We start from the raw sequence: 57408 nt of genomic DNA on the forward strand, positions 1-57408 counted from the left end.
GCATTGTCCGAAGACAAAAATTTAAAGCTGCAGATGAATGATTCTGGCAACGTATCGCTTGCTTTAAAACAATTAATAGTTGCTTGATCAAACGTCTGCAAGATGGACAATCATCCTTCCTGCAGGCGCCTTCACAAGATACCTGCGCATACTTTCAAAGATCTTGGGAAGTGGCCTCAGCGCCGTTCCCGTGTGCTTCGAAGTTTCCTTCGTAGCGAGCCGCCCATTATAGCCGGCTTTTCCGCTTCGTCAACACCTTTTTTCAAGGCCGTCTCACCGAAGTGGACGTTGTTGCCGATGCTGCTTCGGCGTTGGACCCGAGGGCCTTTCGTCGTTGCGAGCCGCCTATTATGCCGGACTTTTCGAGTCCGTCAACACCTTCGTTCGATCATCTCGTTCGGCGGTGGTGGCGTCGCTGTTCGCGTTGGTGGCTTCCGCAGAAGTCGCCGCGCTGCAGCAAGGGAGCGAATTCTAGAGATCCTGCAGAATTCGTCAACTCTTTTTTTTCAGGAAGATGACAGAACCGCGCCTGCGCCCTGCATGGCGGCCGCTGATGCGTCACTGCGGCGTTGCCCGCGCGTTGCGCGGGCAACGCCGCAGGCGCTATCAATACACCGATGCATAGAGAAGAGAAGAGCATGGACACGCAGAAACGACAGGGATGGTGGCGGGACCTCTCGATGCCGGCGATCGTCGCCGGCTTCATCACCGTGCTGGTCGGCTTCGCCAGTTCCGCGGTGATCGTGTTCCAGGCGGCGCAGGCCGTGGGTGCCGACCAGGCGCACATCGCCTCGTGGATGTGGGCCTTGGGACTGGGCATGGGCGTGACCTGCATCGGCCTGTCGCTGCGCTACCGCGTCCCAGTGGTCACCGCATGGTCGACGCCGGGCGCGGCGATGCTGGTCGTCGGTGCCGGTGGCGCGTCCCTGTCTGAAGCCACCGGTGCCTTCCTGCTGGCGGCGGTACTGGGCATGCTCGCTGGCTTCTCAGGGATGTTCGCCCGGCTGATGAAACGCGTGCCCATGGCCTTGGCCGCGGGCATGCTGGCGGGTGTACTGCTTCGCTTCGGCCTGGAGGTGTTCGTGGCGATGAACACCCAGCGCGTGCTGGCGTTGGCCATGTTCGCTACGTGGCTGCTGGGCCGCCGCCTGTTCCCTCGTTATGCGGTGATCGCCACCCTGCTGGTGGGTATTGCCATCGCTGCCAGCCAGGGTCTGCTGCATGCACAACAGGTGCACCTGCAACTGGCTGTTCCGCAATGGGTGACTCCCTCGCTGTCGTGGACGGCGATGGTCGGCATCGCCCTGCCCCTGTTCGTGGTCACCATGGCCTCGCAGAACATCCCCGGTGTCGCCGTGATGCGCGCCTCCGGCTACGACGCGCCGGTGTCGCCCGTGATCGGCTGGATCGGTGTGGTCAACACGCTGCTGGCGCCCTTCGGTGCCTACGCATTGAACCTGGCGGCCATCACTGCGGCGATCTGCATGGGCCGTGATGCCCACGAGGACCCGGCACGGCGCTACACGGCGGCGATGGCGGCCGGTGCCTTCTATATTGTCATCGGCCTGTTCGGGGCCACCGTAGCGGCCCTGTTCGCTGCCTTTCCCAAGGAACTGGTGGCCTGCGTGGCCGGTATTGCCCTGTTCGGCACCATCGGCAACAGCCTGGCCAGCGCACTGGCAGTGGAGCGCGACCGCGAGGCCGCGCTGGTCACCTTCCTGGTGACCGCCTCGGGGATGACACTGGCCGGTATCGGTTCTGCGTTCTGGGGCCTGGTCGCCGGGACGCTCTGCTTGTGGGTGCTGCGGCCGCGTTCGCCGGCTCAGTGATAGGTCTGCAGGAGGCCCTGGATGATGTAGCGCAGCGCGTAGATCAGGCCCAGGCAGACCACCACGGCCGAGGCCTTGGTGCCACCCCGGCGAAGCAGCTCGGCGCGGATGCGGTTCGGCTGGCCGGCGTGGACCTCCTGCACCCTCGCCACCAGGCGGCTGCAATGGCGCAGGTACAGGCTGTTGGCGAAGATGGCCAGCGCGATACGCGGGAGCAGCATGCCAAAGGCGATCTGCGATACACCGGCGTCAGCCAGCAGCATCAGCATCGGCAGCAGCGTGGTGACCACATAGAAGCCGACGGCAGCCAGGTACATCCGGCGATGCACCATCCACAGCGTGCCGAACAGGAAGGCCGGCCAGTTCCAGCGGCGCGGGGGCTTCGGCAGCGCACTGTCCACATGCCAGAAGCGACGGTAGGCGGCGGCATTGGGACCGACCACCAGCGTCAGGTAGTCGGCATCTTCCAGTGCGGTGTCTACATCGGCATCAGCGCCGGGCGCCAGATAGGGGTTCTCGCTATCGGGCGAGGTCTGCGGATCGAGGGTGCTCATGCTGGCCATCCATGCCAAAGGGGGAGCCCGCTATAGCGGCGCGCTGGACAGGATCTGAAGCAGAACATGACGCCCGCCCGGTGCGACGGTGACCACGTCGGGCCCGGCGTTGGCGGCCTCCAGGCAGACGTAGTCGCGCCAGCCGTCGCCGACATCGGCCATCTTCGCGGCAGCGTCGGCGCCAGGGTTCCATGCCACCAGCGAGCGGCTGCCTTCGGTGCGGATGTCGATGCGGCGCTTGAGCACCGGGTCGCGCAGCACATAGTGCCCGCCGGCCTGGGTGTAGATGCGGTCGCTGCGGCCCGGATCACGCGGATCACGCAGCGACCAGGGGCCCTGCTGGCGGCGAGGCTGGGCGTAGTTCTCGAACTTGTCGAGGTAGTCCAGGCCATCGACGCCGTCGACGTCGACCTTGCTGGCGTCACCGACACGGAAATAGTTGTGCAGCGCCTGGGTGATGGTGGCCGGGGCCTTGCCGGTGTTCTCGGTAACCAGCTGCTGGCGCAGTTCACGGCCGACACGGACGGTCATGGTCAGACGCAGGCCGAGGTTGTCCAACGCAGGCGGGGCCAGGGTCAGTTCGATGCTGCCATCGTCGAGGCGGCGCGCCTGCTGCAGTTCCCAGGGCAAGGTGCGCACGAAGCCATGGGCCGGCACGTCATCGCCCTGCCCCTGGCGGCCGAAGTACGGCCAGCACACCGGGCTGCCGCCACGGATGGGCGTGGGCAGTGCCGCACGCTTGGGCGAGAGCCACATCACATCGGGTTGGCCCTTGGGCACGAACGAGAGCAGTTGGCCGCCGAACACACTGATGGCGGCGGTGGCCTGCGGGGTTTCCACCAGCCAGGCGTCGAGTCCCTGGAACTGGCCGCTGCTGACACCCTTTATCTGTTGCACGCTGGATCGACTCCGGACGGCCGGCGATTGCGCGGCACTGTAGTTGGTGGGAAGGCTGAAGCGGGTGGGCGTGGCCGGAACCTTCGCCTGCGGTTCGCTCTGCAGCGCGCGCAGGATGCGCTGGCCGGCGCGACCATCGGCGTCGGCCCAACCGAGCCGGCGCTGTTCGACCTGGATGGCGCGACGACTGGCGGTACCGATCATGCCATCGGCGGCGCCGATGTCATGGCCGCGCGCCAGCAACAGGGTCTGCAGCTGGCGGCGCTCGTCGCGGCCAAGGCCGGGATCATCGGTGGGCCAGGCGGTGACCAAGCCGTTGCCGCCACGCAGACGGTCGGCCAGGGTGGCGATGGCCAGGGCATAGCTCTCGGCCGCGTTGTAGCTGTAGATCGCGTCGTAATTGCGGAACACCAGCAGCGCCGGGCCCTTGTTGCCGGCCGGCAGCAGCAGCGCGGCGCGGGCATCGGCGGGCAGGCCGGACGGTGCCAGCGCGCTGCCGTCCAGGCCGGTCACGCCCAGTGCGCGCCAGTCGGCCAGTGCCCGGCGCTGGGTGCGGCCAGCCTGGCTGGCGTTGAAGGCGGAGGGGACGCGGACTTCCATGCCCCAGGGTTCGCCGGTTCGCCAGCCGGCACGCTTCAGATAGTTGGCGGTGGAAGCCAAGGCATCGGGAATGCTGCCGACCAGATCGCGGCGGCCATCGCCATCACCATCAACGGCAATGCGTGCGTAGGTGCTGGGCATGAACTGGGTGTGGCCGAAGGCGCCGGCCCAGGAACCGGTCAGGCCCTGCGCCTGCAGGTCACCCTTGTCGATGAGTTTGACCAGCGCCAGCAGCTCGCCGCGGAAGAAAGGTTGCCGTCTGCCGGCACAGGACAGCGTGGCCAGCGACTGCAGCAGCGGGCGCTTGCCGAACACGCGCCCGTAGTCGCTCTCCACACCCCATACGGCGACGATGGTGACTGGATCGACGCCGTACTGCGCCGATACGCGCTGAAGCAGATCGCGGTGCTGCTGCAGCATGGCGCGACCGTCGTCCACGCGCTGGCGATCGACCAGCGCGGCCAGGTAGTCCCAGATCGGCGTGGTGAACTCCGGCTGCGCGTCGAGCAGCGGCAGCACGGTGGGATCGGGCTGCAGTCCGGCGGTGATGGCCGTGAAACGGTCAGCGGCAATGCCCTGGGTGGCGGCAGTAATCTGCAGGCCCGCCATGCAGCGGGCGAACGCGGGATCAGCGGTTGCCGCTGCGGTCGGCGGGGCCGCCGCTGGCACGGCAAGCGCGGCGGCGAGGCCGAGCGTGGTCAGAATGGGCATGGCGTACTCCGTGTTGCCGGTGCTGGAGCCATGGTAACGCGGAGGGCAGGCAAGGTTGGTCGAGACTGCCGGCCAGCGACCGGCACTACCTGTGCCTAGGGTGAGGGGCGCAGCAGGCGCAGGCCGTATGCAGGATGGTCAGCGTTCCAGTGCGCCACCACCTCCAGCCCTGCCTGCTGCAGCAGGTGGCCGAAGCTGGCGTCGGTGTACTTGTGGCTGTACTCCACGCGGATCGGTTCGCCCACGCTGAAGTGGAAGGTGCGGCCGTCGAGATGGACGTCCTGCTCGCGCTGGCTGACCAGGTCGGTTTCGATGCGCAGGCGCGCAGTGCTGTAACGGGCCTGGTGACGGAAGCCGTCTAGATCGAAGTCACTGCCGACCTCGCGGTTGAGACGCGCCAGCAGGTTCAGGGTGAAGGCGGCGGTGACACCGTCGGCATCGTTGTAGGCAGCCTCGATCAGTGCCGGGTCCTTGTGCAGATCGATGCCGACCAGGGCCAGGCCCTGCCGGCCCATCGTCTGGCGCATCGCGCGCAGCAGCGCGATCGCGTCCTCATCGGCGAAGTTGCCCAGCGTGGAGCCCGGGAAGAACAGCAACCGGCGCGCGGCAGGCCGTTCCGGCGCAGGAACCTGCACCGGCCGGGTGAAGTCGGCGCACACCGGCAGCATTTCCACCTCCGGCAGCGCCGGTGCCAGGTGGTCGATGCTGGACAACAGCGCCGCGCGCGATATCTCGATGGGCGTGTAGGCCACCGGATCCTGCAGGGCGGCCAGCAGGCGGGCGGTCTTGCGGCCGCTGCCACTGCCCAGTTCGACCACATGCACGCGTGGCCCCACCGCCTGCGCGATCTGCGGCAGTACCCGATCCAGCAGGGCCAGCTCGGTGCGTGTGGGGTAGTACTCGCGGGTGTGGGTGATCTGCTCGAACAAGCGCGAGCCGCGCGCGTCGTAGAAATACTTGGAAGGCAACTGGCGTGAGGCGTGCGACAACCCCGCCACGGCGTCGGCAAGGATCTGCTGGCGGCCGGGGGTAAGGTCGGTCAGCGCCTGCAGCGCGTCCTGGACGGTGCTCATGAAAGATTCCTTGCCAGGCGCATGCCTGAGAACTGCCAACGCGCCGGTGGCATGAAGAAGTTGCGGTAGCTGGCGCGCACATGGCCGCGCGGGGTGGCGCAGCTGCCACCGCGCAGCACCCATTGGCCGCACATGAATTTGCCGTTGTACTCGCCCAGATTGCCGGCGAACGGACGGAATCCGGGGTAGGCGCCATAGGCGCTGCTGGTCCATTCCCAGACATCGCCGAACAGCTGGCGGATGCCTCTGCCCTGCCCTGCCTGCGGATGCAGATGGTCGTCATCGGCGAAGTGGCCTTCGACCGGTTGCGTGGCGGCAGCCGCTTCCCATTCGAATTCGGTGGGCAGGCGGGCACCGGCCCAACGCGCGCAGGCATCGGCTTCGTAGTAGCTGAGATGACAGACCGGTGCGTGCGGATCGAGCTCGCGCCAGCCTCCCAGGGTGAACTCGCGCAGCAGGTCGTCGTCCCAGTACAGCGGATGCTGCCACTGCTCGGCCTCACGCAGCGCCCACCCCTCGCTCAGCCACCAACGTGGATCGCGGTAGCCACCTGCGTCGATGAAGGCGCGGTACTCGGCGTTGCTGAGCGGACGTTCGGCGAGTGCATGCGCGGGAAGCAGCACGCGATGCACGGGTGACTCATTGTCATAGGCGAATGCCGCGTGCTGCGGCCAGGCGGACGCACCGATGCTGACGATGCGTTCGCCCTGTTCGACCCAGCCCTGCGCGCTGCCGGCGCTGACGGCGACGGGCAGATCATCGCGATACGGTGGCTGCAGCGGATTGCACCAGAAGGCGTGCTTGATGTCGGTGAGCAGCAGCTCCTGGTGCTGCTGTTCGTGGTGCAGCCCCAGCTGCAGGTGCTGCAGGGCGTCGCTGCCCAGATCACCGTCGCGCAGTTGTGCCAGCACCTGTTCATCCACGTGCCGGCGGTAAGCGTGGACCTGCTGCAGCGAGGGCCGCGACAGCAGACCGCGCTGTGGCCGTGCGTGGGCGGGGCCGAGACTCTTGTAGTAACTGTTGAACAGATAGTCCCAGGCCGGATCCCAGGGTGTGTAGCCGGGCCGGCTGGCGAGGACGAAGCGTTCGAAGAACCAGGTGGTATGGGCCAGGTGCCATTTGGCCGGGCTGGCATCGGCCATGCTCTGCAGCAGGGCATCTTCGGGGCTGAGCGGTGCGGCCAGCTGCACGCTGCGCCCCCGCACGTGGATGAAGTGGCGGGCGAGGTCATGCTGCGGGGCAGCGACGGCGGCGGGTACGCTGTCCATGCAACCAGCTTCGACCGCGGCCGGTGAGCGCGATGTCATGGCCCGGTGCCATGGTGTTCACATCAGGCGCGCATTCAAGAAGGGCACTGCTGCGCCGCTAACGGCAGTGCTGCGGCCGCGTCGTGACCGCGCTGGAATTCCGTGTGGCCCATCATCCGCTCCGACAGCCTGTGCACTATCTGTTCGTGCTGCCCGCCGTGCTGGTCGCGCTGGTGCTGTGGGCGAGCCTGGAAAGCGATGATGTCGGCCGCGCCGGGCAGCGCATCCTGCCGTGGTTGCTGGCCTGCCTGGGTGCAGGACTGGCACTGATGTACAACCAGGTGCGCACGTTGTGCCTGTTGCTGCTGGTGGCGCTGGCCTTCGCGGTGCTGCACCAGGATCTGGGGCACTACCTGCGCGATGGGCGGGTAACGGCGCTGACCCCGCTGCGCTTCCACGCGATCTCGACCTGGCTGCCGTTGTTATTCGCCATCCATGCGTTGTGGCCCGAACGCGGGCGCCGCCGCCAGGACCTGCTGCTGAGGGCCACGATCAGCGGTGTTGCCTTGGCGGTGTTCATCCTGTTGGCCGCACAGCAACCACAAGGCATGCACGACCTGCTGTCGAACCGGCACTTCCCGTGGCTGCCGAGCGACTGGAACGCGCTGGCGCAGCTGCCTGCCATGCTGTTCCTGCTGGCCACCGCTGCGCTGGGATGGCAGGCCTGGCGCCAGCCGCGGCCGCTGCATACGGCGATGCTGCTGGCCCTGCTGTGCCTGTGGTGGATGCTGCCGCGGATCTTCCTGCAGCCGGTGCTGCTGCCGGCGTTGAGCGTGGCGGCGCTGCTGCTGATGCTGGCCGCGACCCTGCAGGAGTCTTTCCACATGGCATTCGGCGACGAGCTGACCGGGCTGCCCGGCCGCCGTGCGTTCAACGAGACCCTCAAGCGCGCTACCGGCACCTACAGCATCGCGATGGTCGACGTGGATCATTTCAAGAAGTTCAACGACACCCACGGCCACGACACCGGCGATGACGTGCTGAAACTGGTGGCCTCCCGGTTGTCGCGGGTGGGCGACGGCGGTCGCGCGTTCCGTTATGGCGGCGAAGAATTCGCCGTGGTTTTCCTCGACCGCCCGGCCTCGGCCTGCGTGGACGCGGTGGAGGCGCTGCGGCAGGGCATCGAGCAGAGCCGGATGCAGCTGCGCGACCGCACTACCCGCAGCCGTGACGATACGCTCGGCCAGCAGCAGCGGGGGCGCGGCGGTGGCGGTGCCGTGGTGCAGGTGACCGTCAGCATCGGCCTGGCCGACAGCCGGGTCGATCCGCGCCCTGCCGGGGTGGTCAAAGCGGCCGACCAGGCGCTGTATGCGGCCAAGGAGGAAGGCCGCAACCGCGTGTGTGCGCATGGTGGCCAGCGTGTGCTGGCCGTGCGCGGCAGCCACGCTCAGACGGCGTCGAGGTAGTACCAGCGACCTTCGATCCGCAGGAAGCGGCTGTGCTCGGTCATTTTCACCGCACTGCCGCCACCGACGCGGTAGCGGGCGGTGAAGCGGACCTCGGCGCTGTCGGTGCCGGTAACCTGGTAATCCTGCACGGTGAGGCCCAGCCATTGGGTGCGCTGGCCGGGGGCATCATCGAGCGACAGTTCTGCGGGACGGGTATCCGGATGCCAGGTGGCACGCAGGTAGTCCGGCAGATGGCGCACATAGGCGCTGTAACGTGAACGCATCAGACGCTCGGCATCGGGCGCGGCGTCGCCAGCATGGAAGCGACCGCAGCAGGCGGCGTAGTCGGCGGCCAGGCCACAGGGACAGGGATCGGGGGCGGTTCGGCTCATGCGGGTATTGTCGCGTGGGCGGCGGCAATGTGACAGGCGTATGCTGTCGCGCCCTCACTTCGATCGATCGCCGTGCTGGAAATGATTCCTCCTGAGTTGTGGTGGCTGGTGGCGATCGCCTTCATTGCCGGCCTGGTCGACGCGGCCGTGGGTGGCGGCGGACTGGTGCAGCTGCCGGGCCTGTTCACGGTGCTGCCGCAGCAGACGCCGGCGATGCTGTTCGGCACCAACAAGTTCAGCTCGATGTTCGGCACCGGCGCGGCGGCGTGGCGCTATGCACGCAACGTGCGCTTCCCGTGGAAGCCGGTGTTGTTCGCCGCGGGTACGGCCTTCGTGTTCTCTTTCCTTGGCGCTACGGCGGTCAGCCTGTTGCCCAAGGACGCAGTGCGGCCGCTGGTGCTGGTGCTGCTGGTGGCGATGCTGGCTTACACGCTGTGGAAGAAGGACTTCGGCGCGCTGCATCGGCCCCGCGAGATCGGCCGCAACGAGTTGATGATCGCGCTGGCGATCGGTGCGGCAATCGGCTTCTACGATGGCTTCTTCGGGCCCGGCACCGGCAGCTTCCTGATCTTCCTGTTCGTGCGCTTCTTCGGGCTGGACTTCCTGCGTGCGTCGGCAGCGTCGAAGGTGGTGAATCTGGCGACCAACGTGGCAGCGATCTCGTTCTTCGTGCCGACCGGCAACATCCTGTGGCTGTTCGCGCTGCCGATGGCGGCGGCCAACATCATCGGTTCGGTGGTGGGCACGCGGTTGGCGCTGAAGGGCGGCACGCCGTTCATCCGCAAGCTGTTCGTGGGTTTGGTGGTGGTGCTGATCGCGCGGATGGCGTGGGATACGTTCCGAACGTCTTGAATATGCGTCATGACCTGGTAGGTGCCAACCTTGGTTGGCACGCTGTTTCCGGTCGCGAAGAGCAGCCGAGCATGGCTCGGCTCTACAGAGGATTGCCGGCCAGCGGCCGGCACTACCAGGATGCCGGCCGAAGCGGTCAGGCTTCGGCTTCTTCCGGTTCGTCGGCCTGCTGGCGGCTGCGCTCCGGCAGCTTCAGACGCTTGCCTTCTTCGTCGTACTCGATGAGCAGGACGCCCGAATCGTGGCGGCCGCTGATCTCGACGAAGCAGGCGCCACCGATGAACGGCTCCAGCGTCATCACCGATTTCAGTGGGGTGGCAACCACCATCTGGAAACCGAAGTTGTCGAAGATGTTCATCGCCAGCGCGGTGAACTCGTTGTCGGCCTTGTCGAAGGCTTCGTCGAGCACGACCGCGGCATAGCTGGGCAGCTGGCTGTCGGCACCGCCGAGCTGGTAGCGCAGTGCTGCCGCCAGGCAGGTGGTGGCCAGCTTCTGCCGCTGACCACCGGACTTGCCGGCGCCGCTGCGGTAAATCTCGACCTGCTGGCGAGTTTCCACGTCCAGCTCCACGCCGATGAACTCCACGTGCAGGCGCACGTCGAGCACAATCTCGCGCCAACGCTTGTCTTCGCCTTCCTGTGAGCCCAGGCGGTTGACCAGCTGGCGCAGGACGGTGAACTGCGTTTCGGCGACGTCGCGCTGCTCGGTCTGCTGCTGCGACAGCACGTCGCGCAGCTGCTGGTGGAACTCCTGCACTTCCGGCAGGCGCCGGTCGTTCAGCTCGATGGTCAGCAGGGTGCCACGGTTGAAGGGCACCTGCTCCAGACTGGCGTTGACTTCGTCCAGGCGCTGGCCGATCGACTTGCGGGCCTCCGCGCTGTGCCGCTGCAGCGCCAGCAGGTTGTTCTTGCTCTGGTTCTGCAGCAGGTCGAAGAAGCGTTCTTCGTGCTGCGGCAGGCCATCGCGTTCAAGGCGTTCGAGGCGAGCGAGGAAATCCTCGGCCGAGGCCACCGACACGGTGAAGTCGCCCGATTCTTCCGGCCACTGCTGGATGAAGCGACGGAAGCAGCCCAGCAACAGGTTCTCGACGCGGTTGACGTCCTGCTGCGAAGACGACAACTGTTCGTTCAGCGCGTTGCTGACCTGGCGCATGTGCGCTTCCAGCGTTTCCAGGCTGAGCGGGCCCTGCTCCTGCAGGCGCTCGGCCAGGCCGGCTTCCTGGTCTTCGGCCAGTGCCGGCAATACCAGTGCACGGCTCTGCTGGCGGGCACGATCCAGGCGGTCGCGTTCGCGCACCAGCTGGCCGCGCTCGACGCGGGTGTCTTCGTAAGTGCGGCGGGCCTGCTCGATATCGGCGCGGGTGGCGTCGATCTGCTGGGCGATCCTGGCCAGGTCGGCATTGCCTTCGCGCAGGGCGTGCAGGCTGGCCTCGATGTCGGCCAGGCGCTGTTGAGGCGCGGCGACGTCGATTTCGTTCCAGCTGATGCCGACCAGCTGGTGGCAGGCCAGGCGACGTTCGTTGTCGCGGTCACGCTGGCTGCGCAGGCGCGCGATGTCGGTATCGCAGCTGGCGATACGGGCGGCCAGCTCCTGGGCTTCCTTCTCGAAGACGGCGAGCCTGTCGCGGTTGCTGAAGCCCAGCAGCCAGCGGCGGCGATCGTTCACCGCACTGCGGTCGTCCTTCTCGAACCGGTCGCCCGGATGCTTGACCTGGCCTTCGCGGGTGATGCCGCGGTCGACGTTGCGCAGCTGCTTGGCGTCCACGCATTCGTAGTCGAAGCGCTTGCCCAGCTCGCGGCGCAGCCAGCTTTCGAACACGTGGTCGCGCAGTTCCAGCTTGTGCAGCAGCGACTTCGCGGAGGGCTCGCGGGCGAACGCATCGTCATTGCGACGCACGCGGTAGTACGTGAAGCGCATGCCCAGGTGGGTGCGGTTCACCCACTCGGCGACGTCGTTGTAGTGCTTGTCGTCGACCAGCAGCGATTGCGCGAAGCCACCGAGCACACGCTCGATCGCGCCCTGCCAGCTCTGCTCTTCCGAGCGGACCTGGATCAGTTCGCCGACGAACGGCAAGGCCGCTTCGGAGATACCGGTTTCTTCGGCCAGGCGCGCGCGCAGCTTCTGCATCGGCGCAGGAATGCTGGAAGGCGTGCGCTGCATCGCCTCCAGTTCGCCGCGCACTTCGGAGAAGCGCCGCTCGTCGTCTCGCTTGCCGCCCAGCCGTTCGCTGATGGCGTCGTCCAGGGCGCTCGAAGCGCGCTGACGGTCTTCCAGTTCGGACTGCGCCTGTTCGACCAGCTCGGCGAAGCCATGCGCGTCGTCGGGCAACGCTGCCTGCAGTTTCTGTGCGGCGTCGTGTGCCTGCGCCTGCTTGGCCAAGCGGCGGTCGCGTTCGGCTTCGGCGCGGCCCTGCTCGCGTTCCAGCTCCTCGATGCGCTCACCGCCCTGCTGGCGGCGCTGCAGTTCCAGCTCGGCCAGGCGTTCGGTGTGGTTGTCCAGCGCCGCACGGCGCTGCGATTCTTCACCCAGCAGGCCACGATCGCGCGTGTCCATCTCGCGCAGGCGCGCTTCGATCAACAGCTGGCGGCGGCTTTCGCGGAAGCTGTCGATACCAAGCTTGAGCGCTTCGTCGTCGCCGCGACGGCGGCTCATCGCCTGCAGGTCGCGGTAATGCTCGCGCGCCGGCTGCAGGGTTTCGACCTGACGCCGCGCCGTGACCACGGCCTGGTGCGCGCCATCGAGTTCGGCGAAATCGCTGACCAGTCGTTCGGCAGCGTCGAAGGTCTTCGGCGTGTCGAGCATGAAGTCGCGCAGGAAGACGTTCAGGTCTCCGAGGTTCTTCGCGGACTGCGTCTTGTGCAGCAGCCGCAGCGCCATCTCGTTGTCGATGCCGAGCAGATGACGGAAGCGTTCGGCGTAGCCGGAGAACGTATCGAAGTGATGGACGTCGGCCAGCTTCTGCTTGAGCTTGCGCAGATCCAGGTCGAAACCGCCGAGGTCCTTGGCGATGTCGAACGGGCGCTCGGCGATCATGTAGTGCTTGCGGACGTCACCGGCGGAGGTGCTGCTGCCGGCGATCCAGAGCAGGCGCACCAGGCTGACCACGCGGCCATCACCAGCGCGGTACTCCAGCACCAGCGCGGTCCAGGTTGCGCCCTTGCGCAGGTACTGGGTGGCGATTTCACCGGTGCCACTGTCCTGCTGGTCGGCCCATGCGCCGCGCACGTAGGAGACCAGGTTGCGGTCGCGGCCGCTGCGTTCGGCTTCACGCGCAGCGGCGTTGAAGTCGACGATGGCCGGGGGCGTCAGCAGTGCGGACATGGCATCGAGCAGGGTCGACTTGCCCGAGCCGGAGCGGCCGACGAACAGGAAGCCGCGCTCGGCGATCGGCACTTCGGTCAGGCCGTTGAAGGTGCCCCAGTTGTGCACCTGCAGGCGGCGCATGCGGAACTGCTGCAGGCGCGGGTCGGGCAGGCCGTCGTTGAACAGGGCGGGAGTGTGCTTGGAAATGGCCATGCGGTGCTCGGGTCTCTCAGGCTTCAGCGGCCGGGGTTTCGCGCAGCTGGCGGTAGACCGCCGAAAGCTGGGATACGTCTTCGGCGGAGAACAGCAGCTTCAACGCCGGCGAGACTTCGTGGCGGTCTTCCTGGCCGCCGAGGCGGGTCAGGATGTGGTTGTCCTTCATCTTCTGCACCGCCGAAGCGACGCGGCGGTTGAAACCGGCGCGGTCGGTGGACAGGTTCTTCTCGTAGATGGCCAGCGCTTCAGCCATTTCGGCGTCGGCGACCACGGCGCGGTTGCCGCGTGCATCGGCTTCGCCCAGCTGCTGGCGCAGGTACAGCAGCAGCACCGAATCGATGAAGGTCAGCGGCGAGGTGCGCAGCAGTACCGGTGCATCAACGTCCTCGGTATCGGCCTGGCGGGTGAACGCCACACCACTGTCACGGTCGAGCACCAGTTCCAGGAACAGGTCCGACAGCGCCGAACGGATGCCGGCTTCGCTGCGGATCAGTGCCGGCCACAGCTTGGCATGGCGCAACTGGTCGATGCTGGGACCAATCAGCAGCTGGCACAGCGCGCGACGCGCATCCAGCGGCAGGCGGCCGGTATCGCCCATGTAGTAGACGTCGTTGCCACGCTTGGGCTGTGCCACGGTCGTCACCGGCTCGGCCTGGTAAGCGTCTTCGGCCAGGTCGGCATGCGGTGCGTCGATGGGGTCTTCATGCCAGCTCATGGCGTCTCTCCTGGGTAAACCAAACCAGCGGGATGCGGGCGCGACGGATCTGGCCGTCGCCACCACGCCATTCGGCAAGCTCCTGCTCGCCGGCGATCACGCTGCCAAAGCGCGTGCCCAGCGAGAGGTAGCCGATGACACTGCCCAGCCCCTGCGGCGCTTCGCGCTGCGACAGGGCCTGGGCGATGCTGAGTTTCGGCTGCCTGTCGAGCAGGTCGTGCAGGTCGCGGCGCAGGGTGCGGAAATCGATTTCCGACGACGCCACCAGGTCGCCCACGCTTTCCAGGCTGATGCTGGCCGCATCGTTGTATTCGACGTTGCCATCGACCTGGGCGCTGCGCGGGTCGTGCAGCTTCCACTGCGACCACGAGCGCAGGCGGCTGGTGGTCAGCTGCAGGTCGCGGCCGATGGCGCGCTGCGCCGGGAAGTCATCGCGCAACGCCAGTGCTTCGGACTGCGCCTGTTTCAACAACTGGTTGAGGCGGCGCTGTTCAAGGTAACCACGGCTCTGCACGAAACCGCGCAGGCTGCGCGCGAAGTTCTGCAGCACGTCATGCACCTGGCCACCACGCTCGAGCATGGTGCTGGTGAAGCCGCGCAGGAAATTGCGCTCGTTGCGATCCAGCCGCCGGGCGAAGCCACGGGCCAGCAGCGTCTCCAGCGCGGCATCGAGCTGGGCGCTCTGTTCGGCGTCGTTGAGCAGGCGCCAGAAGGCCTGGAAACTACGGCCCGCGTCGCTCTCGCCGATCACGTCCACGCCCTCGAAGAGCTTGGACAGCACGTCGCCGCGCTCGCCTTCGTCATCGATGATGCGTTCGCGGAAATCACGATTGAGCTGTTCGAAGTCGTCGCGCACGCGGCGGAAGTCTTCGGTCAGTTCGTCGGCCAGGCCGATGATCTGCCGCGTACGTTCCAGCGCGCGCTTGCCATCCAGCGCGGTCACACGGCCGGCGCCGACACGGGCGATCTCGGCATCGATGCGGTCACGCTCGTCGCGCAGTGCGGACAGGCGTGCATCCGGATCGGCCTCGGTCTGCGCGGCCAGCTGCGACAGCTGTTCGATCACCAGGGCCAGACGGCTCTCGGTGGCGGCCACACGGGCCTGCTCCATGCTGTCGGCGAAGCGGATCGCCTGCAGCGCCTGGGTCGAGAGCTCGTACTGCTCCTGGTCGGCGCCTTCGGGCAGCCGGCGTTCCAGCCAGCCCTGCGCCAGCCAATGGGCAACATAGGCCTGCGCGGTCCGCGGCAGCTCGCGCGACAGCTCGTCACCGTTGAGCTGGTCCAGCGCGCGCTGCAGGCGCTCGTTGAGGACCGACGCTGGCAACGTGCGATCGCCGTCCATCAGCAGGCCCTGCAGCAGGCCGATGATTTCCGGTGCGTGGTCGGCGGCGAGCAGCTTCCATTGCGGCTGTTCGCGCAGGTGGCGATAACGGGTGATGCGTTCGCGGTGCTTCATGCAGCGAGATCGGTCCGAAGGGCGCGGCGGCCAGCGCGCGCACGCAGGCGCGGCGCAGGCACGGCGAAAGCGGCGGCCACGCAGGGCCGCCACCGGGAGGCGACGGCGCTCAGCGCTTGCCGCCCACTTCGATGAAGCGCAGGAACTCGGCGCGGGTGCGGGCGTCCTCGCGGAAGCTGCCCAGCATCTTCGAGGTGACCATGCTGACGCCACGCTTGTGGATGCCGCGGGTGGTCATGCACTCATGGGCGCCTTCGACGACGACGCCGACACCGACCGGCTGCAGCACATCCTGGATGCACTGGGCGATCTGCGCGGTCATCTTTTCCTGCACCTGGAAGCGGCGGGCGTAGGCTTCGACCACGCGTGCCAGCTTGCTGATGCCCACCACCTTGCCTGCCGGCAGGTAGCCGACGTGCACGCGGCCGATGATCGGCGCCATGTGGTGCTCGCAGTGGCTTTCGTATTCGATGTCGCGCAGGACGATCAGTTCGTCGTAGCCGGCCACTTCCTCGAAGGTGCGCTCCATGTAGGCGCGCGGGTCGTCGCGGTAGCCGCTGAACCAGTCGCCATAGGCTTCAGCCACGCGGCGCGGGGTATCCAGCAGGCCTTCGCGGGTGGGGTCCTCACCGGCCCAGCGCAGCAGGGTGCGCACGGCATCCTCGGCCTGGACCTGGGTCACATCGCCCTGCGGGGCGGCCTTTTCGTTGTTCTTGCTCATTGCATACAGCGCCCGAACGGGGGGCGAGCATCGTACCCGACCGGGGGGTGGGTCGTCCTCTGGGGATGGTTCATCGGGGGTGACGCGCGGCGCCGGACTGCTATCGGTTTGGAGCGGAAAGGGCGGCAGGGCAGGACACGCCGTGAACCCATCCATGGGGGCTCGGTCGGCGCATCCATGCGCCTCACGGTCCTGCCCTGCCGCCCTTTCCGCTCCCTGACGGTTTCCTGCGGGCGCGGCCGGACCGCCCGAAAGCGGGGGTCAAAAGCTGGGGTTCATGGCTTCGGAAACTGCGCGCGCCGCCTTGGTGGGTGCGGACCGTTGGTCCGCACTGCTTCTGCCCTTGCCTTTAAAGAGCCAACCCTCCGCGCCCGCGGGGTGGTGGGAGGGCAGCGGGGGTCGGGCGGTGCAGGACCGTCCACGGCATGGATGCCGTGGCCGAGCCCCCATGGATGGGTTCACGGCGTGTCCTGCACCGTCCGGCCCCCGCTGCCCCACCCGACACAAGGCAGGCGCAACGCTTTCCTCAATACACGCCACCCATTCAGCAAAACCTATTGATAGGAATGAAATTAGTAGTATCCTATCTATTACTTATGGACCGCCCCCTCGACGAGCGCACCGTGCTGCAGATGCAGCTCAGCTCCGGCCTGCTGTACGCAGGGCGGCAGTGGCAGCGCCTGGCCGACAGCCGGTTGGGCAGCTACGGCATCTCCACCGCCTGCACCATGCCCCTGCTGATGATCGGCCGCTCCGGCGGTGGCATCCGCCAGGTCGCGCTGGCCCAGCAGCTGGGCATGGAAGGCCCGTCGCTGGTGCGCCTGCTGGACAAGCTCTGTGCCAGTGGGCTGGTCCGCCGCGAATGCGATGCCAGCGACCGCCGCGCCAACCTGCTGTGGCTGACCGAGGAAGGCCAGGCGTTGGTGCGCGAACTGGAAGATCAGTTGATCGGCCTGCGCCAGGACGTGTTCGGCGAGCTTTCCACGGATGAACTGCACGCCGTACTGAAGGCGTGGCGCCTGCTGGCCGAGGCTGCCGACCGCATCACGTAAGCCCGCTGTCCGTGAACACCGCCGCTGCCGTGCATGCGCCAGCGGCTTTCGCCCGTTGCCGTTGTTCTGTTCCGCCTCCCCTTCCCCATACCGCCCCCGCCCCTACCGATGCCCGGTGAATTCAGTCTCCACGGAGTGTTCGTCCCGACCCTGCTCGGGTTGATGGTGTTGGCCTACCTGGTCAACAGCGGCCTGCACGCGCTGCTGCAGCGTGCCGGCGCCTATCGCCACGTATGGCACCCGGCGCTGTTCAACCTGGCTTTGTACGGAATCGTGCTGGGCCTGCTGTTCCACCTCCTGCGTTGGATGCAATCGTGAACAAGATCGTGAAGAAGACCCTGCCGGTGCTGCTCACCTGCGCAGCCGTGATCGTCGCCCTGCTGGTGCTGCGCCAGCTGTGGGTCTACTACATGGATGAGCCGTGGACGCGCGATGCGCACGTCGGCGCCGATGTGGTGCAGGTGGCGCCGGATGTGTCCGGCCTGGTCGAAACGGTGCAGGTGGCCGACAACCAGGCAGTGAAGAAGGGCGATCTGCTGTTCGTGATCGACCGCGCACGCTACCGCATCGCGCTGGAGCAGAGCCGCGCCAGCCTGGCTGAGCGCCAGGCCTCGGTGACGCAGCTGCGCCGCGAGATCGGCCGCGACCGCAGCCTGCAGGATCTGGTTGCCGCCGAGGATGCCGAAGTGCGCCGGGCCAAGCTGCAGGCTGCACAGGCTGCACTGGCCACCGCACAGGCCGCGGTGGACCTGGCCGAACTCAACCTGGCCCGCACCGAAGTGCGTGCGCCGGCCAATGGCCGGGTCAACGACCGCACCATGCGCGTGGGCGACTACGTGGTGGCCGGCAAGCCGGTGCTGGCGCTGCTGGATACCGGTTCGTTCCGCATCGATGGCTACTTCGAGGAAACCCGCCTGCGCGGCGTAGCCCCGGGGCAGCGCGTGGACATCCGCCTGATGGGCGAGGACACCCCCCTGCACGGCCATGTAGAAAGCATCGCCGCCGGCATCGAGGATCGCTACCGCAGCAACGGCAGCACCCTGCTGCCGAACGTGACCCCGGCCTTCGACTGGGTGCGGCTGGCGCAGCGCATTCCGGTGCGCATCGCCATCGACGAGGTGCCTGCCGGCGTGGAACTGATCGCCGGGCGCACTGCCACAGTGACCGTGGACACCGGCCGCCACGTGCAGAACAAGAAGGCCGGTGGCTCGCCGACACAGGCGGGCCTGTGAACACCGCCCTGCCCCGCCTTGGCCTGATCGTCGCCCTGGCCAGCCTGGCCGCGTGCAAGACCGTCGGCCCGGACTATGCATTGCCGGAAGGCTCGGTGTTCAAGCGGCCGCAGGCGAATGCCGCGTTCATCGACACCCAGAATCCGCAGGTAGCCGCCAACCAGGCGCTGCCGGCGCGCTGGTGGTCGCTGTACAACGACCCGGTGCTGGACGGGCTGATCACCCAGGCGCTGCGCGACAACGTCGAACTGAAGGCCGCCGATGCGCACCTGCGCCGCGCTGCGGCGGTGTACGAGCAGGCGATGGACGCCGGTGGCTTCGAGTACGAGGCCGAAGCCGGTGTCAGCCGCGCACTGTTGTCGGCCGAATCGTTCCTGCAGGAGCACGAGCTGCCGGTGATCAACCTGGCCGACGGCAAGTTCGCGGTCAGCTACCAGTTCGATCTGTTCGGCAAGCTCAAGCGCGGTGCCGAAGCGGCGCGCGCCGATGAACAGTCGGTAGCCGCCGCACGTGACCTGGCCCAGGTGAGCGTGGTGGCCGAGGTGGCCGACAGCTACCTGGAGATCTGCCACGCCAACCATGAGCTGCATGTAGCCGAGCACTCGCTGCAGCTGCAGCAGCGCAGCCGCTCGGTCACCCAGCGGTTGATCAGCGCAGGCCGCGGCACGCCGCCGGAGCTGGCGCGCGCCAATGCCCAGGTCGCGCTGCTGGAAGCTGCATTGCCTCCGCTGCAGGCGCAGCGTTCGGCCGCCGCCTATTCGCTGGCGGCACTGCTTGGGCAGACCCCGGGCCAACTGCCGGCCGGGGTGATCGACTGCGCGCATGCACCGACCCTCGCCCAGCCGCTTCCGGTCGGTGATGGCCGCGCACTGCTGCAGCGCCGTCCCGACATCCGCCAGGCCGAACGCAAGCTGGCCTCGGCCACCGCGCGGATTGGTGTCGCTACTGCCGAGCTGTACCCGGACATCCGCCTGGGCGCCTCGGTCGGCGCCGCCGGCCTGCTGGAAGACTTCGGCCAGCCGATGACCCAGCAGTGGTCGTTCGGCCCGCTGATCTCGTGGACGCTGCCGTCCTCGGGCACGCATGCACGCATCCACGCCGCCGAGGCTGGCGCCGATGCAGCGCTGGCCGAGTTCGACCATGCCGTGCTGCAGGCGCTGCGCGAAACACAGACCGCGCTGGACCGCTATGCGCAGGATCTGCGCCGCCTGCAGTCGTTGAAGGTGGCGCAGGAGCAGGCCGCGCTGGCCGCAGAGCAGAACCGCCGGCTGTACCAGGGCGGCCGCACGCCGTACCTGTCGAGCCTGGATGCCGACCGTAGCCTGGCCAGCAGCGATGCCACCCTGGCCGCGGCCGAAGCACAGGTCTCGCGCGACCAGATCCACCTGTTCCTGGTACTGGGCGGTGGCTGGCAGGACAGTGCCGCTGCCACGGCTGCGCCGACGGCGGCGAGGTAAGCGATGAACGGGCTGACCGACCGCCAGGCCTGGCTGTTCTCGATCAAGACCTACCTGGCGGCGATCGTCGCGCTGTACATCGCCATGGCCGGCAACCTGTCGCGCCCGTACTGGGCGATGGGCACGGTGTACATCGTCAGCCAGCCGCTGCTGGGCCCGACCCGGGCCAAGGGCGTGTACCGCATCCTCGGCACGCTGGCCGCCGGCCTGGCCACCCTGCTGATGCTGCCCGCGCTGGTGGAAACACCCCTGGTGCTGAGCGCGGCGATGTCGATCTGGCTGGCCGGCTGCCTGTTCCTGGCCCTGCTCAACCGAGGCCCGCGCGGCTACGCGTTCCTGCTGGCCGGCTACACCACCGCGTTCATCGGCTTTCCGGCGGTGACCTCACCGGAGACGATCTTCGACACCGTGGTGGCGCGCAGCGAGGAGATCATCCTCGGCACGGTAGTGGCGGTGCTGTTTGCTTCGTTGCTGTTTCCGGCCTCGGTGCGGCCGATGCTGGGCGCGCGCATCGGCAACTGGATGGAGGACGCGGCGCAGTGGTGTCGGCAGATCCTAGAACGCGGCCGTGCGCATGCGCCGCGCAACCGGTTGGCCGCCGACCTGGTGCAGTTCGAGGCACTGATCGAGTTCCTGCGCCGCGATGACCCGCGCCACGCCGGTGCGGCGGTGTCGATGGAGCGCCTGCGCGAGCGCATGCTGTTGCTGCTGCCGGTGCTGTCATCGATCGCCGATCGCCTGAGCGCGCTGCGCAGCGATGGACAGACCCTGCCCGAGGGCCTGCCGACGCTGGTCGATGACATCCACGACTGGATCGATACGCCGTCCAGTGCCAGCGACTACGCGCGCCTGCGCGCACGCATCAGTGCGCTGAAGCCACAGGTGGACCGCGATCTGCAGCACCTGCAGCTGGCCAGCCTGCTGCTGCGCCTGGAAGAGCTGGTGGACCTGTGGCAGGACTGCCGCACCCTGCAGCACGCGATCGACCAGGGCACCGCGCCACTGGACCGCGCGCACTACCGCATCCGCACCGAACGCACCGCCACCGACAAGCACGTGGACTACGGCATGGCGATGTTCTCCGCACTCAGTGCCGGCGTGGCGCTGATGAGCTATTGCGTGCTGTGGATCGGCCTGGGCTGGGAGGGCGGTGGCAACGGCGCGATGATGGCCGCAGTGACCGCCGCCTTCTTTGCTGCCCAGGATGACCCCGCGCCGAGCATGGTCTCGTTCCTGGTGTGGGCAATGGTGGCGTCGCTGGTGGCCGGCGTGTACCTGTTTGGCGTGTTCCCCGCCGTGCACGACTTCGGCCTGCTGGCGCTGGTGCTGGCGGTGGTGTTCCTGCCATTGGGCCTGCTGCTGCACCACCCGAAGAGCGCGCTGTTCGCGCTGCCGCTGACGGTCAACCTGGCTGCGCTGCTGAGCCTGCAGAACACCTACAGTGCCAACGTCCAGACCTTCGCCAACTCGTCGATCGCGATGTTCATCGGCATTGGGTTTGCGGTGGTGATGACGCGGTTGTTCCGCTCGGTGGGTGCCGAATGGACCGCGCGCCGGCTGGTACGGCAGGGCTGGACCACCCTGGCCGAGGCGGCCGAAGGCCGTGGTCAACAGGATCGCCAACGCTTCGCCGCACGCATGCTGGACCTACTCGGCCTGCTGGCACCACGCCTGGCGGCGACCCCGGAAGGCAGCGACATCGCCTCGGTGGACATGCTCAACGAAGCCCGCATCGGCCTGAACATCCTGCAATTGCGCCGCTCGCGGCTGGAGCTGCCCGAGCGCAGCCGCGAGGCGGTCGAGCACATCCTCGAAGAGATCGCCGCGCATTACCGCCGGCAGATCGCCGCGCGCAGGCCGATCGCCGCTGCCGAGGCGCTGCGCGAGCGGCTGGACACGTCCCTGGGGCGGGTCGGCAGCGTCGCGGCGTGCAAGGCCCGCGATGAGGCGCTGATGGGCCTGATCGGCCTGCGGTTCGCGCTGTTCCCGGAAGCGAAGGCGCTGGCGCCGCGGTTGGCGGACGCCGCAGCGCCGTCCGTCTGATGCGATCCGCCGGGCATGGCCCGGCGCTACCATCGTCATCCGGTAGCGCCGGGCCATGCCCGGCGGCTTTTCACCCAGACAGCAGGAAGCTCCAATGAGTTACGACATGATGGTGTTCGAGGCCAGCGTCGCCCCGCGCGAGGCGGTGGCGTTCATCGCCTGGTTCGAGAAGCAGACGCAGTGGAATGAACGCCACGAGTACGACGACCCGGCGGTCAGCAGCCCCGCGTTGCAGGCGTGGTTCGCGGAGATGGCACAGGAATTTCCGCCGATGAACGGCCCGCTGAGCAACGACGATGACGATCGCGCCGAAGTGACCGAGTACAGCGTCGGCCACCATGTGATCTATGGCGCGTTCGCGTATTCGGTGGCCGAGCGCGCGCATGGGCGGGTGCAGGACCTGGCCGAGAAGCACGGCGTGGGGTTCTTCGATGTCAGTGCTGACGAAGCGGCGATCGTGTATCCGGATGGACTGGTATTGATCGCGTAGATCCACGCCATGCGTGGATGAACTCCAAAACAATAGAAGTGCGCTTTTGTAGAGTCGAGCCATGCTCGGCTCCGTGACCTATCAGCCGAGCATGGCTCGGCTCTACAGGAAGCGCACCGCACCCGATTCAGAACAACGTGCCTTGCACCGTGGGTTGTTCGATGCGCGTTGGTTCGTCGGGCACTTCTTCCGCACCCAGCCGCCAGGCCAATCCACCGAGGCGACTGGCATGCCGCTTCAACGCTGCCTCCAGCACGTCGGCGCTGCCGGCTACCTGCAGGCGCTGGCGGGCACGGGTCAGGCCGGTGTAGACCAGCTCGCGCGACAGTACGCGGCTGTCCTGCCGTGGCAGCTGCAGCCACACTTCATCGAACTCCGAGCCCTGCGCCTTGTGTACGGTCATCGCGAAGGCGCTCTCGTGTGCAGGCAACGCTGCCGGGTGGAAGGCGCGCGGCTGGTCGACGGTTTCGCCGGGGAACCAGGCCACCATCGCGCCGCTTCCATCGCGCAGGCAGATGCCGATATCGCCGTTGAACAGGCGATGGCGGTAGCTGTTCTCGGTGATCAGCAGCAGCCGGCCCTGGAAGTAGCCCGGGGTGTTGCCGGCCAGCAGCTGTTCGATGCGGCTGTTGAGGCCGCGCGCGCCCTGCGGGCCTTCGCGCAGTGCGGTCAGCACGCGCAGGCGACCGGCCTGCTGCAGCGCCTGCCCAGGATCGACCGCGTCGGCCAGCGCGCGCCAATGGTCGAGCAGATGCTCGCGCTGGCTGCGCAACGGATCGGCTTCGCCTTCATGGAAGCGGACGCCGGCCAGTTCACCACTGCGCAGCAGGCGCAGGGCGGTGCCACTGTCGCCGCCGCGCACGGCCTGCGCCAGCGGTGCCAGGTCCAGCGCATCACTCTGCCGGTAGCCACGCTGCAACTGCACGCGCCGACCAGCAAACGCGCGCGGTGTTGCCTGCGGCTGCAGCGTGGCCGGTGCCAGCAGGCCATGCAGCGCTTGCGCGTCGTCGGCGCGGGTGCCGATGCCATCGCCGCTGGCGCGCAGGATGGCGCTGAGCACATCACCGGCTTCCACCGATGGCAGCTGGTCGGGATCGCCGAGCAGGATCAGGCGGGTGCCGCTGGCGATCGCATCGACCAGTTTGGCCATCAACGGCAGGTCGATCATCGAGGCTTCGTCGACCACCACCACGTCCACCGGCAACGGGTTGTCGGCGTGATGGCGGAAGCGCGGTGAATCGGGAATCACCCCGAGCAGCCGATGCAGGGTGGTGCCGGTGCTGGGCAGCGCAGTGCACAGTGCCGGGTCCAGCCCCTGCTCCTGCAGCCGCTGTACGGCCAGGCGCAGGCTTTCGGCCATGCGCTCGGCAGCGCGGCCGGTGGGTGCAGCCAGCGCTACCTTGGGCACGGGCAGACCCTGATGCAGCGCCTGTGCGGCCAACAGCAGCAGCAGACGGGCGATGGTGGTGGTCTTGCCGGTACCGGGGCCGCCGGTGACCAGGGCCAGCGGGTGGCGCAGGGTCACGCCGGCCGCGCGTGCCTGCTGGTCTTCGCTGGTGGCGGCCTGCGGGAACAGGCGCGCGAACAGCGGCGCCACGGCAGCCATGTCCGGTGCGGGCAGCGGATGGCGGCCGATGCGCTGCAGGCCGACCGCCAGCTGCTGCTCGTACTCGCGGTAACGGCGCAGGTACAGCAGGCCGTTCTCCAGCACCAGCGGTGCCTCCACGGCGGCGACGCAGGCGTCCTGCGGCGTCGCTACCCAGGGCGAGGCCTGCAGCTGCGCCAGCCACTGCGCAGGCTCGGGCCATGCTGGCACGCCGTCGATCAGGCGCTGTGGGTGGCGTGGATCGAAGCCAGCGTGCCCGTGCGCCACGGCCAGCGAGGCCAGTGCGGCCGCCAGCGCCACGCTGTCCGGGGTGTCCTCGCGCAGGCGCTTGAGGCTGGTGGCCAGGGCGTGGTCCAGGGTGCGCAGCTGGCCACTGCGATGCAGATCGCGCAGCAGGCTCATGCGGTTTCTCCGCGCGCGCGCGCCGCCATATCGGCCTGGGCCGCTTCGCCGCCGGCAAACAAGGCATCCAGCGCATCCACCAGTTCCGGTGCGAAGCGCTGCACGTGCACGCCGTTGCCGGCAACCTCCAGGCCCCGGCAGAACAGATAGCGGATACCGCCCATGTCGCGCGCGTAGTCGTAGGCCGCGCCCAGGCGGAAACGCAGCCAGCGATGCAGTGCGACGGTGTAGATCAGCGCCTGCAGGTCGTACTCGCTGTGGCGCATGGCGATCTCCAGCAGGTCCGGGCTGTAGCCTGGCAGCCGGTTTGATTTGTAGTCCAGCACATACCAGCGGCCATCACGCACGTAGGTCAGATCGATCTTGCCGGTCATCAGGCCTTCCAGCCTTCTGCGCAGGCCAAAGCCGCGCCGCGCGCTGGAAATACCGTGGTCGTGCAGCAGTTGCAGCAGCACCGGTACCGCGGTCGGTTCGATGGCGAAGTGGAACTCGATCTCGGCGCGGCGCTCGTGCTCGGGCACGCTGCACAGCGCACCACCTTCGGGCAGCGGCACGGTGAGGGTATGGCCCACCAACGGCACCAGCACCGCCACGCCGTCATCCAGATCCTCGTCGGCATAGCCTTCGTCATGCAGCGAGCGGCGCAGCACGTCGGCCTGCCCTTCCGGTGCCGGTTGCTGCGGCTGCCAGCCGGTCCACAGTGCGAAATCGACGTTCTCCAGCGCATCGTGCAGCACATTGCCAAAGCGGCTGCCCATGAAGCGTGGATCAGGAAGTGCCGTGTCTTCCGCAGCGGCTTCCGGCAGTGCCGGTTCCAGCGGCAGCTCGGCACCGGCGGGTTCATCGGCAGCCGGTGCCGGCAGTTCGGTGGCCGCAGCTTCGATATCGTCGCCGTTGCCAGCGTCGGCATGCGCCAGCTGGGTGAAGCTGTAGACCCACCAGTCATGTGGCACACGGCGGGTCAATGCACGCACCGCGGGCAGCTCACCTTCGGTTTCGGCCAGCAGCTGCGGCAGACGGCCCGGCAACGCGCTGTCATCCAGCTCCACGTCCGCATGCGCGCGCAGCACCTGCAGATCGCCCAGCAACGGGGCCAGGCGGGTTTTCGCGTGGCCAGCCAGATCGCCGGTGGCGATCCACAGCGCATGCTCGGCGCGGGTCAGGCCGACGTACAGCAGGCGCGCGTCTTCTGCACGCTGTTCGCGCTCGCGCTGGCTGCTGGCCGCTTCCCAGGCGTCGTCCTTGTCCAGCTTCCAGTGCAGCTGGCGCTCGCCCTGCAGGTGCACGGTGCAGTGAGTGGCCGTGTTCGGCGCGCCGCCATCGATACCCACGAACGGCAGGAACACCAGCGGATATTCCAGGCCCTTGCTCTTGTGCAGGGTGATGATCTGCACCCGCCGCGCATCGGACTCCAAGCGCAGCAGCTGCTGCTCATCGTCCTGGTCGGCGTTGGCCATCTGCCCCTGCAGCCAGTCCAGCAGGCCGTGCATGCCCAGTGCCTGCGCCGAGGCTTCCTGCAGCAGTTCGCCCAACTGCAGGTAGTTGGTCAGGCGCCGCTCGCCATCGATCAGCGCCAGCAGTCGCTCGCCCTGCGCCGCGCAGACGTCGGCAACCACCGCGAACGGTCCGCCGCGCTGCCAGCGTTCGCGCCAGTGCAGCAGCTGCGCCTGGAACCCGCGCTGCAGGTCCCCTTCGCGCTCCATGCTGGCAATCGCGCTTGCGCGCTGGCCCAGCAGCACGGTTGCCAATGCGGTGCGCAGGCGCCCTTCGTCGGCCGGTTGCAGCAGGGCCAGCAGCAACGCACGCAGGTCACGGGCCTCGCTGGTGGCGAACAGGCTCTGCTTGCCGGCCGCCACTGCGGGAATGCCGACGGCGGCCAGCGCGCGCTGCACCAGCGTGGCTTCGCGGTGCGAGCGCACCAGCACGGCGATATCACCGGGCTGCAGCGGACGCCCGCGCAGCAGCGCGGTGCCGGCACGCGCCTCCAGCAGGATCTGGTGGATCGCGGCCACGCAGGCCTGGGTCGCCGCATCGCGCGAGGCATCGGCGCCGAAGGCTTTTTCGCCGTCGCTGCGCAGCAGGCGCAGGGTGAGTGCAGGTGCGGCCCGGCCATCGCGCAGGTAATCCTCGTCGGTACGCACGCCACCCGGGCGTACCGGTTCGAACTGGATGTCGCGTTCGAGGAAGGCATCTTCGCCCGCGTTGTCGTACAGCGCCTGCAGCGCGCGCAGCACGGCCGGGCGCGAGCGGAAGTTCTGGTCCAGCGCCGGCGCCTGCTCGGCCACCTGCTTGGCTTTCAGGTAGGTATGGATGTCGCCGCCGCGGAAGCCGTAGATCGCCTGCTTGGGGTCACCGATCAGGAACAACGCCGGTTGCAGACCCAGTTCGTCCACCTCCGGCGAGGCGCCGAACACGGTATGGAAGATGCCCCACTGGCGGTCATCGGTATCCTGGAATTCATCGACCAGGGCGATGCGGTACTGCGCGCGCAGCTGCTTCACGAGGGCCAGCCGCTGCGGACCTTCCAGCGCGCGGGCGACGCCGTCGATCAGATCGTCATAGGTCTGCACACGGCGCAGGCGCTTCAGGGCCGCCAGGCGCTCGGTCGCATCCTCGCGCAACGCGTGCAGGAAGTTCAGCGCACTGGCCCGGAGCCACTGTTCACGCTCGGCGAGCAATGCGACATAGCGCGCCAGCGGTGCCTGCAGCGGCGAAGCTGGCGTGCGGTCCGGGAACTTCTTGTTGGTCTTGGCAACCAGCGCATCGGGCAGCAGCGCAGGCAGGCGGTCGCTGGACAGCAGTTCGGCTGCATCGCCGCGCTCGGCCCAGCCCAACAGCTGGCGACCCAGCGGGTGCAGCCAGCCCAGCTTGTAGGAGACGCCGTTGATCCACTTGTTGTCGACCGCTTCGCACAGGTCCAGGAAGAAGCGCTCACCATGCTCGCGCACGGCCATCGACAGCTCCACCGCCGCGTCCTGCAGGGCCGGGTGCGGGTCGTCCAGCGCCAGCGGCTGAGGCCGCGGGTGCAGGGGGGGCGAAGCCAGCAGCGCGCGCAGGTCAGCCGCCAGCGCATCCGGGGTGGACCACAGCCAAGTCAACGGCTCCAGCGTGGCCGGGTCGTTGGCATGCACGCGCCAGAGATCAGCGGCCAGTTCTTCCAGCAGTTCGCGATCACTGGCCAGCAGTTCCGGCGGGTCGAAGGTGTGCCCGCTCTCCAGCGCATGTTCGCGCAGCACGCGGGTGCAGAAGCCGTGGATGGTGAAGATCGCCGCCAGGTCGATTTCATCGGCAGCCACCTGCAGGCGCCGCTTCAACGCCTTGGTGCTTTCCGTGCCGTCCTGCAGATGGCGTTGCAGCACCTGCCGGGTCAGCGCCGCGTCGGGCGTTTCATCTTCGCCGGGCGGCAGATCGACCAGGCGTGCGGCCAGGGCCAGGCGCTCACGGATGCGCTTGCGCAGCTCCTGTGTGGCAGCGTCAGTGAACGTCACCGCCAGGATCTGGCCGATACGCAGGCCCTGCTCGACCACCAGACGGGTGAACAGCGTTGCCAGGGTGAAGGTCTTGCCGGTGCCGGCGCTGGCTTCGATCAGTCGCGTGCCATGCAGCGGCAATGCCAGGTAAGGGTCGGGGAAACGCGTGTCGATGAAAGGGCCCTCGGCAACGCGGCTCATGCGTGGCCTGCCTGTGGATCGTTGCCGAAGCTGCGGCCTTCGCGCACGGCGCTGAAGACCACCTGGCTGTTGCGCAGCAGATCGGCGTAGCTGGCGTCGTCGGCGAACGGGTCGGCGCCACGCAGCAGCAGCTGCCAGGCATCACTGTTGGCTTCACCCCAGGTGCGATCGCTGCCATGCCATTGTTTCCAGCCTTCGCTGCGCTGCTTTTCCACCGGCGCGTTGAACAGCACCCAGCCGGTGTAGGGCGCGAATCGCAGCGGCTCGCGCAGGCCGCGCTGGCGCAGCTGCAGCAGCGCGCGCAATGCCGCGCGGGCTGCGGGCACGGTCAGGGCAGGCAAGGCATGCGGACCGGGGCCAGCATCACCACCGTCGTGGAACTGCACCAGCGGCAAGGCATCGCCGGCGGCGTTGGCCAACAGCCAGTCCAGCCCTTGGCGGATCACCGCGTTGCCGTTCAGCGCACCAGCGCGCAGGCGCACCAGGCCCTCGGGATGGCGATCGCCGACCCGGCCATGCAGGCGTACCCCGTCGATCTCCACTTCATAGCGGCGGCTCTCCAATGGCGTGCCCTGCAACCAGCCCAGCATGGCCGTGGCGTACGGGCGGGTCTTGAGCTGCTCAACTTCAAACTGGCGCTCGCCGAGGATGCCCGACGGCAGCAGCCCGCGTGCGCGCAGCCGCGGGTACAGCGGCTCGCTGTCGCCGGCCAGGGTGGCCTGCACCACGGCCAGCTGCACGCTGCGCTTCTCTGGCCCGCGCGAGGACAGCACCAGCGGTTCCAGGTCGTCGACGTCTTCCACATCGTCAGCAAGGCGCAGGCCCATCGACTGCGCGAGGAACTGGCCGGCCGGATCGCACAGGAAACGACGCAGGCTCTCCAGCGAGACCTCTTCTTCCACTGCGTCATCCGCCGGTGGCGGCAGTGCGGTGTCGAACCACGGCAGCAGGCCGCCGCGCTGCCCGCCCAGTCGCCCGGCGGCCGGATGCCACTGCCGGCGGTAGCTGAAGCGGCGTGGGTCGCCATCACCGAAGGCGGCCGGCGAGAACGGCTGCAGCGCGTGGCGCACGGTGAAGTCCCGCGTAGCGGCCGCCGGATCCAGGTGATAGGCCGCAGCGGCATCGATCAGTTCGCTGACCAGCACCGAAGGTTCGCGCACGCTGCCATCGCGCGGGTCTGCGCCGAGATAGCTGAGGTAGAACACGTCCTGCGCCGCAGCGAACAGCTGCAGGAACAGGAAGCGATCGTCTTCGCGGGTGGAGCGGTCGCCCGGGCGGCGGCGCGGCGTATCCAGTTCGGCGGTGAGCTGGTTGAGGCCGGCGGCCGGGTCACGACGCGGGAAATCACCATCGTTGAGGCCGAGCACGCAGATCACCCGGAACGGCAGCAGGCGCATCGGCACCATGCGGCCGAAGCTGATGCCACCGGTCAGCAGTGGCGCCCGTGTATCGGCCTCGGCCAGGGCACCGGCGAAGTGCGCACGCACCACCTCCGGCGGCACGCCGTCGGCGAACCCGGCCTTGTACGCATCCTCGGCGAACTGGTTGAGCAGCTTGCGCAGGCGTTCCAGCGCGCGCTGGCTGTTGGGAGAGCTGGGCGGCGTCGGCAGCAGCGCATCGAGCAGCGACAGCAGGCGTTGCCGCCACTGTGCCGGGGTCAACAGCTCGCCGAGCCGACGCTGGTAGACGGCCAGCACGCGCAGCAGGCGCAGCAGCCGGTCCAGCGCATCCAGCGCCCCGCCTTCCAGTTCGATCCACGGTGCCACCCCGGCCAGGTCCACCTCGCTGCCGGTGGCGTGGCCCAGCAGCAGGCGATCCAGCGCGAACTGCCAGGTGTAGGCGTCATCGCTGGGGGCCTGCAGCTGGTCGCGATGGTCGGCATCCAGGCCCCACCGTGCGCCGGCCTGCTGCAGCCAGCCATGCAGTCGATCGAAGTCGACCGCTTCCAGCCCCGCCGCCTCGGCCAGCGGCGCACTGGCCAGCAGGTCCAGCACCTCGTTCAGGCCGAAGCGCGAAATCGGCAGGCCGAGCAAGTGCACGAACACATCGGCCAGCGGCTCGCCGGCCAGTGGACTGCTGTCGGCCAGCGCGTAGGGAATGTGCTCGTCGTCGCCACCACGTCCGCCGAACACCGCTTCCAGATAGGGCACATACGGATCGATGTCCGGCGCCAGCACGGCGATCTCGCGCGCCTGCAACGGCGGGTCGAAGCGCGGGTCCTGCAGCAGGCTGCGCAGCTGGTCGTGCAGCACCTGCAGCTCGCGCAGGCGGGTGTGGCAGGCATGCACCTGCAGGCTCGGGTCGTCGCTGCGCAGGCCGTCGCGCAGTTCGCCCGAGGGCAATGCGCGGCGGTGGAACAGGTCGCGCTGCAGGCGGTGCAGCAGGCTGTCGGACAGCCCGCCCTGGTCCATGGTCGGCCGCGTATCTTCTTCGGGGTCGGAATAGGCGGCGATCTCACCGGCCGGATGCACCACTTCGTAGCTGCCCAGCACCGCCATGAAGTCGCGGCCGGCCGCACCCCACGCTTCCAGCAGGCGGTTCTCGCCGGCGGCCTCGCCGAACGGGTCCGGCGCGCCGCTGCGCAGGCGCTCTGCCAGGGTCTGCAGGTCACCCCAGTAGGACTGCACCGGGGTGGGCAGATAGAAATGCAGTTCGCCCACCCGCGACTGGGTGGCCATCACCCGCAGTACGTCGGGCGAGATGTTGAGCGTGGCAAACGCCGACATCCGCGGTGGCAGTCCCTTCGGCAGCGGCTGGGCGGCGCCCTCGAAGCGGTCCAGGTAGGCCTGGATGCGGCGCGCGCGGTAGCCATGGCCAGCGGCGATGCTGCGCCACAGGATGGCCTGCGGATCGGCCGCATCGGCGCCGGCTTCCCAGCGCAGCAGCCAGTCGCGACGCCAGGCCTGGTACTTCTCGAACACCGAAGCCAGTTCGCCGGCCAGAGCCCAGGGTTTGAGCGCGTCGGCACCGGCAAGATAGGACTGCAGCGCACGCATGGGGGGCTGCGCCAGCAGGTCCGGGTCGCGCAGGGCCTGGTACAGGCGCCAATGCAGGGCGGCCGCGTCCAGGTCGTCGGCTTCGCCATCGACATTGGCGTTCAATGCACGGGCAACGAACTCACCGGGGGTGAGGAATTCCAGATTGGCGGCCACGCCATACTCGGCAGCCAGGGTTGCCTGCAGCCAGCGCCGCATCGCCACCTGCGGGATCAGCACCACCTCCGGCGCCAGCAGCGGCTGTCCCGGCACCGGCACACGCACATTGCGCGCCAGCAGGGCAGCCAGCACGTCCAGCGAATTGGAATGGTAGAGGCGGAAATCGCTGCCCGGGTCACTCATCGTGCACAGTGTGCAGCACACCCGGTCGTATTCAAGGCCGGGGGCGGTGATCGCGACGGATTGTTCCGGCCGTCTCAGGAATTGTCCCGGTCTGGCGGCGGTCTGGCCGTGCAACAATACTGGACCGTCCAGTCTGCTTATGTTCAGCAGTCTGACCCGATGCTTCAATGTCGAAAAAACGTTAAGGGTGCCCATGTCGGCTTCCACTCCCAGTCTGGTGCAGTTGTCCAACGTCCGCATCGACCGGAGCGGGCGCACGATCCTGCGCGACGTTTCGCTGCAGGTGCCCAAGGGCAGCATCACTGCCGTGCTCGGTCCGTCCGGCAGCGGCAAGTCGACCCTGCTGGCGGCGCTGACCGGCGAACTGCGCCCGGTTACAGGCGACATCACCCTGTTCGGCAAGCCGATCCCGCTGCGCACCGCCGAACTGTTGGAGATGCGCAAGAGCGTCGGCGTACTGCTGCAGGGCAATGGCCTGCTGACCGACCTGACCGTGGCCGAAAACGTCGCCCTGCCGCTGCGCACCCACACCCGCCTGCCGGCACCAGTGCTGCGCCGGCTGGTGCAGATGAAGCTGCATTCGGTCGGCCTGTTGGCTGCCGCCGATGCCTGGCCGCGTGAGCTGTCCGGTGGCATGGCCCGCCGTGTGGCACTGGCCCGTGCATTGGCCCTGGACCCGCCGTTGATGATCTACGACGAGCCGCTGACCGGGCTGGACCCGATCGCCTCGGGGGTGATCATGAGCCTGATCCAGCGCCTCAACCACAGCCTGGGCCTGACCAGCATCATCGTCAGCCACCACGTGCACGAGACCCTGCCGATCTGCGACCAGGTGATCGCGATCGCCAACGGCGGCATCGTGTTCCAGGGCACGCCGGAGGCGCTGCAATCCAGCCAGGACCCGCTGCTGCGTCAGTTCCTGCACGGCCAGCCCGACGGTCCCATTCCATTCGATGCCGCACCGCGTGCGAGGGTTGCCTGATGCCGTTCGTGCAAGCCACCCGCTCGCTGGGTCGCGCCGGTCTGTTCTCGCTGACCGTGCTGCGGGGTTCGCTGCCGACCCGTGATTTCCTGGCCGAGCTGACCCGTGAGATCTACAAGATCGGTGCGCGCTCGCTGCCGATCATCGCCGTGGGCGGCGCCTTCGTCGGCCTGGTGCTGACCCTGCAGGGCTACCGCACGCTGACCACCTTCGGTGCGGCCGACGCGCTGTCGACCCTGCTCGGCCTGTCGCTGTACCGCGAACTGGCACCGGTGCTGACCGCGCTGCTGTTCATCGGCCGCGCCGGCAGCTCGATCGCCGCGGAACTGGGCCTGATGCGCGCCACCGACCAGATCAAGGCGCTGGAACTGATGGCGATCGACCCGGTAGCCAAGGCCGTGGCGCCGCGCTTCTGGGCGGCGGTACTGACCGTGCCGCTGCTGACCGGCATCTTCTGTTCGCTGGCGATCAGCGCCAGCTATTTCGAAGCTGTGCACGTGCTGGGCCTGGACAACGGCGTGTTCTGGTCGGCGCTGCGTGGCAGCGTGGACTTCTGGGACGACTTCGGCGTGGCGATGCTGAAGTCGGCGATCTTCGGCGGCACCGCCGCACTGGTTGCCGCCTATGTCGGTTTCCACGCTGAACCGACCATCGAAGGCACCTCCGTCGCCACCACCCGTGCTGTGGTCAACGCCTCGCTGCTGGTGCTGATGTTCAACTTCGTGCTGTCGGCAATGTTGTTCACCTAACCCCTCCATCGGCGGCGCGCATCGGCGCGCGGCCACCACGACTGATCAGGTAATCCACATGGCCATCCGCGGTCCCAGACTCGAATTCTCCGTCGGCGCTTTTCTGCTGCTGGCCCTGGCCTCGCTGATGGTGCTGGCCGTCGCCTCGACCAACCAGCGCTGGAGCTGGGGTGGCGAAGGCTATGAACTCAAGGCCCGCTTCTCCCAGGTCGGCCAGCTGCGCAAGCAGGCGCCGGTGAAGATCGGTGGTGTCACCGTCGGCCAGGTCGCGGCGATCGACCTGGACCCGGTGAAGTTCGAATCGATCGTGACCCTGCGCATGGACAGCAAGGTCAAGGATCTGCCGGCGGACACCTCGGCCGGCATCTTCACCAGTGGTTTGCTCGGTGAGAGCTATATCGGTCTGCAGCCCGGCGGCGATCCGGACGTGCTGAAGCCCGGCGAAGAGATCGTCTTCACCCAGCCGGCCGTGGACCTGATCCAGCTGGTCGGCAAATACATGTTCAGTGGCGGCGCCGGTGGCGGCGCTGCTCCGAAGCCCAACGATGGCGCGCAGGCGCCTGCAACGGAACCGCAACCATGAAGATGAAACTGATCCCGGCCCTGCTCGCCTCGTCGCTGCTGCTGGCCACCCCGTTCCTGGCCCAGGCGCAGGCCGCCGCCCCCGCTGCCGCCGCCCCCCAGGGCCAGGCCGGCAAGGTGGTGATCGACGCCAGCACCCGCATCCTCAACACCCTGCAGCAGCGCCGTGCCGAATTCAGCGGCAACCCGGCCAGCCTGCGCAGCTACATCGACAGCGAGCTTAACCGCACCTTCGACCGCGACTATGCCGCGCGCCTGGTGCTGGGCACGCATGCCCGGGGCGCCGCTGACGCGGACATCAAGCTGTTCGCCAATGCGATGGCCGACAACCTGATGCAGCGCTATGGCTCGACCCTGCTCAACATCCAGGGCAAGCCGAGCTTCCGCCTGAAGGGCGAAAGCCCGCTGCCGGGCAACCGCGGCGTGCGCGTGAGCACCGAGCTGGTGCGTGCCGGCAGCGAGCCGACGCCGGTCGAGTACTGGATGCGCAATGAAGGCGGCCAGTGGAAGATCTTCGACGTGAACATCGAAGGCATCTCCTACGTGCAGACCTTCCGCAACCAGTTCGATGCCCCGCTGCGCCAGAAGGGCATCAAGCAGGTGGCCAACGATCTGCGCAGCGGCAGCATGCAGGCCGGGCCGGCCGGCAATGGCAAATAAGGCGCTGGCGCTGCTGGAAGGTGACACCCTGCGCCTGCGCGGGGTGCTCGACCGTGCAGCGGTGATCGCGCTGTGGCCGCAACTGCAGGCCCTGCCGGCGCAGCTGTCGCGGCTGGAACTGGCGGAGGTCGAGCGCGTGGACAGCGCCGGCCTGGCGTTGCTGGCCGAGCTGGCCGCGCGCGCGCGCCAGGGCGGCCATCCGCTGACGATCTCCGGCGCCCCCGCCGGCTACAACGAACTGAGCGCGGCCTACCGGCTGTCGCCCGACCTGGACTTCAACGCTACTTCTGCTGCGAGCTGACATGAACGTCGTGCGCGTTTTCCCTCTGATCCTCCTGGCCGCCGCGCTCAGCGCCTGTGCCGGCAAGCCGGCACGCAGCGACGCGCCGGTGGCCGACACCGTGGTGCCGGCGACGAGTACCGCCCCCGTCGATAGCGCAGCTGGTGCCGATGCACCTGCGGCGAGCGCCGTTGCCGACGCCCCCGTACCTGCTGCAGCCTCGCCAGCACCGGCTACCGCTTCGCAGGGTGCAACCGGCAATGACACCGCTGCCGCCGCTCCGGGCGGCGATGACGACTTCGACGCGTTGTACGGCGCCAACGGCAGCACCACCAACACCACCGCGTACGACCCGTGGGAACCGTTCAACCGCAAGGTGCACGGGTTCAACAATGCGGTCGACCGCGGTATCGCCCGTCCGCTGGCGACCGCCTATACCCACGTGGTGCCGCGCTTTGCCCGTACCGGCGTAAGCAACTTCTTCAGCAACCTGCGCGCGCCGCTGACCATCACCAACCAGCTGTTGCAGGGCCGTCCGGCCGATGCCTGGGACAGCCTGGGCCGGTTCCTGATGAACAGCACGCTGGGCGTCGGTGGCCTGTTCGACCCGGCCAGCAAGGCGATGGTGCCGCGTCGCAACGAGGACTTCGGGCAGACCCTGGGTGCCTGGGGCTGGCGTCGTTCGCGTTACGTGGAACTGCCGTTCTTCGGCCCGCGCACCGTGCGTGATGTGTTCGGCCTGGCCGGTGACATCCCGCTGTCGCCGATCCGCCGCATCGAGAGCGACAAGTACCGCATCGGCCTGCAGGGCCTGCAGCTGGTCGACACCCGCGCGCAGCTGCTGGCGATCGACGACCTGCGCGATACCGCGGTGGACGAATACGCCTTGGTCCGCGATGCCTGGATGCAGCGCCGCAACTACCAGATCGAGAACGACCTGCGCGGCAAGCGCGAGCGTGGCAGCGACGATGCGAACTCGCCGATCCCGGTCGATGCGATGCCGATGCCGCAGTGGACCAACTGACCGCTGCCGGCAACGCATGAGAAAAACCCCGCCTCGGCGGGGTTTTTTTTGGGCGCTGTGGGTCGGGTCGGAGCCCTTTCCCGTGGAAAGGGATCCGACCCCGGCCGATCAGGCCGCCAGCGCCGCCTCGACGGCTTCGCGCAGGCGCGCATCATCGGCGGCAACGTCCGGGGCGAAGCGGGCGATGACCTTGCCATCGCGACCCACCAGGAACTTCTCGAAGTTCCACAGCACCGCCGGTGCCGGGTGGATCGGAATCTCCTTGCTGGCCAGACGCTCGCGCAGCGGGCCTTCGCCGATCGCCTGCGGCTGCGCGGCAGTGAGCTGCTGGTACAGCGGGTGGGTGTCTTCACCGGCCACGCTGATCTTGGCGAACATCGGGAAGCTCACGTCGTAGGTCAGCTGGCAGAACTGCTGGATCTCCGCTTCGTTGCCCGGCTCCTGGCCGAGGAAGTTGTTGGCCGGGAAGCCCAGCACTTCCAGGCCCTGCGCGTGCTTTTCCGCATACAGCGCCTGCAGGCCTTCGTACTGCGGGGTCAGGCCGCACTTGGACGCCACGTTGACCAGCAGCAGTACCTTGCCCTGGTAGTCGGCGAGAGAGGACGGCTGGCCGTCGATGGTGGTGAGGGAAACATCCTGGATCGAGGTGCTCACGCGGGGGCTCCGGCTGCAGCGGGGAAAGGCTCACCAGCATACCGCCGCACGCGCTGTTGTAGAGCCGAGCCCATGCTCGGCTGATGCCACGGTAGCCGAGCTTGGGCTCGGCTCTACCAGACATCCTCAATCCACGCAGATCGTGCCCTGCGCCTTGCCATCGTCCACGCGCTGGCGGCAACCGAAGTTCTGGCTGACATCACGCTGGCACGTGCCGGTCGCCACCACGCCGGCAGCGACCTCGCCCGTGGCCAGGCACTGGCCGCTGCAGTCGCTCTTGCTGCTGCAGGTCTTGCCGGCGTCAGCATACGGAATCACGCATTGCACCCGTTGCAGGCGACCCAACGGCTGCAGCGTGCCACCCGCAGCCCGGCAGTCCACATCGCGTGCTTCTTGCAGGGCTGCAGTGGCTTCAGGGCTGTCGGTCGCCGTAGCTGCCGCGCCGGCATCTTCACTGGCCGGTGGGGTGCTGCTGCAGGCGGCAAGCAGCGCGCTCAGCGCAAGGCAGGCAAGAAATCGGAGGCGCATGGCGGTACCTGATTCGGTATGGACGGCGCCAGCATACGCATCCGCCCATGCAGGCGGCGTGTCAGCCGGCGTCAGGCGTCCTCACCCTCGCCTTCTGCCGCCTCTTCGTCGCTGGGTGCTTCGCTCAGATCGCCCAGCAGGCCCTGCGCCTGTTCGGTCGCCAGTGATTCCACGCCACGCAGTCGGCGTTCGATGGTACGGGTCTTGCGGCTGGCCTCGCCGATGCTGCGGCCCACGGTGGTGATCTGCTTCTCGGCCTTCTCGAGGATGCCGGCGAACTTGCCGAACTCGCTCTTCACTGCGCCCAGCAGCCCCCACACTTCGCTCGATCGCTGCTCGATCGCCAGGGTACGGAAGCCCATCTGCAGGCTGTTGAGCAGCGCGGTGACGGTGGTCGGCCCGGCCACCACCACGCGATGCTCGCGCTGCAGCAGGTCGACCAGGCCCGGGCGCCGGATCACCTCGGCGTACAGTCCTTCGGTAGGCACGAACATCACCGCGAAATCGGTGGTGTGCGGCGGCACGATGTACTTTTCGCTGATCGACTTGGCCTGCACGCGGATCGCGCGTTCCAGCTGGATGCCCTGCAGGCGCACGCCCTCGGCATCGCCCTGTTCCTGCGCATCGAGCAGGCGCTCATAGTCTTCGCGCGGGAACTTGGAATCGATCGGCAGCCAGACTGGCGTGTCGTCGTCGCGACGGCCCGGCAGGCGCACGGCGATGTCGACCATCTCGTTGCCGTCAGGACGCACCTTGACCCCACGCGCGTACTGTTCCTGGGTGAGGGTCTGCTCGAGGATGTTCTCCAGCTGCACTTCTCCCCAGCTGCCGCGGTTCTTGACGTTGGTCAGTACCCGCTTCAGGTCGCCCACGCCGGTTGCCAGCTGCTGCATTTCACCCAGCCCGCGCTGCACCTGTTCCAGGCGTTCGGACACCAGCTTGAACGAATTGCCCAGCCGCGTTTCCAGCGTGGACTGCAGCTTCTCGTCCACGGTGTGGCGCATCTGCTCGAGCTTCTGCGCGTTGTCGGCCTGCAGCGCGCGCAGCTGTTCTTCCAGGGTGGTGCGCATTTCCGAGATGCGCTGTTCGTTGCGCTGGGTCAGCTCCTGCAGGCGCAGGCCCAGGCTCTCGGTCAGGCGCTGCTGCGACTGCGCGCCCTCTTCGCGGCCCTTGCGGGCGTCCTCCACCAGGGCCTGCCGCAGCGCACCGAACTGGGTATCGGTACGGGCGGTCAGTTCCTGCAGCTGCTGGCCGAAGGCATGGATGCGCGCCTCCTGCTGCTGGCCGAACACATCCAGCTGCACGCGCAGTTCCTGCAGGCGTTCGCCCAGCGAGGCGGCACTGCGTTGCTGACTGTCGGCCGCCTCGGCGCGGGCCTTGCGCGCATCTTCGCCCAGCGCTTCGCGCAGCAGGTCCAGACGCTGATCGGTGCGGGTGGACAGATCGGTCAACGCGCGCGCGAACCCATCGAGCTGCTCGCGCAGCTCGCTGCGGCCGACGCGCGCTTCATCACGCACGGCCTGTTCCAGGCGATCGTGGGGAGGGCGGCGCAGCAGCGCCACCAGTTGCAGGATCAGCACGACCAGCAGCAGGCCGGCGACGAGGAGGAATTCGGTTTGCATGTGGCAAGTGTAGGCTGGCCCAGTCTCAAGTGCTGAAACGCGCCCATGCTTGTTCTTTACGGAAAGCCCACCTCGATCAACGTGCGCAAGGTGCTGTGGCTGTGCGCCGAACTCGATCTCCCGCTCACGCATGACCCGACACCCGCGCCGGACCTGCTGGCCACGCTGAATCCGAACCGGCAGGTGCCGGTGCTGCGCGATAGCGACTTCGTGCTGTGGGAGTCCAACAGCATCTGCCGCTACCTGGCCGCACGCCAGGGCCGCGCTGACCTGCTGCCCGCTGCGGCGCAGGACCGCGCCAAGGTGGAGCAGTGGATGGACTGGCAGGCCACCGACCTCAACGGCGCCTGGCGCCACGTGTTCATGGCCCGCGTCCGCCAGCACCCCGACTTCGCGGACGACGCGCGCGCGGAGGCCAGCCTGACGCACTGGAACCAGCTGATGGGCACGCTGGACGCGCAACTGGCGGCCAGCAACGCCTACGTGGCGGGCAGCACCTTCACCCTCGCCGACATCGTCCTCGGCCTGTCGGCGCAGCGCTGGCGCAGTACCCCCGGCAGCAAGCCGGTGCTGCCCCACGTGGAAGCCTGGTTCGAGCGCCTACGCTCCAGCCCTGGCTTTGCCGAGCATGTGGACAACGGCGTGGCGTAAGGGGGTTTCCGGCAGGGCTGCGCCCTGCACCCGCAGAGGCAACGTCAACGTCAAAGGCTGGCATTCCGAGGGATGGCGGGGTGGCATGGGGTTGCGGGACACGCCGTAAACCCATCCATGGGGGCTCGTAGGCGCCATCCATGGCGCCTGCGGTCCCGCAACCCCATGCCACCCCGCCTTTCACGGATTTCCGCGATCTGCAGTAGATCCACGCCATGCGTGGATGAAGCTCAGAAGGATCGATACGGGCTTCTTGCAAGGGAGCACCCGCTTTTACTTTGCTTGGCCGGAACCCTTACCAGCCTTGCAGCACGATCTTGCCCTTCGCCCGATGGCTCTCCAGCAGCGCGTGCGCACGCCGCAGGTTGGCCGCGTCGATGTGCCCGAAGTGCTCACCCAGCGTGGTCTGCAGCACACCGGCATCGACCAGTTCGGCCACCCGGTTCAGTAGTTCGTGCTGACGCTGCATGTCCGCGGTCTTGTACAGCGGCCGGGTGAACATTGATTCCCAGTGCAGCGACAGCGCCTTGCGCTTCAGCGCCATCACATCGATCTGGCCCGGATCATCGATCAGCCCCAGCTGCCCCTGCGGCGCCAGCAGCTCGACGATCTGCGCATAGTGCTGGTCGGTGTGGGTCAGGCTGGCCACGTGGTCCACCTCGGTGATGCCCAGCCGCGCCAGGGCCTCGGCCAGCGGTCGGGTGTGGTCGATCACATGGTGCGCGCCCATCGCCTGCACCCAGTCCTGGGTCTCCGGGCGCGAGGCGGTGCCGATCACCGTCAGCTTGGTCAGCCGGCGCGCCAACTGCACCAGGATCGAACCCACGCCGCCCGCTGCACCGATCACCAGCAGGGTCTGGCCGTCGCCACCGCCTTCGGTGATACGCAGGCGGTCGAACAGCAGTTCCCATGCGGTGATCGCGGTCAGTGGCAACGCCGCCGCCGCGGCATCGTCCAGGCTGGCCGGCTTGCGGCCGACGCTGCGCTCGTCCACCAGCTGGTATTCGGCATTGCTGCCCGGGCGATCGATCACGCCCGCGTAGTACACCGCGTCGCCGGGCTGGAACAGGGTCACCTCGCTACCGATTGCATCGACCACACCCACCGCATCCCAGCCCAGCACGCGTGGGCCGTCGGTGGCAGCGCCGCGTCGCACCTTGGTGTCGACCGGGTTCACCGCCACCGCGCGCACCGCCACCCGCAGGTCGCGTGGGCCCGGCTGCGGTAGCGGCAGGTCGAGGTCGATCAGGGCCTGCGGGTCGTCGATCGGCAGTCCGGCTTGGGTGTAGGCAATAGCGCGCATGGGGGAGATCCAGTGAGGAGAGGCCACAGCGTGCGCCGTGCGCAGGGAGGCAGAAAGGCGCAGAATCGGTCAACACTTTCACTGCAGCAATGAAAATGGTCCGTTTCGACGATCTGCAGCTGTTCGTCCGCACCGCCGCGCTGGGCAGCTTCTCGCAGGCCGCGCGCGAGGCCGACCTGCTGCCGGGCCAGGTGGCCGCCGCGGTGGCACGGCTGGAACGCGAACTGGACCTGCGCCTGTTCGTGCGTACCACCCGCAGCCTGCGGCTGACCGCCGAAGGCGCGCTGTACCTGCCGTACGCGCAGGATGTTCTGACCACCCTGCGCGAAGGCCAGGCACGGGTGCAGGGCGAGGATGCGGAGCTGCACGGCACCCTGCAGTTGTCGGCGCCCTCGGACTTCGGCCGCAACCTGCTGCTGCCGTGGCTGACTGCGTTCCGTGCCGCACATCCACGGCTGCGCCTGCACCTGCGCCTGTCCGACGAAGTGGCCGACGTGTTCCGCGACCCGGTCGACGTGGCCATCCGCATCGGCCACTTCGACGACGCCAGCTACGTCGCCCTGCCGTTGCTGGAAGGCAACCGGCGCGTGCTGGCCGCATCCCCCGAGTACCTGCGGCGGCGTGGTGTGCCCTCGCGGCTGGAGGATCTGCGCGAACACGATTGCCTTGTCTACCAGCTCGGCGGGCGCGCCTACGATCGCTGGTCGTTCGAGCTTGAGGGGCGCCGCGTGGTGATCCCGGTGCGCGGGCCACTGGTCTGCGACGACGCCGACGTGGTGCGGCGCTGGGCGGTCGCCGGCGAAGGCATCACCTACAAATCCTGGCTGGACGTGCGCGACGATGTGCTGGGTGGACGCCTGCAGGTGTTGCTGGGTGGCATCGGCAGCCACATCCCCCTGCAGCTGGTGTGCCCGCACCGCAAGCAGTTCTCACCGGCCGTGCGGCAACTGCACGCGCAGCTGCGCCAGTACCTGCAACCGCTGCTGTCCGCGATGCCCGGCCATGGCGACGTGCCCCTGTCGCCTGCAACGTCACTGGCCGACAATGGCGCTCCCCCGTTGTAAGAGAATCGCGCCATGCCGTGGATGGGCATCCAGGACCTGTGGACCTTCCTGCTCGCTGTGCTGGTGTTTCTGGCCCTGCCCGGGCCGGGCACCTTCACCCTGCTGACCGCCACCGGTCGTGGCGGTGTACGCGGCGGCTACACGGCGCTGGCCGGCCTGCTGGTCGGCGACCAGATCCTGATGTGGCTGGCATTGGCCGGCGTGGCCGCGCTGCTGAAGGCCAATCCGACGGTGTTCCATGCCGTGCAGTATCTCGGCGCGGCGTATCTGGTGTGGGTAGGCATCAGCCTGCTGCGCACGCCCAAGGGCGACGGTGCCGAGGTTGGCCCGGTGCGCATGCAGCCGGGCCGCTACTTCCACCAGGCGATCCTGGTCAGCCTGCTCAATCCGAAGGCGATCCTGTTCTACATGGCGTTCCTGCCGCTGTTCATCGACCCGAAGGCACACCAGGGCATGGCCACCTTCGCGGCACTGGCCGGCATCATCTTCGTGGTCAGCATCGCCTACTGCTCACTGCTGATCTGGGTCGGCAACCTGGCCCGTCGTCGGTTGATCCAGCACCCGCGGGTCAGCGATGCGCTGCGCCGCGTGGCTGGCCTGTTCCTGGTGGGATTTGGCATCCGGTTGGGGCTGAACGGGTGATCCGGCGGCGGCTGGCGCTGGTGTTCATCGGGCTCATGGCCGGCACCGCAGCGGCCAGCGCACAGGACCATCGCTGCCTCACCGGGGGCCGCAACGACGGCATCCACCTGCTGTGGCGCTGGCTGGACGATGGCAGCGCCGACGTGCAGTACGCCGGGCAACGCGGCCGCCTGCAGGTGCAACGGGCGTCGCAGGAAACGACGGTGCTGGACGAGGACCGCCCGTATCAGTTCGACAGCGTCTGGGAAGAACGCATCGGTGGCCGCCTCAATGGGCGCTACTACCTGACCACGCAGGGCGCGCGCGTCTACGGTTTCAGCTACGAGCGCGCCCGCGACGGGCGACGCACCGCGTTCAACGAGGACGTCGAGGCGTGGCAGGAAGATGGCTGCCATTGGGCGGGCGTCGAGCCGCTGACCGTCGCGTCGAGTGGGCTCGACTGAGCCGACGCGACGGCCGCCAACCAGGGTTGGCGTCTACCAGGGCTGCGAATCATGCATTCCCTCGCGCAGGTGATCGATGAACACCCGCAGCTTGGGCGCCATCTGCTCGCGCGCGGGGTAGTACAGGTGGAAGCCGGGGAACGGCGGCTGCCAGTCCTGCAGCACACTCTGCAGTCGCCCGGCGGCGATGTCGTCGGCCATCAGCGAGGCGAAACCCTGGGCCATGCCCAGCCCCGCCAGCACGGCGTGATGGGCGACACCGGCATCGTTGAACGCCAGCCGCCCGCTCACTTCCACGTCCAGGTCGTGGCCTTCGCGGCTGAACTCCCAGCGCATCAGCCGGCCATTGGCCAAGCGGTGCACGATGCAGGCGTGGCCCTGCAGGTCATGCGGGGTCTGCGGCACGCCATGGCGTTCGAAATAGGCCGGTGTGGCCACCACCACCTGCCGCTCGCGTGGCCCGACCGGCACCGCGATCATGCCCTGTGCGAGTGATTCGCCCAGGCGGATGCCGGCGTCGAAGCCCTCAGCCACCAGATCGGTCAGCGCCGGGTCGACGCACAGTTCCACCTGCACCTGCGGGTAACGCGCAAGGAAGTCGGGCAGCCGCGGCAGCACCATGCGATCGGCGACGATGCGCGGCAGGGTCACACGCAGCCGCCCGGCAGGCACCGAGCGCGCGCTGTCCAGTTCGGCAAATGCCTGATCGATCTGGTCCAGGCCGCCACGCACGCGCTGCAGGAAACGCGCGCCGTGTTCGGTCAGGCTCACCCGCCGCGTGGTCCGCTGCAGCAGGCGCACGCCCATCCGCGCTTCCAGCGCACGCACGCTCTGCGACAGCGCCGAGGTCGACACGCCCAAGGCATCGGCAGCGCGGGTGAAGCTGGCATGTTCGGCCACGTGGACAAAGGCGACCACAGCGGTGAGGGGGACGGAGGCATCCATTGTGAAGCCATCCTTCAAGGTAAGTCCGTTGGTACGCAGTTTATCCACATGATGGCGTGGAGGATGCTGTGCCCCTCGCCACTGCCCATCCAGGCGTGGCGCCTTCCCCAAGGAGATCCGCATGAAGACCCGTACTCTCGGCCCCGCCGGCCCCACCGTGTCCGCCCTCGGCCTCGGCTGCATGGGCATGAGCGCCTACTACGGCGGCCGCGGCAGTGACGATGACGGCATTGCCGTCATCCGGCACGCGCTGGACCGTGGCGTGACCCTGCTCGACACCGCCGATGTGTATGGCCCGCACACCAACGAGGTGCTGGTCGGCCACGCGATTGCCGGGCGCCGCAACCAGGTGTTCCTGGCCAGCAAGTTCGGTATCGGCCTGAACCCGGCTGACCCAAAGGGGCGCCAGGTCAACGGCTGCCCGGACTATGTGCAGGCCGCCTGCGAGGCCAGCCTGCGCCGCCTGGGCGTGGACCACATCGACCTGTACTACCAGCACCGCGTCGACCCGACCGTGCCGATCGAGGACACCGTAGGTGCGATGTCACGCCTGGTGGAACAGGGCAAGGTGCGCTGGCTGGGCCTGTCCGAGGCCTCGGCGGCCACGCTCCGCCGCGCCCATGCGGTGCACCCGATCACTGCGGTGCAGAGCGAGTACTCGCTGTGGTCGCGCGAGCCGGAGCAGAACGGAGTGCTGGCCGCCACGGCGGAGCTGGGCATCGGCTTCGTGCCATATTCGCCGCTGGGCCGTGGCTTCCTGACCGGCGCCATCCGCAGCCCGGATGACTTCGACGCCGATGATTACCGGCGTACCTCGCCCCGCTTCGAAGGCGAAAACTTCCAGCGCAACCTGGCGCTGGTGGACACCGTGCAGGCGCTGGCCGCCGAACGCGGCATCGCCGCCTCGCAGCTGGCGCTGGCCTGGGTGCTGTCGCGCGGCGAGCACATCGTACCGATCCCGGGCACGACGCGGCGGGCACGGCTGGACGAGAACCTCGGTGCGCTGCAGGTGGAACTGGATGCGGCCACGCTGGACGCACTGGATGCCGCCTTCCCGCTGCATGCCGCTGCGGGTGAGCGCTACTCGGTCAGTGGCATGGCCAACATCGAGTCGTAGGAAAGGCCGGGACGAACGCACACCGGTGGCTGCCGCCGGATTGTGCCGATTCCGGCAGCCTGGCCGGGGCGCAGCGCGCGCCCCGCCCTGCATGACCCCCGTCAGTGGCAATGCTGCGCCGCGTTCGGTCACACTCGGGGACTTGTCGTTCTCAGTCACCCCTTCCGAGGCCTGCATGTCCCTGCTCCGGCGCAAGTCCCTAGATTCCGTCACCGTCCATGAAGCCGGCCGGCGCCTGGTCCCGACCCTCAGCTGGCCGCACCTGATTGCCCTGGGCATCGGCGCCATCGTCGGCACCGGCATCTACACCCTGATCGGTGTCGGTGCCGACCGCGCCGGCCCCGCCGTGCTGATCTCCTTCGCCATCGCCGGCGCGGTGTGTGCCTGCGCGGCATTGGCCTACGCCGAACTGTCCACGATGATGCCGGCCGCCGGCAGCGCCTATACCTACAGCTACAGTGCCCTGGGCGAAGTCTTCGCCTGGGTGGTGGGCTGGAGCCTGATCCTGGAGTACTCGCTGGTGGTGAGTACCGTGGCGGTCGGCTGGTCGGGCTATTTCGTCGGCTTCCTGGAATGGGTGCATACCCAGTTCGGCTGGGACCTGCGCCTGCCGGCCATGCTCGCGGCGGGCCCGCACGTCGACGGCGGCATGATCAACCTGCCCGCCATCGTCATCACCTGGCTGGTGGCACTGATGCTGATGGCCGGTACCAAGGAGAGCGCCACCCTCAACGCGATCCTGGTCGTGTTCAAGCTGATCGCGTTGGCCATCTTCGTGGCGGTGGCCCTGCCGGCGTTCGACAGCAACAACCTGCAGCCGTTCATGCCCTACGGATTCGCCAAGACGCTGGGGCCGGATGGCGTCGAGCGAGGCGTGATGGCCGCAGCGGCGATCATCTTCTTCGCCTTCTACGGCTTCGATGCGATTTCCACCGCCGCCGAAGAAACCAAGAACCCGGCGCGCGACCTGTCCATCGGCATCATCGGCTCGATGGTCGGCTGCACCATCGTGTACGTGCTGGTGGCGTTGGCCGCGATCGGTGCGATGAGCTACACGGTGTTCGGCCAGAGCGCCGAGCCGCTGGCACTGATCATGCGCCAGCTGGGCCAGCCGACCGCCGCGATGCTGATCGGCGTGATCGCCATCATCGCCCTGCCGACCGTGCTGCTGGCCTTCCTGTATGGCCAGAGCCGCATCTTCTTCGTCATGAGTCGCGATGGTCTGCTGCCGCGTGGCCTGTCCAAGGTCAACGCACGTACCGGCACGCCGGTGGCGACCACGCTGTTCACCGCCCTGGTGGTGTCGGCGCTGGCCGGTGTGGCGCGCCTGGACGAGATCGCCGCACTGGCCAATGCCGGCACCCTGGCCGCGTTCACCGCCGTTGGCATCTGCCTGGTGGTGCTGCGCGTGCGTGAGCCGAACCGCGAACGTACCTTCCGCACGCCGTTCGCCTTCATCGTCGGCCCGCTGGCGGCGCTGGGCTGCATCTACCTGTTCGTCAGCCTGCCGCACACCACCCAGCTGTACTTCCTGGCGTGGAACGTGGTCGGCCTAGTGTTGTACTTCGCCTACAGCCGTCGCAATGCGCTGATCGCGAAATAAGGGCGCCGCCGGGCATGGCCCGGCGGCGTTCGGGGATTGCCGGCCAGCGGCCGGCACTACCGCAGGGCGGCTAGCCGCCCTGCTTTGCCGCGTAGTCCTGCGCCTGGCGCATCACCCGCAGCAGGTTGCCGCCCCAGATGGCGGCGATCTGCTTCTCGGTGTAGCCCTTGCGCAACAGCCACGCGGTGATCTTCGGCAGCTGGCTGACATCGGGCAGGTCGCTCAGGCCACCGCCGCCATCCCAGTCCAGGCCGATGCCGACGTGCTCGGGCCCGACCACCTTGAGGATGTGCTCGAAGTGGGCGAAGAAGTCATCCAGGCTGGCGTGGCGCACCGGATGCTCGTGGTCCAGTGCCTGCTCGGCCTTCTGCAGCGCCACGCCCTGTTCGATGGTCATGCCTTCCCAGCCACCCAGCTGCTTGCTCAAGGCCTCTTCGGCCTGCTTGCGCTCGGGCGACTTGGCGGTGTCGATCAGGTAGCCGCCATACGCGTTCACCTGGATCACGCCGCCGGCCTTGGCCAGCTTGCGCAGGCGTGCGTCATCGAGGTTGCGTGGGTGGTCGTAGACCGCCTTGGCCGAGCTGTGCGACAGCACGAACGGCACCGGCATCATCGCCAGCAGATCATCGAATACGGCATCGGAGGCGTGCGACTGGTCGATGACGATGCCCAGCTTCACCGCGGAGCGCACCAGGTCCTTGCCGGCCGGGCTCAGGCCTTTCCACTCCGCGCCCTTGGGGTCGGTGGCCGAATCGGCGAACTCGTTGTTGGCGAAATGCACGGTGCTGAGCAGGCGCAGGCCCGCACGGTGATAGAACGAGAGCAGACTCGGGTCGGCCACCAGCGGGCTGGCGTTCTCCATGCTGATGTAGACCACGCGCTTGCCGGCGGCCTTGATGCGCGCCGCGTCATCGGCGGTCAGCGCCAGCGCGAAGCGCTCGGGGTTGGCGGCCAGCATCTGCCGGATCTCCAGCAAGCGCTGCAGGCCGTGATCGCGTTCGGCCAGATGCGCAGCGGCAGTGCGATCGCCCTGGTCGGTGTAGATCGCAAAGAAGCCGCCATCCAGCGCGCCTTCGACCATGCGCGGGTAATCCACCTGCGAGAGCGCATTGCGGTCGTGCCGCTGCTCGATGTCGAAGCCGTCGCGGCCGAAGTTGGCCGGCGTATCCAGATGGCTGTCCAGGGTCAGCAGGCGCTGCTGCAGTGCCTTGGCCCGGGCCAGTTCCTGCGTGCTGAAGTCGACGGCATGGGCGGACAGCGGCGCACTCAGCGCCAGGGCGAGCAGCAGGGAGAGACGACGCAACGACGGCATGGGCATCCACCGGCAATGGGAAGGACACGACCATAGCGCCGGGATGGCCAACGCGGGTAGTGCCGCGTTGACCAGCGGGCTCCATTACACTCGCCGACAGCCGATAAGGGCAGCGTGCAGCACCGCGTGCTGCGTCGACCATGGAATGGAAACACCGATGTCGAAGTCCCAGCCTCCGGCGCTGCCCGTGCAGGGCGAAGCGCCTGTCCCCGCCAGCATGGTCACCGTTGAACAGCTCAAGCGTGATGTGCTGCCAACGTTGTTTGCCGGGCGCACCGATATCGGCCGCTATGGCCCGGCTGACCTCGCCAGTGCCAGTGCCGAGCCGGCCTGGCAGGATGGCAGCGCCAACGCGCTGGCCCAGGCGCTCGCTGAGCTGGTCAGCCGGCTGTCCGAACACGATCCCAATGCGCTGCTGCAGCGCGCGGGGTGGTGGGAGCGGTTCACCGGTGCCGATATCGAAGACCGCCTGCGCCGGCGCATCGCCATGGGCAGCAACGGCGATGTACTGGCCAGGATCGAGCGCGAGGCCATCGCCGTGCGCGCCAGCGTCGATCGACTGGAAGCGCAGCTGCTCGAGCATGACGTGCAGGGTGTGCGGCTGCAGGTGTACATCGATGCAGGCGTACAGTTTCTGCAGGAACTGCCAGCGGCCACCGACAGCGTCGATGATGCGCCGGTGCTCGACCGTCCGGTTGAGCGGTTGCAGCGCCGTGTGGCCAACCTGACCGCCCTGCTGGCCAGCCATTCGATGAGCCGGATGCAGGTGCAGCTGGCACGCAGCAATGCCATCGACCTGCTGGACCGCTACAGCGAGACGGTGCAGATCCTGCTGCCGATCTGGCGCCAGACCATCCAGGCGCTGCACAACAGCGACAACGCCAGCCCACAGATGATCGCCAGTGCTGCGCAGGCGCAGGACCAGCTGAAGCAGGCGCTGCAGCAGTTGCTGCGCACGTCGGGGGTGCCGGCATGAGCGCGCAGGAACGCGATCCGCTGCAGATCCCGCCGGACCTGCAGGCGCGGGTGGAAGCCGTGCCAGGCCTGCGCGCGTTTTACCGGCGGGCCTCGCTGCTGCGGGTCTTCGGCCTGGCCTGCCTTCCGCTGGCGGCCACGGCGCTGGCCTACATGGCGCTGGCATTCACCGGCACCGAACTGGGCCCGCCTTCGTGGGCGCACGTGCCGGCCGGCTATGGCGCGAAGGACACAGGCAAGCAGCTGGTCATCCTGCTGGTCATGACGCCCTTGCTGCTGGTGTGGATGTTCTTCGGTGTGCGCGACCTGCTCGGCCGCCATCGCCTTCGCCGCTTCGCCTGGTCGTTCGCGCTGGGTTCGATGCTGCTGTGCGGTGCATGGGGAAGCATGGGCATCACCGCACCTGCCATGGGCCAGGGCGACCGCCTCGACCATCGGCAGTTGGACGCGCTCATCGCCAGCCCGGACTTCAGCCGCTTCAACCCGCAGTGGCAGGCCTATCTGCGGGCACAGCTGGAGCTGCCCTATGGCGTCGCCTCGCCGGCCGTGGTCGCCACCGCACGCGCGCTGGCCAATGGCGAGGACATCGGCGTTCCGGTCTCGCCGGCGATGCAGTCCCGCTTCGAGAAAGCAGCCGGTCTGCCCCGCTCCGAACGGTCACAGCGATGGCATGACCAGCGTCTGTTGGGCTGGCTTCTGTTCGACGTCGGCTGGGTGCTGGCGCTGCTTGCGGTACCGGCGCTGCTGGCGCTGGGTACGGTGGCGATCGTGCTCGGTCGCTACCTGCGCCGCAGGTCCGACGTGATCAAGGGGTTGCTTCAGCAGCTGCAGCCGGTTCCTGCGCAGCCGCGCGCGCAGCTCTGAGGCTGGCGCACTGGGGCAGTGTTCCGCGCTGTGCGCTGGAGCCGAGCATCACTCGGCTCCATGCGCCGCAGGTCAGTCCACCACGCGGCAGAACACGGCCTTCAGGTAACGCGATTCCTGCACGTGGGCCATGAACGGATGGTCCGGACCGGCACCGGCCACCTTCAGGATCTGGATGGTTCGGCCGGAGAAGTACGCCGCACGACGCAGCATGTCCAGGAACTGGTCCTCGGCCACCAGGCCGGTGCAGGAGAACGTGGCGAACAGGCCACCGGGCTTGACCACGCCCAGCGCCAGCTTGTTCATGTCCAGGTACTTCTTCAGCGCGGTGATCACCTGCTCGCGATCGCGGGTCATCTTCGCCGGGTCCAGGATCACCACGTCGTACTTCTCGCCGCGGTTGGCCGCATCACGCAGCCACGGGAAGATGTCGGACTGGACGAACTTCGGGCGCACGTTGTTCAGACGCGAATTGCCCTTGGCGATCTGGATGACGTCTTCATCGATGTCGATGCCGACCACTTCCGATGCACCACGCGCGGCCGCATACACGGCGAAACCGCCGGTGTTGCAGCACAGGTCGAGCACGCTCTTGCCTTCGACCTGCTGGCTCAGCCACTCACGGTTCTCGCGCTGGTCGGCGAAGAAACCGGTCTTGTGCGCACCGGCCGGGTCGGCGCGGAACTTGATGCCGTACTCGGTGATCACCGACGCTTCGGTGGTGGTGTTGCCGTGGAAGTCGAAGCTTTCCTGCTTCTGCACGTGCTCGTCGGCGAAGCTGTGGAAGCGGCAGCCCGGGAACTGTTCACGCAGAGCGTCGTATATCCACTCGCGGTGGCGGAACATGCCGGCGGCGAAGAACTCCACCACCACCAGGTCGTTGTAACGGTCCACCACCAGGCCGGACAGACCGTCGCCTTCGCTGTGTACCACGCGCCAGGCGTCGGACACCGCATCAAGCTTCAGCACCTCACGACGCAGCGACACCGCCTGGGCGATCTTGCGCGAGAACCAGCCGGCATCCACCGGAATCTGCGGGTCGGTTTCGAGGATGCGTACGGCAATACGCGAATGCCCGTTGTAGAAGCCACGGCCGATGAACTCGCCATCCACGCCGACGACGTCGACGAGGGAGCCGGGCTTGGGCCGGACGGTCGGCTTCTCGACCAGTTTCTGGAAGATCCACGGGTGGCTGGAACGCCACGCGTTCTTGAGGCGGACAACGGGAAGGGGGGTATTCATCCACCTATTGTAAACCGGGCGCTGGGGTCAGATCCCCACAGGGGCTCTGACCCCGGGCCGGTGTGCCAACCAAGGTTGGCACCTACCAGAGCTGGCCCCCGGCCCCAGGGCATTTGACGCCGGCCCGGCCAGGCCGCAGAATCGGCGGCAGAAGGGGAGTAGCTCCCAGACGTTGTCGCCGTCAATTCGAGCCCGCAGGCTCCGGTGCAACGGCAGTTCCGGCCCATCGGAACTGCGAGCAAGACCTTCGCCGTACTGGCGAAGCTCTGTCCCTGGATCCCCTCCCGATCCTCCGTTGCAGATCCTCGCCGTCCGGCTTGAGGCATTTTTCATTTTCCCAACGGACAAACCCATGCAGACGATCGGTAATTTGTGGTTGTGGGGCGGCTTCGCAGCGGTGGTGGTCATCGCCCTGCTGGTCGACCTCGTATTGATGCGCCATGGTGGCCCGCACAAGGTCACTTTCAAGGAGGCCCTGTGGTGGTCCATCGGCTGGGTCGCGTTGGCGCTGGCCTTCAACGGCGGCCTCTGGTTCTACCTGAACGAGACGGCCGGCCAGGTCGTGGCCAACAAGGTCGGCCTGGAGTTCCTGACCGGCTACCTGGTCGAGAAGGCGCTGGCGGTGGACAACATCTTTGTCTTCCTGATGATCATGAGCTACTTCGCGGTGCCGGAGGAACAGCGCCAGAAGGTGCTGATCATCGGCATCCTTGGCGCGATCGTGCTGCGTACGATCATGATCTTCGCCGGCAGCGTGCTGATCACCCAGTTCCATTGGCTGCTCTACGTATTCGGCGCCTTCCTGCTCTTCACCGGCTGGAAGATGTGGTTCGCCGCTGGCCAGGAGCCTGACCTGGAAGCCAACCCGGCCCTGCGCTGGATGCGCAAGCACCTGCGCCTGCTGCCGGACTACGAAGGCAACGCGATGAGCGTCAAGCGCGACGGCGTGCGCTGGTTCACCCCGCTGTTCGCGGTGCTGATCCTGATCGCAGTGACCGACGTGATCTTCGCGGTGGACAGCATCCCGGCGATCTTCGCGATCACCACCGACCCGTTCATCGTGCTGACCTCCAACGTGTTCGCGGTGCTCGGCCTGCGTGCGATGTTCTTCCTGCTGGCCGGCATGGCCGACCGCTTCCACCTGCTGCCGTACGGCCTGGCCCTGGTGCTGGCCTTCATCGGTATCAAGATGATGATCATCGACCTGTTCAAGATCCCGACCCCGATCTCGCTGGGCGTGGTCGCGGTGATCATCGCTGCCACGGTGGTGCTGAGCCTGAAGAACCCGCCGAAGGAAGGCGGCGCCTGATCCAGGCGGATTGAAGGATGCGGTCGGTGGATTGTCCCGCCGACCGCACCCACTCTCCCGCAGCGGTGGCCTTGGTTTCGCGCCGGCCACCGCCATTGCTGAGGGTATGAACACGAACGCGCCCCTGCCCGCCGGCGACGCGCCGGCCGACCGCAACGACCGCACGCGCATCCTGCGCGCCTTCAACGCCAGCCTGGCCGCCGTGCTGGTGCTGGTGGCCGTGTTCGCCCTGCAGGACCATTTCGACTGGCGACCCTGGGCCGTGGCACCGCTGGAAGCCAAGGGCCTGCTCGGCCTGATCGGCGGGCCGCTGCTGCATGCTTCGGTCGAACACATCGCCGCCAACAGCGCCGCGATCCTGATCCTCGGCACCCTCGCCGGCAGCGTCTATCCGAAGGCCACGCTACGTGCCCTGCCCCTGCTCTGGGTCGGTTCGGGCATCGGTGCGTGGATGCTGGGCAACCCCGGCAGCTTCCATCTCGGCGCCAGTGGCGTCACCCACGGCCTGATGTTCCTGCTGGCCAGCCTCGGCCTGCTGCGCCGCGACCGCGCGGCCATCGCCACCGGGCTGATCGGCATGCTGTTCTACGGCGGCATGCTGATGACCGTGCTGCCGCACGCCGACGGAGTGTCCTGGCAGTCGCACATGGGAGGTGCCTTCGCCGGCATCATCGCCGCGCTGCTGTTCCGCAATGCCGACCCGTTGCCGCCGCGCCCGCGTTACAGCTGGGAAGACGAGGAAGAAGAGGTCGAGCCGCTGGCCGACGACGAACTCGAGCCGCCGTCGCCGCAGCGCGTGCCGGTGCTGTGGCAGCCGCGCGAAGGGCAGGACTATGTGGTCGTCCCGTTCCGCCGCCCGGAAGATCCGCGCGGTTGAGCTGTGACGGGGTCGGATCCCCGAAGGGGCTCTGACCCCGATCACCGATGACCCGGTGGCCGCCCACCTTGGTCGGCGCTCCTGCCTCCGGCGTTCATGGCCCCGCGGCGACCGCGTGCCAACCAAGGTTGGCATCTACCACCGGTGCATCAGTTCGCCGCGTTTCCCGCCGCGCCCATTCCATCCACCGCCTGCCGGCCCAGTGCCGGGTCATCGGTGAAGAATGCATCGATGCCGGTCGCCAGGTAGGCACGCATCTCGGCGATCGATCCTTCCGCATTGCGCGCGTTGTCGGCACCCTTGCGCACGTTGCTGGCTTGGAAGTGGTTCTCCGGGCGGAACGTATACGGGATCACCATCAGACCCACCGCGTGCGCATCGCGCACCAGCGACGTCGGCGTGCCCAGCGCACCGTTGGCATCCAGCGGGATGATCGAACGCAGCTCCGGGCCGATGCCATCGGCATAGGTCGCGATGTCCTTCAGCCCCGCCGGGGTCATCATCTGCGCATAGGTCAGCGCGCCGCCAGCCTTGGCGATGTCGGCCGGTTGGGTATCGCCCTTCCACAGCAGCTGCAGCAGGCGGATGTTGCTGCCACGCGGGATCTTGCCGCGCAGGTAACGCAGGTTGGCGGTCTCGAACGACTGGATGGTGACGGGGCCGACGTTGGTATAGGCGTTGCCACGCAGCGCAGCCAGCACCTTGTCTTCCATCGGCAGGCCGATCGACTGGAAATAGGTCGGGTGCTTGATCTCCGGCACCAGGCCGATGCCACGGTTGGCACGACCGGCCTGCTGGACCAGGAACGCCAGGATCTCGTCCAGGCTGGCGATGCGGAACTGGCCGTCATAGGCGGTGCTGCGGAACTCCGGCAGTCGCTCGCGGGCGTACAGGGTCTTCAGCTCGGCCAGGGTGAAGTCTTCGGTGAACCAGCCTTCGACCGTCTGCCCATCGATGACCTTGCGGGTCTTCCGCTTGGCGAATTCCTTGTGCTCGGCCACATCGGTGGTGCCACCGATCTCGTTCTCGTGGCGGGCCACCATCACCCCGTCCTTGGTCATCACCAGGTCCGGTTCGATGTAATCGGCACCGTCGGCGATGGCCTGCGCATACGCCGCCAAGGTGTGCTCGGGCAGCAGCGCGCTTGCGCCGCGATGACCGTAGACCGAAACCTTGGGCGCGGCCGGAGGGGGAGATTCAGCACTCATGGCCACCGATGGTGCCACGGCCAGCGACAACAGCAACACACGACCCCACGACTTCACTGCGACTTCCCCAAGCGGTTTGTGATGGGCGTCAGTATGCGGCGGGAATGTGACAGGTTGGGGGAGCCGGGGTCGGATCCCCGAAGGGACTACGCCCCCAATCTGTCAGATACGGATCTCCAGGATCCGGTAGTCACCGACCTTGGTCGGCGCACTGCTCTTGGGGTTCCATGGCCCCGGATGCCCGGTGCCAACCAAGGTTGGCATCTACCAGAGCGTGAGCCGTGCGATTGATCGATGTCGGGGATCTGGCCCGGCCTTATTTGCCTATGCAGAAACTGGAGAAAATCCTTCCCAGAAGGTCATCGGCACTCATCTGTCCGGTGATCTCGCCCAGTGCGTCGTGCGCCAGCCGCAGTTCTTCCGCCGCCAGCTCCAGGTGCTCGTGCACCAGCTCTGCATCGGCACGCTGAGCATGTTCCTGCGCGCGCTCGATGGCATCTACATGGCGGGTACGCGCAGAGAACTCACCGTCCACCTGCTCGCCTGCACCGGCCGAGGCGATCGAACGCAGGCGTGCATGCAGGTCGTCCAGTCCCGTGCCGGTCGCAGCGGAGACAAACAAGCGATCCGCATCGTCCTGTTCGGGCGTCCCCAACAGCAGATCCGACTTGTTGTGGATGAACACCTTGTGCGGCACCGCCAGCACGGCCTCACCAATGGCTGCTTCGCCCGCGGCCGGGTCGCGCGCATCCAGCACGATCAGGGCCAGGTCGGTGCGTTCGATCTCGGCGCGCGCGCGGCGCATGCCTTCGCGTTCGATGGCATCGCCGCCCTCGCGCAGGCCGGCGGTGTCGACCAGGGTCAGCTCCAGGCCATCCAGGCGGATGGTCTCGCGCAGCGTGTCGCGGGTGGTGCCGGCTATGTCGGTGACGATGGCGCGCTCGCTGCCCGCCAGCGCGTTCAACAGCGAGCTCTTGCCGGCATTCGGTGGGCCGATCAGCACGGCATGCAGGCCATCGCGCAGGCGACGGCCGCGTTCGGCATCCCGACGCAGCAGGGCCAGGTCACTGCGGGCTTGCTCGAGGCCGCACCGCACCTGTGCACCGCCCAGCGTATCCAGCGGTTCATCGGCGAAGTCGATGGCCGCTTCCACGTGGATGCGCAGCAGCACCAGCTGTTCGCCCACGGCATCGATGCGGCGCGAGAACACACCGTCCAGCGAGCGGCGTGCAGCACGTGCGGCGCGGTTGTCACCGGCCGCGATCAGATCGGCGATGGCTTCGGCCTGGGCCAGGTCGAGCTTGCCGTTGAGAAACGCACGCTCGCTGAATTCACCTGGCCGTGCCTGGCGCGCGCCAAGTGCGATGCAGCGCGCGACCAGTTGCTGCAGCAGCACCGGGCTGCCATGGCCCTGTAGCTCCACCACTTCTTCGCCGGTGAAGCTGTTGGGTGCCGGGAACCACAGCACGATGCCGTCGTCGATCACCTCGCCGTCGGCATCGCGCAGGCGCGCGTAGTGCGCGTGGCGCGGCCGCAGTGCAGGCGCACCCAATGCGTTGGCAATCGCTGCGGCGCGTGGGCCCGACAGGCGCAGCAGGCCGACGCCACCTGCACCCGGTGCGCTGGCAATGGCCACGATGGTCTCGGTACGCGTCATCTCGTTCATCGCTCAGAGCTTCTCCAGCTGCGCGCGCGCCTGTGCCGCACCACTGCCCTGCGGCTGCAGCGCCAGGTAGGTGGTGTAGGCCTGCTTCGCCTTGGCCTTGTCGCCGGCGTGGAAGTAGGCATCGCCCAGGTTGAGATGGGCCACCGCGCGCGACGGATCGATCTTCAGTGTGTTCTCCAGCCAGCGCGCCGCTTCGGCGTAGCGTTGCTGGCGGTAGTAGACGAAGCCGAGGTTGTTGGCCGCCTGGGCGAAGTCCGGGCGCAGCTTCAGCGCCTCGGTGAACTGGAGGGCGGCTTCGTCGTACTGCTTCTCGCGGTACAGCTGCAGGCCACGGTCATTGGCCTGCTGCGCGCGCTGGCGGTCGGAGGCCGGGCCGGCGGTCGGCACCACCAGCTTGGCCTTGCCGCCCTGCAGGTCGGCCACGGTCACCGGAGCCTGGGCGCCCTTGGCATCCTGCGCGGCATCAACCTTGTTGTTCAGTGCGATCGCATCGGGCGTCAGCTGCCGGGTATCGGCGTTGAGGTATTCCTGGCTGTCCGGCACCTGGAACACGAACTCGCCGCCCTGCGAGCCGGGCAGGCTGCCGAAGGCGGGCGTCTGGTGCGAGACCGCCGACACCGCCGGTGCCACATAGGCGGCCAGCTCGGTACCGGTGATCAGGCCATCTCCATTGAGATCGCCCTTGCCGGCCAATGCCTGCAGCAGCACCCAGGTAAACACCGAGTGCCCGTTCGGGCCGGCATCGGCAACCTGCTGGTCGGCGCCGCCGGCGGTCAGCATCTGTCGCGCGCTGCGGCGTGCGTTCTCGCGCAGGAACAACGACGACGACGGGCCGCCGCGGGTCAGGCCGAGGCCGCTGTAGCAGGCATCCATCACGAACATCACATGCTTGGCCTGCATGCTCTCGGCGATGTTCTGGATGTCGGTCATCGCGATGGCGTCGGTGGCGAATTCCTTCGGGTCCGAATCGACCGGGATGATGTAGCCCAGGTCACGACCAGAGGCGAGCTGGCGCGTCGCGCCATGGCCGGCGAAGAACACGAACACGCGATCATTCCTACCGGTGCGGTCATCGGACAGGCGGTCGTGGAAGGCGGCCAGGATGTTGTTGCGGGTGGCCTGCTCGTTCTTCAGCACGATCACCTGCGAGGACGGGAAGCCGAACTGCCCGGTCAGCGTATCGGCCACGGCCTGCGCATCGTGGCTGGCGTACTCCAGCTTCGGCCATTTGGCGTATTCATCGATGCCGACCACGATCGCCCACGATTTTTCATAGCCGGTGGTGACGGTGGCATCGCGGTCGCTGCCCTTGCGCGGGCGGGCGACGCTGAAGTCGCGGCCATTCCAGCCAGCGAACTGGTAGCCGTCGGCGATCAGCCGATCCAGAATCTGCGGCAGTGCCTTCACCGCGCGGTCGTGGATATCGTGGAACAGGATGATGCCGCGCTGTTCCTTGTTCACCTGGTCGAGCACGCGCTGCACGATCGACTCAGGCACCGGGTCGGCCCAGTCCATCGAATCGATGTTCCACATGATCGACTTCAGACCCGCTTCGTTCAGCAGCTGCAGGCCTTCGGCGTTGCGCGCGCCGTACGGGAAGCGGAACAGCGGCGCGCGCTTGCTGTCGACATCCTTCAGCAGGGTGTCGGTGTCCAGCACCTGCTGGCGCAGCGCATCGCCAGTGGTACGCGACAGCTGCGCATGGGTCAGGCTGTGGTTGCCGACGGCGTATCCCTCTTCCATCAGGGTGCGGCTGATCTTCGCCATCGGCCCAAGGCTGACCTTGCCGTCGGTCTCGAC

47 protein-coding genes (1 of these 47 only partly in view) are annotated in these 57408 nt (G+C 67.8%); 25 read left to right on the forward strand and 22 right to left on the reverse strand.

The annotated features are described in order from the left end of the window. The first annotated feature begins 638 nt into the window (after positions 1-638). Positions 639-1829, forward strand: coding sequence for a benzoate/H(+) symporter BenE family transporter (locus QOL57_RS19300; protein ID WP_089241996.1), 1191 nt, complete (start codon positions 639-641; stop codon positions 1827-1829). Here the strand turns inward: QOL57_RS19300 and QOL57_RS19305 are convergent. From QOL57_RS19305 to egtB, 4 genes are all read right to left on the reverse strand, one after another. Continuing rightward, positions 1823-2383, reverse strand: a complete 561-nt coding sequence (locus QOL57_RS19305; RefSeq protein WP_089241994.1) for a DUF2628 domain-containing protein — start codon at positions 2381-2383, stop codon at positions 1823-1825. The two genes, QOL57_RS19300 and QOL57_RS19305, sit on opposite strands and share 7 nt — an antisense overlap. 30 nt (positions 2384-2413) lie before the next feature. Beyond that, a complete protein-coding gene (locus QOL57_RS19310; RefSeq protein ID WP_244900870.1) occupies positions 2414-4489 on the reverse strand; it encodes a lytic murein transglycosylase in 2076 nt (691 codons plus the stop codon). Positions 4490-4686: 197 nt separating this feature from the next. Beyond that, positions 4687-5664 (reverse strand): L-histidine N(alpha)-methyltransferase, encoded by a 978-nt coding sequence (gene egtD, locus QOL57_RS19315; protein ID WP_089241992.1) that lies wholly within the window; start codon positions 5662-5664, stop codon positions 4687-4689. Beyond that, positions 5661-6932, reverse strand: a complete 1272-nt coding sequence (gene egtB / locus QOL57_RS19320) for an ergothioneine biosynthesis protein EgtB (protein ID WP_089242052.1) — start codon at positions 6930-6932, stop codon at positions 5661-5663. The genes egtD and egtB overlap by 4 nt, the downstream gene beginning before the upstream one ends. A 143-nt stretch (positions 6933-7075) precedes the next feature. Between egtB and QOL57_RS19325 the strand changes: the two genes are divergently transcribed. Beyond that, positions 7076-8377, forward strand: a complete 1302-nt coding sequence (locus QOL57_RS19325) for a GGDEF domain-containing protein (RefSeq protein WP_089242050.1) — start codon at positions 7076-7078, stop codon at positions 8375-8377. On the opposite strand, the gene QOL57_RS19330 is transcribed toward QOL57_RS19325, so the two are convergent. Then, entirely contained in the window at positions 8359-8751 is a 393-nt protein-coding gene (locus QOL57_RS19330; RefSeq protein WP_089241991.1) for a YchJ family metal-binding protein, read from the reverse strand. The two genes, QOL57_RS19325 and QOL57_RS19330, sit on opposite strands and share 19 nt — an antisense overlap. 72 nt (positions 8752-8823) lie before the next feature. On the opposite strand from QOL57_RS19330, the gene QOL57_RS19335 reads away from it, so the two are divergent. Next, complete coding sequence (locus QOL57_RS19335) at positions 8824-9603, forward strand: TSUP family transporter (protein ID WP_089241989.1); 780 nt, start codon at positions 8824-8826, stop codon at positions 9601-9603. 136 nt (positions 9604-9739) lie between these two features. On the opposite strand, the gene QOL57_RS19340 is transcribed toward QOL57_RS19335, so the two are convergent. The 4 genes from QOL57_RS19340 to folE form a co-directional block, all read right to left on the reverse strand. Beyond that, positions 9740-13120 (reverse strand): ATP-binding protein, encoded by a 3381-nt coding sequence (locus QOL57_RS19340; protein ID WP_089241987.1) that lies wholly within the window; start codon positions 13118-13120, stop codon positions 9740-9742. A 16-nt stretch (positions 13121-13136) separates the two neighbouring features. After that, on the reverse strand, positions 13137-13838 hold the full coding sequence (locus QOL57_RS19345) for a DUF4194 domain-containing protein (RefSeq protein WP_089241985.1): 702 nt from the start codon (positions 13836-13838) through the stop codon (positions 13137-13139). Further along, positions 13825-15294 (reverse strand): DUF3375 domain-containing protein, encoded by a 1470-nt coding sequence (locus QOL57_RS19350; RefSeq protein WP_089241983.1) that lies wholly within the window; start codon positions 15292-15294, stop codon positions 13825-13827. The genes QOL57_RS19345 and QOL57_RS19350 overlap by 14 nt, the downstream gene beginning before the upstream one ends. Before the next feature lie 109 nt (positions 15295-15403). Continuing rightward, complete coding sequence (gene folE / locus QOL57_RS19355) at positions 15404-16015, reverse strand: GTP cyclohydrolase I FolE (RefSeq protein WP_089241981.1); 612 nt, start codon at positions 16013-16015, stop codon at positions 15404-15406. Between the two features lie 596 nt (positions 16016-16611). Here folE and QOL57_RS19360 point away from each other — a divergent pair. The 6 genes from QOL57_RS19360 (at position 16612) to QOL57_RS19385 (ending at position 22289) form a co-directional block, all read left to right on the forward strand. Next, positions 16612-17067: a MarR family transcriptional regulator gene (locus tag QOL57_RS19360; protein WP_089241977.1), complete on the forward strand. Its 456-nt coding sequence runs from the start codon at positions 16612-16614 to the stop codon at positions 17065-17067. Positions 17068-17175: 108 nt separating this feature from the next. Continuing rightward, a complete protein-coding gene (locus tag QOL57_RS19365; RefSeq protein WP_025875651.1) occupies positions 17176-17385 on the forward strand; it encodes a DUF1656 domain-containing protein in 210 nt (69 codons plus the stop codon). Next, entirely contained in the window at positions 17382-18299 is a 918-nt protein-coding gene (locus QOL57_RS19370; RefSeq protein ID WP_176429898.1) for an HlyD family secretion protein, read from the forward strand. The genes QOL57_RS19365 and QOL57_RS19370 overlap by 4 nt, the downstream gene beginning before the upstream one ends. Further along, positions 18296-19756, forward strand: coding sequence for an efflux transporter outer membrane subunit (locus QOL57_RS19375; RefSeq protein WP_089241973.1), 1461 nt, complete (start codon positions 18296-18298; stop codon positions 19754-19756). Before QOL57_RS19370 ends, QOL57_RS19375 begins: the two co-directional genes overlap by 4 nt. A 3-nt stretch (positions 19757-19759) precedes the next feature. Further along, positions 19760-21799, forward strand: a complete 2040-nt coding sequence (locus QOL57_RS19380; RefSeq protein ID WP_089241971.1) for an FUSC family protein — start codon at positions 19760-19762, stop codon at positions 21797-21799. Positions 21800-21893: 94 nt separating this feature from the next. Further along, positions 21894-22289: a hypothetical protein gene (locus QOL57_RS19385; protein WP_089241969.1), complete on the forward strand. Its 396-nt coding sequence runs from the start codon at positions 21894-21896 to the stop codon at positions 22287-22289. A 127-nt stretch (positions 22290-22416) separates the two neighbouring features. Here the strand turns inward: QOL57_RS19385 and recD are convergent, their stop codons facing one another. The 3 genes from recD to recC are packed head-to-tail and all read right to left on the reverse strand — an operon-like array spanning position 22417 to position 31306. After that, positions 22417-24297, reverse strand: coding sequence for an exodeoxyribonuclease V subunit alpha (gene recD, locus QOL57_RS19390; protein WP_089241967.1), 1881 nt, complete (start codon positions 24295-24297; stop codon positions 22417-22419). Further along, a complete protein-coding gene (gene recB, locus QOL57_RS19395) occupies positions 24294-27968 on the reverse strand; it encodes an exodeoxyribonuclease V subunit beta (protein WP_089241965.1) in 3675 nt (1224 codons plus the stop codon). Before recB ends, recD begins: the two co-directional genes overlap by 4 nt. Next, positions 27965-31306 (reverse strand): exodeoxyribonuclease V subunit gamma, encoded by a 3342-nt coding sequence (gene recC, locus QOL57_RS19400; protein WP_089241963.1) that lies wholly within the window; start codon positions 31304-31306, stop codon positions 27965-27967. The genes recB and recC overlap by 4 nt, the downstream gene beginning before the upstream one ends. 193 nt (positions 31307-31499) lie before the next feature. Between recC and QOL57_RS19405 the strand changes: the two genes are divergently transcribed. The 6 genes from QOL57_RS19405 to QOL57_RS19430 are packed head-to-tail and all read left to right on the forward strand — an operon-like array spanning position 31500 to position 35583. Next, complete coding sequence (locus tag QOL57_RS19405) at positions 31500-32288, forward strand: ATP-binding cassette domain-containing protein (RefSeq protein ID WP_089241961.1); 789 nt, start codon at positions 31500-31502, stop codon at positions 32286-32288. Beyond that, complete coding sequence (locus QOL57_RS19410) at positions 32288-33037, forward strand: MlaE family lipid ABC transporter permease subunit (protein ID WP_006404088.1); 750 nt, start codon at positions 32288-32290, stop codon at positions 33035-33037. The genes QOL57_RS19405 and QOL57_RS19410 overlap by 1 nt, the downstream gene beginning before the upstream one ends. 58 nt (positions 33038-33095) lie before the next feature. Beyond that, entirely contained in the window at positions 33096-33620 is a 525-nt protein-coding gene (gene mlaD, locus QOL57_RS19415; RefSeq protein ID WP_006404090.1) for an outer membrane lipid asymmetry maintenance protein MlaD, read from the forward strand. Next, entirely contained in the window at positions 33617-34279 is a 663-nt protein-coding gene (locus QOL57_RS19420; protein WP_089241959.1) for an ABC transporter substrate-binding protein, read from the forward strand. The genes mlaD and QOL57_RS19420 overlap by 4 nt, the downstream gene beginning before the upstream one ends. Beyond that, the gene (locus QOL57_RS19425; RefSeq protein WP_025875628.1) at positions 34269-34580 is read left to right on the forward strand and encodes an STAS domain-containing protein; all 312 of its coding nucleotides are present in this window, start codon (positions 34269-34271) and stop codon (positions 34578-34580) included. The genes QOL57_RS19420 and QOL57_RS19425 overlap by 11 nt, the downstream gene beginning before the upstream one ends. Position 34581: 1 nt before the next feature. Continuing rightward, complete coding sequence (locus tag QOL57_RS19430) at positions 34582-35583, forward strand: VacJ family lipoprotein (RefSeq protein ID WP_089241957.1); 1002 nt, start codon at positions 34582-34584, stop codon at positions 35581-35583. Between the two features lie 108 nt (positions 35584-35691). Here QOL57_RS19430 and QOL57_RS19435 read toward each other — a convergent pair whose 3' ends face one another. The 3 genes from QOL57_RS19435 to rmuC all read right to left on the reverse strand — a co-directional run bounded on the left by QOL57_RS19435 (position 35692) and on the right by rmuC (position 38387). Next, entirely contained in the window at positions 35692-36237 is a 546-nt protein-coding gene (locus tag QOL57_RS19435) for a glutathione peroxidase (RefSeq protein ID WP_089241955.1), read from the reverse strand. A 126-nt stretch (positions 36238-36363) separates the two neighbouring features. Then, entirely contained in the window at positions 36364-36765 is a 402-nt protein-coding gene (locus QOL57_RS19440; RefSeq protein ID WP_089241953.1) for a hypothetical protein, read from the reverse strand. 71 nt (positions 36766-36836) lie between these two features. Continuing rightward, complete coding sequence (gene rmuC / locus QOL57_RS19445) at positions 36837-38387, reverse strand: DNA recombination protein RmuC (protein ID WP_089241951.1); 1551 nt, start codon at positions 38385-38387, stop codon at positions 36837-36839. A gap of 45 nt (positions 38388-38432) precedes the next feature. Between rmuC and QOL57_RS19450 the strand changes: the two genes are divergently transcribed. Next, on the forward strand, positions 38433-39038 hold the full coding sequence (locus QOL57_RS19450) for a glutathione S-transferase N-terminal domain-containing protein (RefSeq protein WP_089241949.1): 606 nt from the start codon (positions 38433-38435) through the stop codon (positions 39036-39038). A gap of 295 nt (positions 39039-39333) precedes the next feature. On the opposite strand, the gene QOL57_RS19455 is transcribed toward QOL57_RS19450, so the two are convergent. Then, positions 39334-40341, reverse strand: a complete 1008-nt coding sequence (locus QOL57_RS19455) for a zinc-binding alcohol dehydrogenase family protein (RefSeq protein ID WP_089241947.1) — start codon at positions 40339-40341, stop codon at positions 39334-39336. An 89-nt stretch (positions 40342-40430) separates the two neighbouring features. On the opposite strand from QOL57_RS19455, the gene QOL57_RS19460 reads away from it, so the two are divergent. The 3 genes from QOL57_RS19460 to QOL57_RS19470 are packed head-to-tail and all read left to right on the forward strand — an operon-like array spanning position 40431 to position 42490. Beyond that, on the forward strand, positions 40431-41405 hold the full coding sequence (locus QOL57_RS19460; protein ID WP_089241945.1) for a LysR family transcriptional regulator: 975 nt from the start codon (positions 40431-40433) through the stop codon (positions 41403-41405). Between the two features lie 12 nt (positions 41406-41417). Beyond that, positions 41418-42047 carry a leucine efflux protein LeuE gene (gene leuE / locus QOL57_RS19465; RefSeq protein WP_089241943.1) on the forward strand — a complete coding sequence of 210 codons (630 nt, stop codon included), beginning with the start codon at positions 41418-41420 and terminating at the stop codon, positions 42045-42047. Between the two features lie 35 nt (positions 42048-42082). Beyond that, positions 42083-42490 (forward strand): hypothetical protein, encoded by a 408-nt coding sequence (locus tag QOL57_RS19470; protein WP_176429903.1) that lies wholly within the window; start codon positions 42083-42085, stop codon positions 42488-42490. 33 nt (positions 42491-42523) lie between these two features. Here QOL57_RS19470 and QOL57_RS19475 read toward each other — a convergent pair whose 3' ends face one another. Beyond that, complete coding sequence (locus tag QOL57_RS19475; RefSeq protein WP_089241939.1) at positions 42524-43435, reverse strand: LysR family transcriptional regulator; 912 nt, start codon at positions 43433-43435, stop codon at positions 42524-42526. Between the two features lie 121 nt (positions 43436-43556). Here QOL57_RS19475 and QOL57_RS19480 point away from each other — a divergent pair, with 121 nt between their 5' ends. Then, the gene (locus QOL57_RS19480) at positions 43557-44552 is read left to right on the forward strand and encodes an aldo/keto reductase (protein ID WP_089241937.1); all 996 of its coding nucleotides are present in this window, start codon (positions 43557-43559) and stop codon (positions 44550-44552) included. A 175-nt stretch (positions 44553-44727) separates the two neighbouring features. Beyond that, on the forward strand, positions 44728-46155 hold the full coding sequence (locus QOL57_RS19485) for an amino acid permease (RefSeq protein WP_089241935.1): 1428 nt from the start codon (positions 44728-44730) through the stop codon (positions 46153-46155). A gap of 70 nt (positions 46156-46225) precedes the next feature. Here QOL57_RS19485 and QOL57_RS19490 read toward each other — a convergent pair whose 3' ends face one another. Then, positions 46226-47467, reverse strand: a complete 1242-nt coding sequence (locus QOL57_RS19490) for a dipeptidase (protein WP_089241933.1) — start codon at positions 47465-47467, stop codon at positions 46226-46228. 157 nt (positions 47468-47624) lie between these two features. On the opposite strand from QOL57_RS19490, the gene QOL57_RS19495 reads away from it, so the two are divergent. Next, positions 47625-48443, forward strand: a complete 819-nt coding sequence (locus tag QOL57_RS19495; RefSeq protein ID WP_089241931.1) for a protein klaA — start codon at positions 47625-47627, stop codon at positions 48441-48443. Then, complete coding sequence (locus QOL57_RS19500; protein WP_089241929.1) at positions 48440-49306, forward strand: hypothetical protein; 867 nt, start codon at positions 48440-48442, stop codon at positions 49304-49306. The genes QOL57_RS19495 and QOL57_RS19500 overlap by 4 nt, the downstream gene beginning before the upstream one ends. Before the next feature lie 72 nt (positions 49307-49378). Here QOL57_RS19500 and QOL57_RS19505 read toward each other — a convergent pair whose 3' ends face one another. After that, positions 49379-50548, reverse strand: coding sequence for a class I SAM-dependent rRNA methyltransferase (locus QOL57_RS19505; RefSeq protein ID WP_089241927.1), 1170 nt, complete (start codon positions 50546-50548; stop codon positions 49379-49381). 352 nt (positions 50549-50900) lie between these two features. On the opposite strand from QOL57_RS19505, the gene QOL57_RS19510 reads away from it, so the two are divergent. Together QOL57_RS19510 and QOL57_RS19515 are read left to right on the forward strand one after the other, a co-directional pair. Further along, complete coding sequence (locus tag QOL57_RS19510; RefSeq protein ID WP_025875596.1) at positions 50901-51857, forward strand: TerC family protein; 957 nt, start codon at positions 50901-50903, stop codon at positions 51855-51857. 106 nt (positions 51858-51963) lie between these two features. Continuing rightward, positions 51964-52734 carry a rhomboid family intramembrane serine protease gene (locus QOL57_RS19515; protein WP_089241925.1) on the forward strand — a complete coding sequence of 257 codons (771 nt, stop codon included), beginning with the start codon at positions 51964-51966 and terminating at the stop codon, positions 52732-52734. A 149-nt stretch (positions 52735-52883) separates the two neighbouring features. Here the strand turns inward: QOL57_RS19515 and QOL57_RS19520 are convergent, their stop codons facing one another. The 3 genes from QOL57_RS19520 to QOL57_RS19530 all read right to left on the reverse strand — a co-directional run. Then, on the reverse strand, positions 52884-53999 hold the full coding sequence (locus QOL57_RS19520; protein WP_089241923.1) for a glycerophosphodiester phosphodiesterase: 1116 nt from the start codon (positions 53997-53999) through the stop codon (positions 52884-52886). Between the two features lie 259 nt (positions 54000-54258). After that, positions 54259-55608, reverse strand: a complete 1350-nt coding sequence (gene mnmE, locus QOL57_RS19525; RefSeq protein ID WP_089241921.1) for a tRNA uridine-5-carboxymethylaminomethyl(34) synthesis GTPase MnmE — start codon at positions 55606-55608, stop codon at positions 54259-54261. A gap of 3 nt (positions 55609-55611) precedes the next feature. After that, positions 55612-57408: the 3' portion of a polysaccharide deacetylase family protein gene (locus QOL57_RS19530; RefSeq protein WP_089242048.1), read on the reverse strand. It continues 873 nt past the right edge of the window; the window shows 1797 of its 2670 coding nt (coding positions 874-2670); the start codon falls outside the window, past its right edge; it ends in the stop codon at positions 55612-55614.

The sequence above is a fragment of the Stenotrophomonas sp. yr243 genome, from assembly GCF_900184195.1.
Lineage (GTDB): Bacteria > Pseudomonadota > Gammaproteobacteria > Xanthomonadales > Xanthomonadaceae > Stenotrophomonas > Stenotrophomonas lactitubi.

Bases quoted from the DNA above. Each gene is read 5' to 3' on its own strand.
- QOL57_RS19300 (WP_089241996.1), top strand. From the start codon at position 639: ATGGACACGCAGAAACGACAGGGATGGTGGCGGGACCTCTCGATGCCG.
- QOL57_RS19305 (WP_089241994.1), bottom strand. From the start codon at position 2,383: ATGAGCACCCTCGATCCGCAGACCTCGCCCGATAGCGAGAACCCCTAT.
- QOL57_RS19310 (WP_244900870.1), bottom strand. From the start codon at position 4,489: ATGGCGGGCCTGCAGATTACTGCCGCCACCCAGGGCATTGCCGCTGAC.
- egtD (WP_089241992.1), bottom strand. From the start codon at position 5,664: ATGAGCACCGTCCAGGACGCGCTGCAGGCGCTGACCGACCTTACCCCC.
- egtB (WP_089242052.1), bottom strand. From the start codon at position 6,932: ATGGACAGCGTACCCGCCGCCGTCGCTGCCCCGCAGCATGACCTCGCC.
- QOL57_RS19330 (WP_089241991.1), bottom strand. From the start codon at position 8,751: ATGAGCCGAACCGCCCCCGATCCCTGTCCCTGTGGCCTGGCCGCCGAC.
- QOL57_RS19340 (WP_089241987.1), bottom strand. From the start codon at position 13,120: ATGGCCATTTCCAAGCACACTCCCGCCCTGTTCAACGACGGCCTGCCC.
- QOL57_RS19345 (WP_089241985.1), bottom strand. From the start codon at position 13,838: ATGAGCTGGCATGAAGACCCCATCGACGCACCGCATGCCGACCTGGCC.
- QOL57_RS19350 (WP_089241983.1), bottom strand. From the start codon at position 15,294: ATGAAGCACCGCGAACGCATCACCCGTTATCGCCACCTGCGCGAACAG.
- folE (WP_089241981.1), bottom strand. From the start codon at position 16,015: ATGAGCAAGAACAACGAAAAGGCCGCCCCGCAGGGCGATGTGACCCAG.
- QOL57_RS19360 (WP_089241977.1), top strand. From the start codon at position 16,612: ATGGACCGCCCCCTCGACGAGCGCACCGTGCTGCAGATGCAGCTCAGC.
- QOL57_RS19365 (WP_025875651.1), top strand. From the start codon at position 17,176: ATGCCCGGTGAATTCAGTCTCCACGGAGTGTTCGTCCCGACCCTGCTC.
- QOL57_RS19380 (WP_089241971.1), top strand. From the start codon at position 19,760: ATGAACGGGCTGACCGACCGCCAGGCCTGGCTGTTCTCGATCAAGACC.
- QOL57_RS19385 (WP_089241969.1), top strand. From the start codon at position 21,894: ATGAGTTACGACATGATGGTGTTCGAGGCCAGCGTCGCCCCGCGCGAG.
- recD (WP_089241967.1), bottom strand. From the start codon at position 24,297: ATGAGCCTGCTGCGCGATCTGCATCGCAGTGGCCAGCTGCGCACCCTG.
- recB (WP_089241965.1), bottom strand. From the start codon at position 27,968: ATGAGCCGCGTTGCCGAGGGCCCTTTCATCGACACGCGTTTCCCCGAC.
- recC (WP_089241963.1), bottom strand. From the start codon at position 31,306: ATGAGTGACCCGGGCAGCGATTTCCGCCTCTACCATTCCAATTCGCTG.
- QOL57_RS19405 (WP_089241961.1), top strand. From the start codon at position 31,500: ATGTCGGCTTCCACTCCCAGTCTGGTGCAGTTGTCCAACGTCCGCATC.
- QOL57_RS19410 (WP_006404088.1), top strand. From the start codon at position 32,288: ATGCCGTTCGTGCAAGCCACCCGCTCGCTGGGTCGCGCCGGTCTGTTC.
- mlaD (WP_006404090.1), top strand. From the start codon at position 33,096: ATGGCCATCCGCGGTCCCAGACTCGAATTCTCCGTCGGCGCTTTTCTG.
- QOL57_RS19420 (WP_089241959.1), top strand. From the start codon at position 33,617: ATGAAGATGAAACTGATCCCGGCCCTGCTCGCCTCGTCGCTGCTGCTG.
- QOL57_RS19425 (WP_025875628.1), top strand. From the start codon at position 34,269: ATGGCAAATAAGGCGCTGGCGCTGCTGGAAGGTGACACCCTGCGCCTG.
- QOL57_RS19430 (WP_089241957.1), top strand. From the start codon at position 34,582: ATGAACGTCGTGCGCGTTTTCCCTCTGATCCTCCTGGCCGCCGCGCTC.
- QOL57_RS19440 (WP_089241953.1), bottom strand. From the start codon at position 36,765: ATGCGCCTCCGATTTCTTGCCTGCCTTGCGCTGAGCGCGCTGCTTGCC.
- rmuC (WP_089241951.1), bottom strand. From the start codon at position 38,387: ATGCAAACCGAATTCCTCCTCGTCGCCGGCCTGCTGCTGGTCGTGCTG.
- QOL57_RS19450 (WP_089241949.1), top strand. From the start codon at position 38,433: ATGCTTGTTCTTTACGGAAAGCCCACCTCGATCAACGTGCGCAAGGTG.
- QOL57_RS19455 (WP_089241947.1), bottom strand. From the start codon at position 40,341: ATGCGCGCTATTGCCTACACCCAAGCCGGACTGCCGATCGACGACCCG.
- QOL57_RS19460 (WP_089241945.1), top strand. From the start codon at position 40,431: ATGAAAATGGTCCGTTTCGACGATCTGCAGCTGTTCGTCCGCACCGCC.
- leuE (WP_089241943.1), top strand. From the start codon at position 41,418: ATGCCGTGGATGGGCATCCAGGACCTGTGGACCTTCCTGCTCGCTGTG.
- QOL57_RS19470 (WP_176429903.1), top strand. From the start codon at position 42,083: ATGGCCGGCACCGCAGCGGCCAGCGCACAGGACCATCGCTGCCTCACC.
- QOL57_RS19475 (WP_089241939.1), bottom strand. From the start codon at position 43,435: ATGGATGCCTCCGTCCCCCTCACCGCTGTGGTCGCCTTTGTCCACGTG.
- QOL57_RS19480 (WP_089241937.1), top strand. From the start codon at position 43,557: ATGAAGACCCGTACTCTCGGCCCCGCCGGCCCCACCGTGTCCGCCCTC.
- QOL57_RS19485 (WP_089241935.1), top strand. From the start codon at position 44,728: ATGTCCCTGCTCCGGCGCAAGTCCCTAGATTCCGTCACCGTCCATGAA.
- QOL57_RS19490 (WP_089241933.1), bottom strand. From the start codon at position 47,467: ATGCCGTCGTTGCGTCGTCTCTCCCTGCTGCTCGCCCTGGCGCTGAGT.
- QOL57_RS19495 (WP_089241931.1), top strand. From the start codon at position 47,625: ATGTCGAAGTCCCAGCCTCCGGCGCTGCCCGTGCAGGGCGAAGCGCCT.
- QOL57_RS19500 (WP_089241929.1), top strand. From the start codon at position 48,440: ATGAGCGCGCAGGAACGCGATCCGCTGCAGATCCCGCCGGACCTGCAG.
- QOL57_RS19505 (WP_089241927.1), bottom strand. From the start codon at position 50,548: ATGAATACCCCCCTTCCCGTTGTCCGCCTCAAGAACGCGTGGCGTTCC.
- QOL57_RS19510 (WP_025875596.1), top strand. From the start codon at position 50,901: ATGCAGACGATCGGTAATTTGTGGTTGTGGGGCGGCTTCGCAGCGGTG.
- QOL57_RS19515 (WP_089241925.1), top strand. From the start codon at position 51,964: ATGAACACGAACGCGCCCCTGCCCGCCGGCGACGCGCCGGCCGACCGC.
- mnmE (WP_089241921.1), bottom strand. From the start codon at position 55,608: ATGAACGAGATGACGCGTACCGAGACCATCGTGGCCATTGCCAGCGCA.